Annotated in this window: 39 protein-coding genes and 2 pseudogenes (1 of these 41 running past the window's edge); 17 read left to right on the plus strand and 24 right to left on the minus strand. The window is 62.0% G+C overall.

The genetic code is table 11. The annotated features are described in order from the left end of the window. A protein-coding gene (locus tag AC0L2O_RS25975) for a hypothetical protein (RefSeq protein WP_085385909.1) crosses the window boundary here: on the plus strand, positions 1-64 show its end. 152 nt of this gene lie to the left of the window's left edge; only the last 64 of its 216 coding nucleotides appear in the window; its start codon lies beyond the left edge, outside the window; its stop codon occupies positions 62-64. Between the two features lie 48 nt (positions 65-112). Here AC0L2O_RS25975 and AC0L2O_RS25980 read toward each other — a convergent pair whose 3' ends face one another. Continuing rightward, the gene (locus tag AC0L2O_RS25980; RefSeq protein ID WP_473371721.1) at positions 113-277 is read right to left on the minus strand and encodes a DUF3551 domain-containing protein; all 165 of its coding nucleotides are present in this window, start codon (positions 275-277) and stop codon (positions 113-115) included. A 495-nt stretch (positions 278-772) separates the two neighbouring features. On the opposite strand from AC0L2O_RS25980, the gene AC0L2O_RS25985 reads away from it, so the two are divergent. Next, a complete protein-coding gene (locus AC0L2O_RS25985) occupies positions 773-1,234 on the plus strand; it encodes a DoxX family protein (protein WP_473371722.1) in 462 nt (153 codons plus the stop codon). Positions 1,235-1,282: 48 nt separating this feature from the next. Here AC0L2O_RS25985 and AC0L2O_RS25990 read toward each other — a convergent pair whose 3' ends face one another. The 5 genes and pseudogenes from AC0L2O_RS25990 to AC0L2O_RS26010 all read right to left on the minus strand — a co-directional run bounded on the left by AC0L2O_RS25990 (position 1,283) and on the right by AC0L2O_RS26010 (position 7,321). Then, positions 1,283-2,983, minus strand: a complete 1,701-nt coding sequence (locus AC0L2O_RS25990; RefSeq protein ID WP_473371723.1) for an MASE4 domain-containing protein — start codon at positions 2,981-2,983, stop codon at positions 1,283-1,285. A 433-nt stretch (positions 2,984-3,416) separates the two neighbouring features. Continuing rightward, positions 3,417-4,289, minus strand: a complete 873-nt coding sequence (locus AC0L2O_RS25995) for an N-acyl homoserine lactonase family protein (protein ID WP_473371724.1) — start codon at positions 4,287-4,289, stop codon at positions 3,417-3,419. A 501-nt stretch (positions 4,290-4,790) separates the two neighbouring features. After that, a pseudogene (locus tag AC0L2O_RS26000) lies at positions 4,791-4,988 on the minus strand (hypothetical protein); the annotation flags it as partial. 226 nt (positions 4,989-5,214) lie between these two features. Continuing rightward, complete coding sequence (locus AC0L2O_RS26005; protein ID WP_473371725.1) at positions 5,215-5,865, minus strand: LysR family transcriptional regulator; 651 nt, start codon at positions 5,863-5,865, stop codon at positions 5,215-5,217. A gap of 247 nt (positions 5,866-6,112) precedes the next feature. Continuing rightward, the gene (locus AC0L2O_RS26010; RefSeq protein WP_473371726.1) at positions 6,113-7,321 is read right to left on the minus strand and encodes a tyrosine-type recombinase/integrase; all 1,209 of its coding nucleotides are present in this window, start codon (positions 7,319-7,321) and stop codon (positions 6,113-6,115) included. A gap of 133 nt (positions 7,322-7,454) precedes the next feature. Here AC0L2O_RS26010 and dusA point away from each other — a divergent pair, with 133 nt between their 5' ends. Continuing rightward, positions 7,455-8,462 carry a tRNA dihydrouridine(20/20a) synthase DusA gene (gene dusA / locus AC0L2O_RS26015; RefSeq protein WP_473371727.1) on the plus strand — a complete coding sequence of 336 codons (1,008 nt, stop codon included), beginning with the start codon at positions 7,455-7,457 and terminating at the stop codon, positions 8,460-8,462. A 54-nt stretch (positions 8,463-8,516) separates the two neighbouring features. On the opposite strand, the gene AC0L2O_RS26020 is transcribed toward dusA, so the two are convergent. The 5 genes from AC0L2O_RS26020 to AC0L2O_RS26040 all read right to left on the minus strand — a co-directional run bounded on the left by AC0L2O_RS26020 (position 8,517) and on the right by AC0L2O_RS26040 (position 13,248). Next, entirely contained in the window at positions 8,517-9,071 is a 555-nt protein-coding gene (locus tag AC0L2O_RS26020) for a TIGR02281 family clan AA aspartic protease (RefSeq protein WP_473371728.1), read from the minus strand. A 28-nt stretch (positions 9,072-9,099) separates the two neighbouring features. Further along, the gene (locus tag AC0L2O_RS26025; RefSeq protein ID WP_473371729.1) at positions 9,100-9,303 is read right to left on the minus strand and encodes a DUF1289 domain-containing protein; all 204 of its coding nucleotides are present in this window, start codon (positions 9,301-9,303) and stop codon (positions 9,100-9,102) included. Between the two features lie 44 nt (positions 9,304-9,347). After that, positions 9,348-10,943, minus strand: a complete 1,596-nt coding sequence (locus tag AC0L2O_RS26030) for a sensor histidine kinase (RefSeq protein ID WP_473371730.1) — start codon at positions 10,941-10,943, stop codon at positions 9,348-9,350. A gap of 136 nt (positions 10,944-11,079) precedes the next feature. Continuing rightward, the gene (gene nhaD, locus AC0L2O_RS26035) at positions 11,080-12,357 is read right to left on the minus strand and encodes a sodium:proton antiporter NhaD (protein ID WP_473371731.1); all 1,278 of its coding nucleotides are present in this window, start codon (positions 12,355-12,357) and stop codon (positions 11,080-11,082) included. 21 nt (positions 12,358-12,378) lie between these two features. Beyond that, a complete protein-coding gene (locus AC0L2O_RS26040) occupies positions 12,379-13,248 on the minus strand; it encodes an NAD(P)-dependent oxidoreductase (RefSeq protein ID WP_473371732.1) in 870 nt (289 codons plus the stop codon). A gap of 186 nt (positions 13,249-13,434) precedes the next feature. Here AC0L2O_RS26040 and AC0L2O_RS26045 point away from each other — a divergent pair, with 186 nt between their 5' ends. The 3 genes from AC0L2O_RS26045 to AC0L2O_RS26055 all read left to right on the plus strand — a co-directional run bounded on the left by AC0L2O_RS26045 (position 13,435) and on the right by AC0L2O_RS26055 (position 16,361). Next, positions 13,435-13,884, plus strand: coding sequence for a VOC family protein (locus AC0L2O_RS26045; RefSeq protein ID WP_409189236.1), 450 nt, complete (start codon positions 13,435-13,437; stop codon positions 13,882-13,884). Between the two features lie 54 nt (positions 13,885-13,938). Then, on the plus strand, positions 13,939-15,075 hold the full coding sequence (locus AC0L2O_RS26050; RefSeq protein ID WP_409189235.1) for an Mrp/NBP35 family ATP-binding protein: 1,137 nt from the start codon (positions 13,939-13,941) through the stop codon (positions 15,073-15,075). A 194-nt stretch (positions 15,076-15,269) separates the two neighbouring features. After that, positions 15,270-16,361, plus strand: a complete 1,092-nt coding sequence (locus AC0L2O_RS26055) for a TRAP transporter substrate-binding protein (protein WP_369724728.1) — start codon at positions 15,270-15,272, stop codon at positions 16,359-16,361. 688 nt (positions 16,362-17,049) lie between these two features. On the opposite strand, the gene AC0L2O_RS26060 is transcribed toward AC0L2O_RS26055, so the two are convergent. Beyond that, complete coding sequence (locus tag AC0L2O_RS26060; protein ID WP_473371733.1) at positions 17,050-18,333, minus strand: lipoprotein-releasing ABC transporter permease subunit; 1,284 nt, start codon at positions 18,331-18,333, stop codon at positions 17,050-17,052. Positions 18,334-19,014: 681 nt separating this feature from the next. Here AC0L2O_RS26060 and AC0L2O_RS26065 point away from each other — a divergent pair. From AC0L2O_RS26065 to AC0L2O_RS26075, 3 genes are all read left to right on the plus strand, one after another. Further along, a complete protein-coding gene (locus AC0L2O_RS26065) occupies positions 19,015-19,995 on the plus strand; it encodes an ABC transporter substrate-binding protein (RefSeq protein ID WP_473371734.1) in 981 nt (326 codons plus the stop codon). Between the two features lie 151 nt (positions 19,996-20,146). Beyond that, positions 20,147-20,581 carry a DUF3551 domain-containing protein gene (locus AC0L2O_RS26070; protein ID WP_473371735.1) on the plus strand — a complete coding sequence of 145 codons (435 nt, stop codon included), beginning with the start codon at positions 20,147-20,149 and terminating at the stop codon, positions 20,579-20,581. 234 nt (positions 20,582-20,815) lie between these two features. Then, complete coding sequence (locus tag AC0L2O_RS26075) at positions 20,816-21,904, plus strand: TRAP transporter substrate-binding protein (RefSeq protein WP_369724723.1); 1,089 nt, start codon at positions 20,816-20,818, stop codon at positions 21,902-21,904. A gap of 132 nt (positions 21,905-22,036) precedes the next feature. Here the strand turns inward: AC0L2O_RS26075 and AC0L2O_RS26080 are convergent, their stop codons facing one another. From AC0L2O_RS26080 to AC0L2O_RS26095, 4 genes are all read right to left on the minus strand, one after another. Further along, the gene (locus tag AC0L2O_RS26080; protein ID WP_369724721.1) at positions 22,037-22,285 is read right to left on the minus strand and encodes a hypothetical protein; all 249 of its coding nucleotides are present in this window, start codon (positions 22,283-22,285) and stop codon (positions 22,037-22,039) included. Positions 22,286-22,454: 169 nt separating this feature from the next. Beyond that, positions 22,455-23,327 carry an SDR family NAD(P)-dependent oxidoreductase gene (locus AC0L2O_RS26085; protein ID WP_369724719.1) on the minus strand — a complete coding sequence of 291 codons (873 nt, stop codon included), beginning with the start codon at positions 23,325-23,327 and terminating at the stop codon, positions 22,455-22,457. A gap of 78 nt (positions 23,328-23,405) precedes the next feature. Continuing rightward, positions 23,406-23,834: a MerR family transcriptional regulator gene (locus AC0L2O_RS26090; protein ID WP_369724717.1), complete on the minus strand. Its 429-nt coding sequence runs from the start codon at positions 23,832-23,834 to the stop codon at positions 23,406-23,408. Positions 23,835-24,100: 266 nt separating this feature from the next. Next, positions 24,101-24,469, minus strand: coding sequence for a GNAT family N-acetyltransferase (locus AC0L2O_RS26095; RefSeq protein WP_473371736.1), 369 nt, complete (start codon positions 24,467-24,469; stop codon positions 24,101-24,103). Between the two features lie 410 nt (positions 24,470-24,879). Between AC0L2O_RS26095 and AC0L2O_RS26100 the strand changes: the two genes are divergently transcribed. The 3 genes from AC0L2O_RS26100 (at position 24,880) to AC0L2O_RS26110 (ending at position 28,878) form a co-directional block, all read left to right on the plus strand. Next, on the plus strand, positions 24,880-25,554 hold the full coding sequence (locus AC0L2O_RS26100; RefSeq protein ID WP_473371737.1) for a response regulator: 675 nt from the start codon (positions 24,880-24,882) through the stop codon (positions 25,552-25,554). 1 nt (position 25,555) lies between these two features. Further along, positions 25,556-26,920: an ATP-binding protein gene (locus AC0L2O_RS26105; RefSeq protein WP_473371738.1), complete on the plus strand. Its 1,365-nt coding sequence runs from the start codon at positions 25,556-25,558 to the stop codon at positions 26,918-26,920. Between the two features lie 206 nt (positions 26,921-27,126). Further along, a complete protein-coding gene (locus AC0L2O_RS26110; protein WP_473371739.1) occupies positions 27,127-28,878 on the plus strand; it encodes a tannase/feruloyl esterase family alpha/beta hydrolase in 1,752 nt (583 codons plus the stop codon). A 118-nt stretch (positions 28,879-28,996) separates the two neighbouring features. Here AC0L2O_RS26110 and AC0L2O_RS26115 read toward each other — a convergent pair. The 6 genes and pseudogenes from AC0L2O_RS26115 to AC0L2O_RS26140 all read right to left on the minus strand — a co-directional run bounded on the left by AC0L2O_RS26115 (position 28,997) and on the right by AC0L2O_RS26140 (position 35,383). Continuing rightward, positions 28,997-30,297, minus strand: a pseudogene (locus AC0L2O_RS26115) (M20/M25/M40 family metallo-hydrolase). Positions 30,298-30,469: 172 nt separating this feature from the next. Then, positions 30,470-32,125, minus strand: coding sequence for a TRAP transporter large permease (locus tag AC0L2O_RS26120; protein ID WP_473371740.1), 1,656 nt, complete (start codon positions 32,123-32,125; stop codon positions 30,470-30,472). 26 nt (positions 32,126-32,151) lie between these two features. Continuing rightward, positions 32,152-32,733, minus strand: a complete 582-nt coding sequence (locus AC0L2O_RS26125) for a TRAP transporter small permease subunit (RefSeq protein WP_369724705.1) — start codon at positions 32,731-32,733, stop codon at positions 32,152-32,154. 174 nt (positions 32,734-32,907) lie between these two features. Beyond that, positions 32,908-33,942, minus strand: coding sequence for a GTP 3',8-cyclase MoaA (gene moaA, locus AC0L2O_RS26130; protein ID WP_473371741.1), 1,035 nt, complete (start codon positions 33,940-33,942; stop codon positions 32,908-32,910). Between the two features lie 107 nt (positions 33,943-34,049). Further along, positions 34,050-34,553: a hypothetical protein gene (locus AC0L2O_RS26135; RefSeq protein ID WP_409189224.1), complete on the minus strand. Its 504-nt coding sequence runs from the start codon at positions 34,551-34,553 to the stop codon at positions 34,050-34,052. A 155-nt stretch (positions 34,554-34,708) separates the two neighbouring features. Further along, positions 34,709-35,383, minus strand: a complete 675-nt coding sequence (locus AC0L2O_RS26140; RefSeq protein ID WP_473371742.1) for an HAD-IA family hydrolase — start codon at positions 35,381-35,383, stop codon at positions 34,709-34,711. 164 nt (positions 35,384-35,547) lie between these two features. Here AC0L2O_RS26140 and rpiA point away from each other — a divergent pair, with 164 nt between their 5' ends. The 3 genes from rpiA to gor are packed head-to-tail and all read left to right on the plus strand — an operon-like array spanning position 35,548 to position 38,255. Beyond that, positions 35,548-36,285 (plus strand): ribose-5-phosphate isomerase RpiA, encoded by a 738-nt coding sequence (gene rpiA, locus AC0L2O_RS26145; RefSeq protein ID WP_409189222.1) that lies wholly within the window; start codon positions 35,548-35,550, stop codon positions 36,283-36,285. A 2-nt stretch (positions 36,286-36,287) separates the two neighbouring features. Further along, a complete protein-coding gene (locus AC0L2O_RS26150; RefSeq protein ID WP_369724697.1) occupies positions 36,288-36,806 on the plus strand; it encodes a DUF2059 domain-containing protein in 519 nt (172 codons plus the stop codon). Positions 36,807-36,866: 60 nt separating this feature from the next. Then, complete coding sequence (gor, locus tag AC0L2O_RS26155) at positions 36,867-38,255, plus strand: glutathione-disulfide reductase (RefSeq protein WP_473371743.1); 1,389 nt, start codon at positions 36,867-36,869, stop codon at positions 38,253-38,255. A gap of 9 nt (positions 38,256-38,264) precedes the next feature. Here the strand turns inward: gor and AC0L2O_RS26160 are convergent, their stop codons facing one another. After that, positions 38,265-39,404 carry a hypothetical protein gene (locus AC0L2O_RS26160; protein ID WP_473371744.1) on the minus strand — a complete coding sequence of 380 codons (1,140 nt, stop codon included), beginning with the start codon at positions 39,402-39,404 and terminating at the stop codon, positions 38,265-38,267. A gap of 421 nt (positions 39,405-39,825) precedes the next feature. Between AC0L2O_RS26160 and AC0L2O_RS26165 the strand changes: the two genes are divergently transcribed. Both AC0L2O_RS26165 and AC0L2O_RS26170 read left to right on the plus strand, forming a co-directional pair. Beyond that, the gene (locus AC0L2O_RS26165) at positions 39,826-40,134 is read left to right on the plus strand and encodes a hypothetical protein (RefSeq protein WP_473371745.1); all 309 of its coding nucleotides are present in this window, start codon (positions 39,826-39,828) and stop codon (positions 40,132-40,134) included. 117 nt (positions 40,135-40,251) lie between these two features. Then, complete coding sequence (locus tag AC0L2O_RS26170; RefSeq protein WP_369724691.1) at positions 40,252-40,632, plus strand: nuclear transport factor 2 family protein; 381 nt, start codon at positions 40,252-40,254, stop codon at positions 40,630-40,632. Between the two features lie 52 nt (positions 40,633-40,684). On the opposite strand, the gene AC0L2O_RS26175 is transcribed toward AC0L2O_RS26170, so the two are convergent. Beyond that, the coding region (locus AC0L2O_RS26175; protein WP_473371746.1) for a porin at positions 40,685-41,500 on the minus strand (816 nt) is incomplete at its 5' end.

Here is a 41,500-nt window from a genome sequence, read left to right on the forward strand (position 1 = left end):
CAAGCTCCCCGTACAGGAGATCGACGATCAAGCCCTGGTCTATACCGCCCAGGGAAAGCATTGAACGCCCCGGCTGACTCGCGGTCACGGTGCAACTCAGCCAGTCCCTGCATCAACGCGGCGGCGCCCAGGCATTGCTGCGACCCCATCGATTTCGATCATCGCTGCCGTCGCGAGCGGTCTTGCCGTAACATTCCGCGTCAATGCCTGATGCGGTCGCCAGGCACTGCTCGTAGCTTGTGAAGCCGCAATCCGAGCCGCGCGTATCGAACGTCATGAAATAGTGCCCCGCGGGCACCGCCGGCCCGGCGTATGCCGCAGAGTCTCACATGTTGGCCAGTGCAAGTGCTGAAAAAGCGGTGGCCGATACCACTGTCAATTCGCGAATTGTCTTCGTGGTCATTCTCCCGAAATAATCCCTGCCGCCTTTTGGTAGATGGCGGAACACGATCGCGAGATCGATGTTCAGAAAGATGCAAGCGCATAACACGCTCGTATGATTGGTGGCTGCTCTTCCCAGGCAAGGTATCGGCCCCGCGCCGATCTCGCGCAAGCGCGATGTGGTTGCGATCGAGAGCGGGAAGGCGCCTGATCTCGCTCTGATCTTCTGCTAACTTGTGCATTCAATTCGTGCCGGCCACAACCGCTGACCGATCATACTTGATGCGATCGGAGTTCTCCGAGTGTGGTATGGCCGCGTACGCAAATAGCTCGCAGTATCACCGTTTCGCAGAGCCAAAAGTCGCTCTGTCGTGACGCGAGCGGATTTCGTTTGGACACGATTTCACAGTTGGTCCTGGATGGCATCGGCGGCTTTGCCTTGCCCTACCTGGTCGGACGCGTCGTGACTGGCGTGTTCTTTGTCTTTTCGGGCTACCACAAACTTACGAATGCCGAACGCCGCGCCGCCCCGGTGGCGACACTGCGGGACTGCAACATCCCGTTTGTTTCGCTGATGCAGTGGGTTGTTCCCGGGCTTGAATTCGCAGGCGGCCTGGGTCGCGTTTGGCCTGCTGACGCCCCTTGCAGCGCTAGGCCTCGCTGTGATCTGTCTTATCGCAGCCTGCGCCGACGGTATCCGCCAGGTGCGTTAGCCGCAATCGACAAGGCCGACAAGATAGACGACGCTCTCTATCTCCCGGAGGTCCCGTATATCGTGCTGCTGGCCATGTTTGTGGCCAATCGCGTCGGACCGTTCAGCCTGGACGCGATGCTGAGACACTTGACGGGGTGACGCGCCCATTTCGCCGAAATGTTCAGCGCGAGCACCCGGGGATTTGCGTCACGCGCAACGATCGGCAACCGCGGCGTCGCCTCCGATCGGGAGGGTAAGGTGAAAATCCGCGCCACGCGATCGATCGTTGGTGGCCCACAAGCGGCCTCCATGCCCTTCAACGATGGTGCGGCTTATTGACAGGCCGATGCCAACGCTGCGGGTTTTGGTGGTGACAAAGGCATTGAAAATCTGAGTCGTCAGCCGCGGCGGCAGCCCAACGCCCGTATCGCTGACGGACACCGCGACCTGTCCGCCTTCCACCTGCTCGGACTTTATGACGAGTTCTCGGGTTCCGTCCGCATCGCCCATGGCCTCCATGCCGTTGATCATGAGATTCATCAGAACCTGCATCAACTGCGTGCGGTCTCCCGAGACCGGGGAAAGATCGTCCATGAGCTCGGTACGGATCGACACCGCATATCGTGCAGCCTCGCCGTGCAGCAGGATGACCATCTCCCGAATGACATCGTTCACGTCAACCAACTCGCGCAGCGGCGCGCCGTGGTCGAAGAGTTGCTGCATACGGGCGACCGTCTCTGAAGCGCGTATTCCGTCCTTTACGATCATGCTTGCGATCGCGCGGGCCCTCTCGATATTCGGCACTTCATGCGAAAGCCAGCGCATGCAAGTCTCGGCATTTATCATGATGGCGCCAATCGGATGATTCACTTCATGCGCCAGAGACGACGTCAGCTCTCCCATGGCGGTGATCCGGCTGACACGTGCCAAATCCGCTTGCGCCTGGCGCAACCGTTCTTCCGCCCGCTTACGATAGGCAATTTCGCTCTGCAGCGTTTCATTTGCGCGCAATAGCTCCGTGGCGCGCTCTTTCAGGCGATTTGCGACGATTGCGAGGCTGCGATACAAACGCGAGTGCTCCAGAACAAGTATGGCGAGTACGAAACTTGCAGCCAGTGCACCGTAGATTCGTCCCGCGTAGAAACCCAGGTCATAGCGACCGCCGTTCAGGTAGGAGCTCAGGGTGATGTCGCAGAACCAATAGCCCATCACGACCATAAGCCATAGATTCAGCAGGTTGCGTCGAGGGCGCGCCGCCAGCAAGACGAAGGCGCCCAGGACTAGTAGGATGTCGACGAGATTGACGATCCTTTGCCAGGGCGTAAAACCGGTTCTATCCAGCATCGGTGGCAGCAGGTGCGCATTTTCGGTGCCCCACGTCGCAGCGAACCAACATCCGAACACGACGCCGACGACTGCGGTCACTGCCCTCGCAATCGAGATACGCGGCGGAGCGGCAATCCCATGACTACTGTCTTGAAGCAGGGCATAGAGGATCACGACGAGCGGGAAACCGCCGTGCCAGAATACACAGAGCCATAACGCTGTCTGCGGTCCCGCGCCGAGCAGACCGGTATCCGAAAACATACCGGGAAACACCATAAGTTGAACGGCACTCATCAGTGAGGCAAACAGATACCCGCTCGCCAACAGCAGCAATGCGCGCGAGCGCAGGATGTTGAACTGGCCAAAGAGAATGATGGCGGTCGTGAGATCATTGAGGGTGGATACGGCGTTATATACAGCAACGAAAGCAGGCGAGGGCTGCATGGGCGCGCGCACATAGGGAATGCAGGCAACAAAGACGGCGGCCGAAATCGCTGTTAACGCAAGGCAAAAACGCAACTCGCGAGATCCTACCGCGGCCCGCGACAGGAAGGCGCCGTCGTCGTCCACAGAAATGCTCATTGCTTCGCCAGGACGCACATTGTCGATTTCATGATCCGCTCGCCGACCCCAGCAATCACCAGCCGGCGGGACTACGTTTCACCCCGGTGGCGTATCGACGTAATCTCACATAGTCCTCCGAATGGAGAACTCCGCTCTCGCCGGCCGCGATTAAGCCCGCTGAGGAAGAACCGATTGCGACGATCTCCCGATCGTCTTTTTTCCATCCTAGAGATGCGTCATATGCTCTGCGACCGAACCTTGGTAGACGCTAGATCATACCAATGTATGAGCCGCAGCAATGATCGATAGGGCCCTGTTCCTACGATTGCTCTGGCCAACCCTCGCCTATCCAGCACAGCTCAATCCAGCTTCTTAACGGACCACTAACCCTGCTCCCGTCGGCACCGAATGGGCAAGTGGCAGTCATTCCTTTGCGAGAGGTTGACGGCTTTCAGTCATAAAATGCCGGCAGCACTTTCAGCATATCGGTCTGTGCCTTATCATGATTGATGAATAGTTTGGCGTGGTACGTCGCCATCATTCTCCGGACCTTGTCCATTGAGGCGATTGACGCCGCTTTGTCCGTGTTCAGGGACGGCACGATGTTTCTCTCGAAATTCTCCGCGAGATGCACAACATCCCCGGACAAAAGGATAAAACCCGAATTCTTCAGGTGAACCAACAGGGACTGGCTTCCTGGCGTGTGTCCTGGTGTCGAGACCAGAGTGATACTGCCATCGCCGAGCAGGTCTGTATCGCCGTCGACCAACCGGAGGTCTTTTGGCTTGCCCATGAGCTTGCGCGCGAGGGCCTTCAATTGATTCACATTGTTGTTCGCGCCGTCTGGAGAGTAGATCCACTTGTGCTCGGCTCGCTGCATCACAATTGTTGAATTGGGAAATAGGCCAACGTTGCCGATGTGGTCGCCATGCGTGTGGGACAGCACAACATAGGTGATGTCGTTTATCTTGAGTCCGAGGTCTGCAAGCTGACCTGTTATCGTCTTGTCGAGGTGGTACACGATCAATTTAGGGAGGGTCGACCAGCCCTTGGGGTCGTTCAGGGTCGATTGAGGAACACCCGTATCCCAAAGCACCCATTGATTTTTGTGTTCTATCAGCCAGCAAGTTGACGAGAACTCAATGCTCTTTCCTGCGTTCTCGCCCGGGGTCCACACCGACTCGTCGTTGGCAAGAGAGTGGCCGCAGTCCACCCGATAAAGTTTCTCGACAAAACCGGCCGTCGTCGGGTCGGGCAGGTTCTCGTCGGTCGCTCCAGCCAACGCGCGAGCGGTTGAGAATGCGGACACGATCAGGATTGACATGATGGCTATTCTTGTCCGCTTCAACATCAATCATCCTCCGCTCGGAAGCTCAAACCGGTCATGACGCAGCCCCGGGTCGCACCGCCCTCCTTCACGCTAACAAAGCAAAGAGGAAAAGATATCACCTGTGAGGGTCCGTTCTCTAACACCTCTAGATTACCGTCCGCAGTCGTCGCTCGACGCGGGTCATCCGGTTCCGTGCCGGGGTTCACCGGTCAAAAAAAGGTACTCGACGCCGTTCGATTCGGGGGCGCGAACGGGCAGAAGTAAAGCATGAGCGCAGAACTGAAAGTGGTCATCGTTACGGAGCGTCAAGGCGAGCGTAGTCGAACGTGGTGCCTATCTGGTGAAGGCTGCGGGCTGATCGAACCGCTAATATCGCCGCCGCCCGTTCTTCGGAAATCAGGCATGGCACCACCATTGTCGAGTGGCCGGTAGACGAACTCTCGTGCCCGCTGATGACGGGCACCTATTTGTGTAGACGCAAACGGGCTCTAGATCTCAGGCGATCAATCGCGAGAAGAGGCCGTAAGATCCGCAGGTCGCCTTCGTGCGTTTTCCCATCGGCACCACGTTTCCACCACTCCGCGGCACCAGGGGCACGACTGCGGCCCTCGCGAGGTCTTCCAGGGCGGCCGCAATGTATTTCGCGTAGTGCCGCTCGATCATCTTAACCGAGGTGTTGTGCAGTTTGGCGACCGGTTAGCGCACAGCCTTTCTCTCTGCCGGTAGCCCTCTACTCCCTGAGGTGGGCAGCCGCGGTCAAGACTATGCCACGAGTGAGCGAAATGTAAGCTGCTCACGAAGTGTGCTCGGAACGGTGACCAATTCCGGTAAGTGGATGTCTGCATTTGGCCCTTGGGTCGCGGAAAGACCTGTCTCGTCGGATGTCAGGGCCACCCGGACCACGTCTCTGAACTCGTTCTCAGTCGCCAGCCAGCGCTTCTCCGCATGCCCGTCTGCGCCCCGGACGGTGACACGCGCGCTGTACATGGTGAGCCGTCGTTAAGCGAGTTTTTGATCGTTCCGCCGTGACCAGTTCGATAGCCGGAAAGCGACGCTTGAAGTCCAGCAATGTGGCGCGCAAATTGCCTGCTGACATAGATGTGCAAAACCCAACGCGCAGGTATTCTGGTTCGCACCCGCCGCTGGATGTCCGCGTTTTCATAAGGGCATCGATCTGCTCCAGGATAGTTCTCGCAGCCCGCAAGACATTTCGACCGGCGGGCGTCAACCTCACTCCGCTGCTCGAACGCTCGAACAGCATCATCCCGATCGACTGCTCGAAGTGCTTGATAGACCTGCTGAGCGCCGAATGGCGAACGGAGAGCAATTCCGCAGCCCGTCGGAAGCTACCGCAATCGGCCGCGGCGACTGCGGATCGGAGATGATGGAGATCGACGTTGTTGATGGTGGCGCGGCTAGTATCGCCGTCCTTTGATGCGTTGATATTCATCCCAGAGAGCCGAGCAAGACCACATTTTCGACGGGCCAAGAATCTTTCGATCTCAGCTTTAGGTTGTAAATTCAACCAAGAGATGATGACAGATTTATGAATACAAATGCCAGCGTCCAAGCAGGAGCGCCGAACTGGAGCCGCGCAAATCACACGGACCCGCCGTATTTTTCCGCCAAGTGAGTAGTGTGGCGTATTGCGGCGTGCAGAAAGGTCGGAGCTGGTGGGCCCAAGCCTCAGGTGACGGGAGGCGGCTGTTGGCGCAAAGCGCAGGCAATTACCCCATATTCGAAGGCGATCTGCGGTACCGGCGGATCGTTGCTTTTTCGTGAGTTGAACCACAGAGTAAATAACGAGCTCACTAGCGCTATCTGCACGATTTCAGGCAAAGCGGTGGAGTCGGATGACGTGGCAGTGAAGGCCGCGCTCCTCGACGTGGTAGAACTCCTGGATGGCTACGCTGATGTTCGCAAGGCACTACGCATGCCGGATCCTGGGCACCTGGGCTTGTCAGCACTGAAAACCACTTCCATCCCGCATACTTGTCGCCGGTTTGACGTACGTGTGTGTAGCGCTTGAGACTCGACCAAGAACGATGCCCGGACACAGCAGCCACTTGAGGAATATTGCGACCTAGCTCGAATAGTCTCGAAATACCATCGTGACGAAGATCATGCAGGTGCAAGTCGATGATCTCCAGGAATTGGCACGCGCGCGTGAAATTCGTTCCAATGGTGTCGCCGCAATACGGAAAAATTTCTGCGCGCCTCTTGGGCATGGAGAGAATGATTTGAAGCGCTTCCGGCGGAAGATCGCACCATACGTCATTTCCTATCTTCTCTCCGGGGTTCTTCATATCTCGGATCAAAACACGGCTTCCTTCCACATCAAGATCTGTCCATGATATTCGCGTAATCTCCTCGAGGCGACGCGTTGAAAAAATGGCAAAGCCAATGATCTTCTGCATCGGAATGGAGGATGGTCGGCGCTTCAGCCGTTCGCCGAAATATTCGAGAAGGTTGTCGAGCTCTTCGAGGGCCGGACGTCGATCGCGCTCGCGGCTCTTGCCCGCAATACCGAGGCGCTTCGCGACTACGAAGGCGTCCTTCATGGCGGTCTGATCAAGCGGGTATGCCCATGCCGGTTTGGCCACGGCGAAGACCGCCCCCAAATGTGAGAGGTAGTTGCCGACAGTTGACGGAGCGACGTTGACTATCAGTTCATTTGCAAGTGCTACGACGTCGGTGCTCGTGATCTCCGAGCACCTCTTGTTCGCTATGTCGTAGTTCTTGATCGCTCGCAGAACCTGCGCCTTCGTGCGCCCAATCTTCCTTATTGATTCATCTGTGTAGCGGTCGATAACAACAGCTAGGGTCGGATCCGGCGCTTCGAGACGTTCGAGCGCCCCGGGTTTGGCAAGTTCCCTTTCCCGTTTTTCGAGCCAGGCTGAGGCTGCCTGTCGCCGATCGAACGTTCGATTCTCCCGATGCACGATCTTGCCAGCTCGCTTAATAAGGAGCTGGGCTTGATATCCTGTAGAGCCATCGCTTCGTTTGCGTTGGACGACCGTTCCCATCTCGGAGGCTCCGTTTCGGTACTGCATGGAGGTATTCGGTACTGCGCCGCAGTACTCAAGGTACCAAAATGGACGAAAATGGCCAAAAAACGAGCTGAATACAAAAATTCAGGAATGCCGGTAAATAGCTGAAATGACCGAAAAAACTACGAAATTGTACGATTTTCCATTCTCCGTCGCGCCGATGATGGATTGGACCGACCGGCATTGCCGGGTGTTCCACCGTCAGCTGACGCGGCGGGCGCTGCTCTATACGGAGATGCTGACCACCGGCGCCGTGATTCATGGCGATCGGAGGCGGCTGCTCGGGTTCGATGCGGTCGAGCATCCGGTGGCGCTTCAGCTGGGTGGCTCGGATCCGCGCGAGCTCGCGCTGGCGGCACGGATCGGCGAAGACTTTGGTTATGACGAGATCAATCTCAATGTCGGCTGCCCGTCGGATCGCGTGAAAGACGGCCGCTTTGGCGCGTGCCTGATGGCGGAGCCGCAGCTTGTGGCCAGATGCGTCGATGCGATGAAGGCCGCCGTTGCCGTGCCCGTCACCGTGAAGTGTCGCATTGGCATCGATGACCAGGATCCGGAAGAGGCTCTCGATGCGCTTGCGCGCGCAGTTATCGCCGCGGGCTGCGACGCACTCATCGTGCATGCCCGGAAAGCCTGGCTCAACGGTTTGTCGCCGAAGGAGAACCGGGACATCCCGCCGCTCGATTATGATCGTGTCTATCGCCTCAAACGCGCGGTGCCCGATGTGCCCATCATCATCAACGGCGGCATCCTGAGCATCGACGAGGCGAAGGCGCATCTCGCGCATGTCGACGGCGCGATGCTTGGCCGGGCCGCCTATCAGGAGCCGTGGCGACTCCTCTCTGTCGATCCGGATATTTTTGACGAGGCGGCGCCGCATGCGACGATGCAGGACGCGCTCGAGGCGATGATGCCCTATATCGAGGCGCAGCTCGCGCGGGGCACGCGGCTGCACGCCATCACGCGCCACTTCGTCGGCGCATTCCACGCCGTGCCCGGCGCGCGCGCCTTTCGACGCCATCTCGCCGAGCACGGTACCAAGCAGGGGGCTGGTGTTGAGGTGCTGCGCGAGGCGATCGCGCGCGTTGGCGCCCGTGCACCGGCAGAGGCTGCCTAGCCGTAGCCGCCCGGAAGAGCTGGAACGCGAGTCCGGCCCTTCGTCGGCCGATCCTCAATCGACTGCCGTGCGCGCGCGTCGGTGGCTGCCCTGCAGCTCGGGATAGCCAGTGAGCATCAGTGTATCGGAATGCACGCCCCAGCTCTCCAGACGATCAAGGAAGCTCATGCCGAGCAGATTGGTCTTCATCTGCCCGCGCTGCACGACGAGGGCCGGCACTGACTTTTCGACGAGGTGTCCGACGGCAAGACGGTCGATCGTGAGCCGGGCCGCCTTGGTGTGGCCGCCCGCGGTCTCGAGATCGACGTCATATTCGAGCATCTCGAGCGGCAGCCCGATCGCCTTCGCGGTCTCCCAGGTGAGCACCACCGAGGTGGCGCCGGTGTCGATCACCATCGGTGCGGCGACGCCGTTGATCTTGGCGCGGAGCGCGAACTCGCCGCCCTGGCCGCGCTGAATTTGCACGGCAGGGACTGGGGACGCGGTCTGTCCGCGAAACATATGCGAGACTGTGTGGCTGGCGCGCGCGATCTGGTCGGGATCGCCATAGGCGACGACGGCACCGGCGGTGGCGGCCAGCATGATGAGAACGAACAGGAAGCGGATCATCGCATGCTCCCGAAGCCGCGCAGCCTGGTCAGGTGCGCCGTGTCGATCCGGCGATCGGTTGCAATCCGGCTTCCGTCATGCGCGTCGGCAGCAGCGCCATCACTGCGAGCCGTTCCGCACTCTCCATCGCATGCCAGCGCGCGATCTCCGGCAAGGTGCGGCCGCAGCCGAAGCACAGCTTGCTCTGGGGATCGATCATACAGACGGCGATGCACGGGGTTTCTCTGCTCATCCTGGCATTTTGAGGGATTGTTGGGCATGTCTGCAAGCATGTGTTTAGGAGCCGGTGCCTGCGCTCATGATCGGCTTGTGGCGTGGCCTTCGTTTCTCGTCGGGAACGACGGAACTGTCCGGCTGGAGCGGCGGAGAATCCTCCGACAGCGGCGCCAGCGCGCTCATCACGCGCTCCGGCGGGAAGGTGACGATCACCTCGGTGCCGATGCGCAGCTTGGACTTCAGCGTGAACGTGCCGCCATGCAGGTCGATCAGGTTCTTCGCGATGGGCAGGCCGAGCCCTGCGCCCTGTTCGGCCGATTTGATCGAGTTGGAGCCCTGGCCGAACGAGGCGAGCACGACCGGGATCTCGTCCTCGGGAATTCCGGAGCCGGTATCCTTGACGGAGAGATATTGCCCACCCGAGGCAGTCCAGCCCGCCTTGAGCCAAATCTCGCCGCCCTGCGGGGTGAACTTGATCGCGTTTGAGAGCAGATTGAGCACGACCTGACGGATCGCGCGCTCGTCGGCCCAGAGCCGCGGCATGGCCTGCTCGAACACCTCGTGAATGGTGATGCCGCGGCTCGAAGCGCGCAGCTTCATCAGGTGATGACAGTCGGCAACGATGCCGACCAGCGACACCGCTTCCTCGTTCAACTCGTAGCGCCCGGCTTCGATCCGCGACAGGTCGAGGATCTCGTTGATGAGGTTGAGCAGGTGCACGCCGGAACTATGGATGTCGCCGGAATATTCCTTGTAGACCGGCACTGCATGCGCGCCAAAAATCTCGCTCTTCATCACCTCGGAGAAGCCGAGGATGGCGTTCAGCGGCGTGCGCAGCTCGTGGCTCATCTGTGCCAGGAAGCGCGATTTGGCGACGTTGGCGGATTCGGCGCGGTGCCGCGCCTCGTCCGAGATCGCCTTGGCCTGCTCGAGCTCGCCGATCAGCGCGTCCTTCTCGGCGCGCGCTTCGAGCGTTGCGAACGTCGAGGAGTGCAGCTGGTGTGCCAGCAGTATGAAATAGCCTTCAGCCGCGAGCGCCAGCGCGGCCAGGATGTAATCGTCCAGCGAACCGCTCATCGCAAAGCTCAGCGCCATCGCGACCGCAACAGGCGCGGTGGCGGCGAGGGCCGCGATCGGCAAATTGGCGGCGAGCATGCTCGATACTGCGATCACCAGCAGCATCAGGAACATCATCAGCGTTTCCGTGACCGTGTCGAGCACGGGATGGATCAGGATCGCCATCCAGCACAGGCCATAGAGCAGGTCGAGCACGACGAAGCGTGTCCGCCAGGCGCGCGTGGCCGCGGGCGAGGCAGGCTCGGTCAGGAAGCGCCGGCAGCTGCGGATCATCGCGACGTGGATACAGAACATGCCGGCAGTCCAGGCCGCGGCCGGAATGGGCTGCATCCACAGCCCGAACAGCACGCCGGTGGCCACCACCAGCAGCATCACGACATAAGAGGCCGAGAGCCGCGTCTGCGCATATTGGCGCAGCAGCTCGGCGTCGAAGGCCGGCCGGGTTCCGCTGGTCGACGTTAACTTATCGCGCGCCTCGCGCACCCGCTGCGCCGCAGCCCTTCGGCTGCTCGCTGACGGAGCGCTGACTGGCTCGGCCGGAAGCTGCACAACCTCAGGCTTTTCAGCGGGGTTACTCATCAAGCAACACGATTCCTGCCCGCGTTGGACGCGGGCCTTCTGCATTGTCTATCTCTGGCAAGAAATCGTTAAGAGCTGACTTAAGGAGCTAAAGAATTACGTTAACGGGGTGTTAATTTTGAACTGGCGAGTGCCTTCAGTGCAGCCAAGCATGCTGCGCGACGTAGACCACCGCGCCTGCCAGATATCCCGCCAGCGCCGGCACCGCGATGCGGCGCGCGTACCAGAAGAACTCGATCTTCTCGAGGCCCATCGCAGCGACGCCTGCGGCCGAGCCGATGATCAGGATCGAGCCGCCGGTGCCGGCGCAATAGGCGATGAACTCCCAGAGGAAGCTGTCGGGCGGATAATGTGCGAGGTCGTACATGCCCATGGTCGCGGCCACCAGCGGCACGTTGTCAATGACGGCGCTGAGCAAGCCAAGCACGACCACGATGACGTCCTGGCGGCCGAGCGTGGCGTCCAGCCATTTGGCCAGCATCGACAGCAAGCCGGTATGTTCGAGACTGGCGACCGCGAGCAGAATCCCGACGAAGAACACGATCGAGCCCATGTCGATCCGCGTCAGCGCATGCGCGAGCGAGAGCGGACGGCGCACATGCTCGTCCTTGTCGCGATGCACGATCTCGCCGACCAGCCAGACGATGCCAAGCCCGAGCAGGACGCCCATGAATGGCGGCAGATGCGTGACGGTCTTGAAGGCGGGCACCGCGATCAGTACGCCGAGTCCGAGACAGAACATCAGGTTTCGCTCGAACCGGTTTACCGCGAGCAATCCGTTGTCTTTGGGCGGCGCCGAGATGGTCTTGCCCTTCAGCGAAAGGCTGATGAAGGCGAGCGGCACGAGCAGATTGACCAGCGAGGGCAGCAGCACCGCGCCCATGATCTTGAGCGGCGAGATCTGGCCGCCGATCCACAGCATGGTCGTGGTGACGTCGCCGATCACGGTCCACGCACCGCCGGCATTGGCGGCGATCACGACGAGGGAGGCGAACAACAGCCGGTCCTCGCGCCGGGCGATCAGCCGCTGGATCAGCGAGATCATGACGATGGTCGTCGTCAGATTGTCAAGGATCGAACTCAGGAAGAACGCCACGAAGCCGACCAGCCACATCAGCTTGGCCTGGCTGGTGGTGCCGATGCGGGAGGTGATGACCTCGAAGCCGTCATGGGCGTCGATCACCTCGACGATGGTCATCGCCCCGATCAGGAAGAACACGATCTGTGCGGTGGAGGCGACGGACTCGTCGAGCTGACGGCCGACCAGTACGTGATCGTCGGTCGCAGTCGCGTAGATTGTCCAGAGCAGGCCCGCGCCGAGCAGCGCAGACGCGCTCTTGTTGATCCCGATCGGATGCTCGAGCGCGATCGCCGCATAAGCGAGGACGAAGATGGCGGCGAGCGCGATCAGCAAGGCGGGGTCAGTCTGTCAGTGTCAGCGATTAAGGCGCGCGAGCAGGCTGGACGTGTCCCACCGCTTGCCGCCCATCTTCTCGACCTCGGCATAGAACTGGTCGACCAGCGCGGTGACCGGCAGATTGGCGCCGTTGCGGCGGGCTTCCGCGATGCAGATCGAGAGGTCCTTGCGCATCCATTCCACCGCAAAGCCGAAATCGTACTTGTCGTCGTTCATGGTCTTGTAGCGGTTCTCCATTTGCCAGGACTGCGCCGCGCCCTTGGAGATGGTGTCGATGACGGCCGCGACATCAAGACCCGATTTCTTGGCGAAATGAATGCCCTCGGAGAGGCCCTGCACCAGGCCTGCGATGCAGATCTGATTGACCATTTTCGTCAGTTGGCCGGAGCCGGCGGGTCCCAGCAGCTTGCACATCCGCGCATAGGCCGCGATCACCGGTTCGGCGCCGGCATAAGCGTCCGCGGTACCGCCGCACATCACCGTCAGCACGCCGTTCTCGGCCCCGGCCTGGCCGCCGGACACAGGCGCGTCGATGAACTTGAAGCCGGCCTTGGCCGCCGCGGCATCGAGCTCGCGCGCGACTTCGGCGGAGGCGGTGGTGTGGTCGACGAAGGTCGCGCCCTTCTTCATCCCGGCAAAGGCGCCATCGGGGCCGATCGTGACCGCGCGCAGATCGTTGTCGTTGCCGACGCAGCACATCACGAAATCCTGGCCCTCGGCAGCCGCCTTCGGGGTCGCCGCGGTCTTGCCGCCGAACTTGTCCGCCCACTCCTTCGCCTTGGCGGCGGTACGGTTATAGACGGTGACCTCATGGCCCCCTTTTTTCACGAGGTGTCCGGCCATGGGGAAGCCCATCACGCCGAGACCGAGGAAAGCGACTTTAGCCATGTGTAATACCTTGTCCGTAGTTTGGGTTTTACGGTTCTTGCCGGAGCGAGGGGGTGCCCGGTTCCGCTATGAGGGCGGATTAGGGGCGCACCATAAACCCTTGAGGCGAGAGGGCAACGGCTTCGTTTGGCGGCCCGTTGTGCTAGGATGGCGAACCTCAAGGACTTCAAAACAAGGGAGCGAAGCATGGGTGTGGGTTTCGGCGCCGTGAGTGTTGGCGTCCTCGATCATTTCAACATCCGGACCCGGAATCTGGCCGAGACGGTCCGCTTCTACGAGGATGTGCTGGGCCTGGAAAAAGGCGCCCGGCCGAATTTCGCTTTCCCTGGTGCCTGGATGTACAGCGAGGGCAAGCCGGTGGTGCACCTCGTCGATATTTCGCCGACCTCGGAGCCACAAAAGCCGGATTCCGGCGTTGTCCACCACGTCGCCTTTGTCAGCCGTGGCTTTGACGGCATGAAGCAGCGGCTGGCGTCCAAGGGGCTGAAATTCGAGTCCCGCCAGGTGCCCGGCGGCGACCTCTGGCAGATCTTCGTCCACGACCCCAACGGGGTGATGATCGAGCTCAATTATGAGGCGGCGAAGGAGCAGGGGGCAGCGCCCGCCGAGATGGCTGACGATATCGGCAGGCAGTAGCCTTTTGAGCGTTTCCGCTCTAATGGGGCACATCTTGAATGCAGGAGATGCGCTTTGAGCGTGACGCAGCAACAGGTTCTCGACAGCCTCGGCCGGATCAAGTCGCCGCGCGGGGTCGCGCTCACCAATGCCAATGTGCTGAGCGCGATCAGCGCCGCTGACGGCAAGGTGTTCTTCTCGATCAATGTCGATGCCGCCGAGGCGCGGGCCTGGGAATCCGTCCGGGCCGAAGCCGAGGCCGCCGTGCGCGCCATTCCCGGCGTCACCACCGTGATGGTGGCGCTCACCGCCGAGCGCAAGGCGGGCGCTACACCGCCGCCGCCACCAACGCCGAGCCGCGGCACGCCGGGCGTGCAGCCGGTCCACGCCCATAAGCCGCCGCAGGGCGGCGGGTCGCCGATGGCGCGGCAGTCGGAGATTCCGGGCGTCGCCGCCGTGATCGCGGTCGCTTCGGGCAAGGGCGGCGTCGGCAAGTCGACCACGGCGCTCAACCTGGCGCTGGGGCTGCGCGACCTCGGCCTCAAGGTCGGGCTGCTCGATGCCGACATCTACGGCCCCTCGGTGCCGCGGCTGACGGGGCTGCACGAGAAGCCGGAGCTGGACAGTGATCGCAAGATGATTCCGCTCAGGCGTTTCGGCCTCGCGATCATGTCGATCGGCTTCCTGGTCGAGGAAGAGACCGCGATGATCTGGCGCGGGCCGATGGTGATGTCGGCGGTGACGCAGATGCTGCGCGATGTTCGATGGGGCGAGCTCGACGTGCTCGTCGTCGACATGCCGCCGGGCACCGGCGATGCCCAGCTCACGCTGGCGCAGAACGTGCCGCTGAAGGGCGCCGTCATCATCTCGACCCCGCAGGATCTCTCTTTGATCGATGCGCGGCGCGGGCTTGCCATGTTCAGGAAGGTCAACGTGCCCGTGCTCGGCATCGTCGAGAACATGAGCTATTTCCAGTGCCCGCATTGCGGCACGAAATCGGACATCTTTGGCCATGGCGGCGCGCGCCACGAGGCCGAGAAGCTGGGAGTACCGTTCCTGGGCGAAGTCCCGCTGCACATGGCGATTCGCGCCAGCTCGGATGCCGGTAGTCCGGTCGTCGACAGCGAGCCGGACGGCCCCCATGCGGCGATCTACCGCGCCATTGCGGGGCAGGTCCGGGACCAGCTCAAGGGCGTCATCGCCGCGGCCTGAGCTGGTCTTCCCGGGACATGCGACTTTCGTACGGTCCCGTCATGCCATTGTCGCGTTCCGCAATGGCGGCTTCCGTGTTAAAGGCCACGGCAGTCAAGCCTCTTCGGTGCGACGCGGCTTTGAACGCGTCGCCGAAATGAGTGGCGGCAAAAGAGATGTTGAGGGGAAACGCCCCAGCAAGGAGAGAGCAGAAGATGAAGCGTCGTGAATTCTTGAAAGTGTCGGCAGCAGGCGCGGCGGCGACCGCCGCGGTGGCCTCGCCGGCAATCGCGCAATCCTCGCCCGAGGTGAAGTGGCGCCTGACGTCGAGCTTTCCGAAGTCGCTCGATACCATCTATGGCGGCGCCGAGCAGTTGGCGAAGTACGTCGCCGAAATGACTGACAACAAATTCCAGATTCAGGTCTTCCAGGCCGGCGAAATCGTTCCCGGCCTGCAGGCGCTGGACGCGACGCAGAAGGGCACCGTCGAGATGTGCCACACTGTGTCGTATTACTACGTCGGCAAGGACCCGACCTTTGCAATCTTCGCGTCGGTGCCGTTCGGCCTCAATGCGCGCCAGCAGAATTCCTGGCTCTACCAGGGCGGCGGCAACGAGCTCGCCAACGAGTTCTTCAAGAAGACCAACGTGGTTGGCTTCCCCTGCGGCAACACCGGCACGCAGATGGGCGGGTGGTTCCGCAAGGAGATCAAGACGGTCGCCGATCTCTCCGGCCTGAAATTCCGTATCGGCGGTATCGCCGGCCAGGTGCTCCAGAAAGTCGGCGTGGTGCCGCAGCAACTCGCGGGCGGCGACATCTATCCGTCGCTGGAAAAGGGCACCATCGACGCCGCCGAATGGGTCGGCCCCTATGACGACGAGAAGCTCGGCTTCGCCAAGGTCGCCAAGTATTACTACTATCCGGGTTTCTGGGAGGGCGGCCCGACCGTCCACGCCTTCGCCAATATCGACAAGTGGAACGAGCTGCCGAAGAACTACCAGGCGATCCTCACCAACGCGACCGTCAACACCAACACCTGGATGGCGGCGCGCTACGACATGCTGAACCCCACGGCGCTCAAGCGTCTGGTGGCCGGCGGCACCCAGCTTCGTCCCTTCACCAACGAGGTGTTGGAGGCCTGCCTCAAGGCCACCAACGAGCTTTGGGGCGAGATCTCGGCCAAGAACCCCGACTTCAAGAAGTCGATCGACGCCATGCAGGCCTACCGCTCCGACGAATATCTGTGGTGGCAGGTCGCCGAATACACCTACGACAGCTTCATGATCCGCTCGCGCACCCGCGGCTGATCGTTCGAGCAGGTCGCAACAGAACAGAGCCCGGCCTCCTTCGCGGGGCCGGGCTTTTTCTTTGCGGCGGTGCATCCGCATGGTGCCGAACAAAAAACATCGAAAACAACCCCATGCACAGTAGAAATGGGGCGAGGGCGCGTTGCGCTGTGGGGCATGCCACAGCTTGAGCCGTCGAGCAAAATCAACGAGAAGCGGCAATGGCCGTGCAGCATTGGCCGGCGCGACGATTCGCCTGATCGCGAGCTGTCCGCAATGACATCGGTGTTTGGCGCGCGTCTGCTGCCACATCGTCATTCGAGCGGAGCGAAGCAATCCAGAATCTTTCCGCGAAGCGAGTCTGAATTGCTTCGCTGCGCTCGCAATGACGGGGGGATGGAACTGGGCTCGGGCCCGTTGCTTCGTTTGCGAGCGAGTCGCGAACCCGTTTGACTCGTCGGGCAAAACAGTGGCATGAAGCTATCATCGCATATTCCGAAATTGGCGCAGCGGATGCTTGGAGCTGGCGATGAGGTACGACTTCAAGGCTGGCCAGTTCGATTAGCTTATCGTTGAGACGGACTTGCCGGCAAATCGGCGCGATGCGGCGCGATGAGCAACGGACGACCAATTCCATGAACTGACGGCTGCTTTTCAGCGGCACCATGCCAGGTCAGATTGATCAGCCGACGTTCCCCGGTCGCCATGGCTAGCGTCCCTGCCGCAGAGCCTCTACGGGATCAAGCCGCGCGGCGCGCCATGATGGATAGAGGGTCGCAAGGAACGACAGGATCAACGCCATGATCACCACCGCGGCGCTCTCTGTGAGATCGATCTCCGCGGGCAGCTTGGACAGAAAATAGAGCTTCGGCGGGAACAAGTCGGTGCTCGTCAGCCAGGACATGAATTTGCGGATCGATTCGATGTTGACGCAAACGAGGAGCCCGACGACGAAGCCGACGAGCGTCCCCGTCACGCCAATCGAAGCACCGGCGATCATGAAAGTCCGCATAATCGCTCCTTGCGATGCTCCCATGGTCCTGAGGATTGCGATATCGATGGTCTTGTCCTTCACCAGCATGATCAGGCCCGACACGATATTCAGCGCGGCCACGAGAACGATCAGGCTCAGGATCAGGAACATCACGTTGCGCTCAACTTCAAGCGCGCTGAAGAACGTGGAATTGCGCTGCCGCCAGTCGACCAGGAGGATCGGCCGGCCGGCAGCGTCGGCCACCGTCTTGCGAAACAGATCGATGCGATCGGGATTGGCCGTGAAAACCTCGATTGCCGTCACGTCATGATCGCGGTTGAAAAAGGCCTGTGCCTCCGTGATCGGCATGAAAATGATGCCTGCGTCATATTCGGACATGCCGATCTCGAACACGGCCGTGACCTGGTATTTCTTGATACGCGGCATGACGCCCATTGGCGTGACCGCGCCGTGCTGCGCAACGAGTGTGATGCTGTCGCCGAGATGAACCGAGAGTTGGTCGGCCAGTCCCTGGCCAATCGCGAGACCCTGGCCCTCGTCAAAGCCCGCGATTGTCCCGCGTTTGATGTTGCTGGCGAACGAAGGAAGCTGCTGCAGATCGAGGGCGCGAATGCCGCGCACCAGGATGCCGGAGGCGTTGGACGACGATGCCAATGCCGGGCCGTCAACGACGGGCACTGCAAAGCGAACGCCCTGCACCTGATTGATGCGGTCGGTCACGTCTTTCCAATCGGTCAATGGGGCTTCCAGCGGCTGGATCAGAATATGTCCGTTGATTCCGAGAATCTTGCCGAGGAGCTCTTTGCGGAAGCCGTTCATCACTGCCATGACGATGATCAGCGTGGCGACCCCAAGCAAGATACCCAGAAACGAAAACCCGGCGATGACCGAGATGAAGCCTTCCTTGCGGCGCGCCTTCAGATAACGTGCAGAGAGCATCCATTCAAACGGTGCAAAGGGTCGGGTTTGCGGCGGCTCCGTCACGGTCTCTTCCGTCATGCGAGAAGACCGCCATTCTGTCCTGTTGTGGCCGGATTCGCTACCGTGGCTTGTGGCTCCATAGTAGGCTTGCGGCTCAAAAGCGAATTCTCCTCGGGAAGACCGTAGGATGGGTAGAGCGAAGCGAAACCCATCATCCGGTCCGGGGTGACTGCCGTCGTTGTCGTGTCGAGTTGGGTTACCGATGATGGGTTTCGCTTCGCTCTACCCGTCCTACGTGTGCTGCGCCCACATCGTCATTGCGAGCGGAGCGAAGCAATCCAGAATCTTTCCGCGGAGGCACTCCGGATTGCTTCGCTCCGCTCGCAATGACGAGGGGATGGAGCTGGGCTCGGCCCCCTTGCTTCGTATCAGGTAGGCTACCGCGAATGGCCTTTGCTTCTCGCCCAAAAGCTATTTCCCAATCGGGATTATAGGGGACAACGAATACGCTCGTCTCACCAATGCACCGCCAAAAAGCGGCAATGGGCGCTATTGGCCCGAACACGAAGTCGCGCCGAGCCCCTTCTCTTCGGCTCATCGGGGTGCGCCGGAAGCGAACGGACGGCGGCCGGAAGGATCGCTCATGAATGTTCTCGGACAGGAGCGATCGCAAACATATTCGGCGGAATGTTCTCCAAGGCCTTCCAGTCGTTCGATTTAGATGGCTAGACTGCGATGTTCCGACCCTCGGGAGCAGTCATGCAAAGACGCGAGTTCTTCGGGCTCATCGGCGGAGCGGCCGCATGGCCGCTCGCGGCGGCAGCGCAGCAGAAGTCGATGCCGGTGATCGGGTTCCTAAGTCCCGGCCCGCCGGAAGCAGGTGGACCGCTCCTGGGCGGGTTCCGTCTGGGACTGAGCGAAGCCGGTTATACCGAAGGACAAACCGTCGCCATCGAATATCATTGGGTCGAAGCCAATGAACGGCTTGCAGCGATGGCTGGTGACCTCGTCGGCCGCAAGGTCGATCTGATAGTTGCCATCACCGATCCCGTTGCGCGAAGCACGCAAACCGCGTCTTCGACGACCCCAATCGTTTTCTTCATCGGCGGCGATCCCGTTGCAAATGGCCTCGTCGCGAGCCTGGCGCGCCCGGGCGCAAATCTCACCGGCGTCACCGTATTCGGAGACGAGCTCAATCCCAAACGGTTGGAGCTGGCGTGTGAGCTGCTTCCCGACGCCAAAGTCATTGCGCTGCTCATCAACCCCAACAACCCATCACGTGCGGTTTCCGCCAAATCCGCCGACATGCAGCAAGCGGCGCGCTCAAAAGGAGTACAGCTTCGTATCGTGAATGCCACTTCCGAGAGCGAGATCGACGCCGCCTTTGCCAGCCTGGCCGAATTGCAGGCACGCGCACTCATCATCGACACCGACCTTTTCCTTTTTGGCCAGCGCGCGCAGATCGGAGCCTTGGCCGCACGGCACTCCGTTCCGGCGATCTACTACCGGCGTGAATTCGTCGCGGCGGGGGGCCTGATCAGCTATGGGCCGAGCTTTGCTGCGGCGTATCGTCAGGCTGGCATTTACGCCGGAAAGGTCCTCGGCGGCACCAAGCCCGCCGATCTGCCGGTGCTTCAGCCGGCGAATTTCGAACTGATCATCAATACCAAAGCCGCCAAGGCGCTCGGCCTCGCGGTGCCACAGGCTTTGCTCGCCCGTGCCGATGAGGTGATTGAATAACGTATTTGCGCGCTGGGGCATGAGTCCGCTTGTTGGCTTGCGCGGCGACTTCACCCACAGTGCGCGTGGGCACCTGTGTCGAGAACATTGACTTGGATCAAGACTGCCTCCGGTCAAAGACACGAGCCTTATGCCTTCGAGGAACTGTCCAATGCGCACCTTGGTTCTAACGATCTTGACGTTAGGTATCGTTGTCGCAGCGGGGCACGCTGAGGCTCAGACCTATGATCCGGCTTTTCCCGTTTGCCTGCACGTCGTCCGTCGGGGAGGCGGTTCTTATTATCGATGCGCCTACCATACAATCGATCAATGCAGGGCAACAGCTAACGATCAGACCTGCGACCTCAACCCATATTATGCTGGTACCAAGGGCGCGGTGAAACGGATTAATCCGCGATATCGTCGCCAAGTCGGATCAAGCTTTCCCGTGCCTGCTGCTGCCGGATACCACGCGCGAGCTGAGCTGCCTATCCACGGCCGGGCTGGATCATGCAATCACGGCATCGAATCCTACTACGGGGCTTGCCTGGGTTACGCGCCCGGCGAAAAAGAACTGTTTGTCCAGAGTGTGAGATCTAACCTGTAGCGGTAGCACTTCATTGAGCTTCGAACTCGCAGAGAGCAGGCCCGAGTCAGCTTGCGCCGACGCCCCTGATCCTTCGAAAAAACCGCAAGCCCACCGAGGCCGGCCGCCCACCGAGGCCGGGCTTTTTGTTTGCCGCAGTGCGATCACGGTGGCATTCGGCCGGGCCTTGCGCCATGCTGTTCCCCAAGCCTCGGCAAGAAGGCCCACAATCACAATCCATCAGGGTAGGAAATCATGAAGAGAAGAGACTTCATCAAGGTCACCGGACTTGGTGCGGCCGGCGCCGCGACGCTTGCCGCTCCGGCGATTGCGCAGTCGATGCCGGAGATCAAATGGCGCATGCCGACGAGTTGGCCGAAATCGCTCGACACGCTTTATGGCGGTGCCGAGATGATGGCCAAGATGGTGGCGGAAGCGACCGACAACAAATTTCAAATCCAGACGTTCGCGGGCGGCGAAATCGTGCCTGGGCTCCAGGTGCTCGACGCCGTGCAGAACGGCACCTGTGAAATCGGTCACACGGCGTCTTACTACTATTTCGGCAAGGACCCGACCTTCACCTTCGGTTCGTCCGTGCCGTTCGGGCCGAACATGCGCATCAACCAGGCCTGGTACATGCTGGGCGGCGGCCGGGAGATCCTCAACGAGTTCTACAAGAAGTACAACGTCGTCTCGCTGCTCGCCGGCAACACCGGCTGCCAGATGGGCGGCTGGTTCCGCAAGGAAGTGAAGACGCCCCAGGACTTCAACGGGCTCAAATTCCGCATCGGCGGATTTGCCGGTCGGGTGTTGCAGAAGCTCGGCGCAGTGCCGCAGCAGATCGCCGGAGGCGACATCTATCCCGCGCTGGAGAAGGGCACCATCGACGCCGCCGAATGGGTTGGCCCGTATGACGACGAGAAGCTCGGCTTCGTCAAGGTCGCGCCGCACTATTACTTCCCGGGTTGGTGGGAAGGCGGACCGATCCTGCTCGCCTTCGTCAACCAGGACAAGTGGAATGCGCTGCCGAAATACTACCAGAGCATTCTCGAGCAGGCAGGGCACGCTTCCAACAACTGGATGATGGCGAAGTACGACCAGTCCAATCCGCCGGCGTTGCGGCGCTTGCTCGCGGCGGGCGCCAAGCTGCATCCGTTCTCGCCCGAGGTCATGCAGGCCTGCTTCAAGGCGGCAAAGGAACTGCACGCCGAAGTTTCGGCCACGAATGCGGACTTCAAGAAGGTGTACGATTCGCTGACCGCCTTCTCGAACAACGGCTATCAGTGGTTCCAGGTGGCCGAAGTCGGCTACGACAATTTCATGGCGCGCAACTCGCAAAGCTGACGCTTGCGCGTTCCGAGTTGACGAACAGCGCCCCGGGGCTACGGCCTCGGGGCTCTGCCAAGAGGTTGCCGCGGAGCCGCTTGCAGGCGACTTGTCGGATGCCGATCAAACTTGGGGACGAGCCCTCAGCCGTCATTCACCAAACAGCCATCGACGCAAAGGCTGCGGCAGCAGATAGATACCACGCGTATCGATCAGGCGAAACCGATCGGCAGATGATCCGGTGTGCGCGTATCGCCACACAAAGATCGCCGAAAGCAAAAGCCAGAAGCCCCAAACTCCATATTGGACCGGACGGTTCCAAAGGTCCGAAGCGGCGCTCACCCCAATCAGAGCGAGAAAGCCCAAGAAGATGATCCATGTTGTCGGGCGGCGGCTCATCGATTAACTCACTGCTCGGATCGTCCTATATACGCAAGACGTGGAGTTCTGGGATTCAAACGTCGGTGATGGGTCCGACATTGTCCTGCTGCTCTCATGGATGCCCATTGGGCCCCGAGCCGAAGTACGCGGTGGCGATGTTCCGGGATGCCGGTTCAGTTGTCATTATTTATTTCCACGGCAATATCTCGCCAAACCCTGCGTTTGAACCGAAGAGGCCGCGATCTTTTCCCAGGTGGACGAGCTCGCCGTAATACCTGGTGTCCAGTTGGTCGGCCAGAGCGAAGTCCAGCAGCAATTCGGCGGCTGCTTCCGGCGACTTGGCGCGGCTCATGTCGGAGAAGTACGGCCGAGAGGCGCCTGTGTCGATCAGACCGGGCGAGATCGCGCAAAGCATGATTCCTCGGGCGAGATCGGCCGTGCGCCGTTGCTGCGCCAGGGCGCGGACTGCCGCGACCTGACCGATCTTCGATGGAATGTTGATCCAGCCGGGCCAGGCTTCGCCTCCGGCTCGGCCTTCGCGAACGGCGTCGCGCCAGGCGAGGACGGCGGCATCGACATCATCCAATGTGGCGCGGTTCTCGAATCGTGGATGAAGCGCCGGCGCAAGCGCCCGAAGTGAGCCGGCACGACTGGCGATAACGAGGAGCCGGCCACGATCGAGCAGCAATGGCGCGAAATTCCGCAGGATATTCGTCGTGCCGAGATTGTTGGCTGCGACATAGGCGTCGATGACGTTGGCAGGGTCGTCGGCCGGCGTCACGCGCCGATAGTGGTTCGACAGGACGAGATCGATACCGCCATGGGCTTGATGAATCGCGCGTGCGAGGCGCTCCACGCTCGGCCGATCCGCTACGTCGAGAACTTCGCCTCTGATTTCCGCGCGGCCGCCGCGTGCAAGCTCGGCGGACTCCTGGACACGGGCGGGGTCGCGGCCCGTCAGATAAACGACGTCGCCAGCGCCCAGGCGCGCACCGAGACCTTTCGCAAGAAAGAATCCCAAATTCCGGGTGGCGCCGGTAATTAGTGCAACTTTTGTCATGTCTCTGATCCTATGCTGCCTTGACGGCTGAACGCAGTCGATGCTCCGGAGGACGGTTCACAGCTGTCATCCGTGCGGCTAGGTGCGCGTTCGCTTTTTGCGGCGCATGCGGCGATGAGGCGAGACTGCGGGACGCTCGCCTCTGGCCACCCATTCGTCATAGAACTCGATCTTGGCCTCGATCAGCGCCAGTGCGTCGCGCCAGCGCGCGATCGTTTCTTGAACGCGGGTGCGATGACCGCGAAGAAGCTCGCGACGCTGGTTCAATGTGGCTGAGCCCTGCTTGACGAGGTCGGTGTAAGCGCGCATTTGCGCGATCGACATGCCGGTGCAGCGCAACCGCTCCATCAGGTCGAGCCACCCGATGTGCTGCGCGGTGTAGACGCGGCGCCTGGCATGATCGCGGGTGACACCCGGCATCAAGCCTTGCGCTTCGTACCACCGGATGGTGTGGACGCTGCGGCCGGTGCGGCCTGCGATATCGCCGATATGCAAATCATTTGACATGTGGCGCCTCGGAGATCGGGCGGTGCTCAGGGATTGCACCGCGGTTTTGAGCAGAGCTGTTCGAGTCCATTCTTTCAGTCCAACTTGGCGAGTTCGCCGCGCAGAAGCCAGGCCTCGCACCGGCCGTCCGTGACCTCTGTCTACGATCTAGAGTGCACTCTATGGCAACAGCAAAAATTCGTGCTTCAAATCCGCGCGCGCGTGCCGGCGACCTCGATCTCGCCATCACGGGATAGGTCAGCCCAGGGTCATTGCGGCACCTGAAATCACCCCGTCGGGCAAAGGTTCATCGCCAGTTTCGGCAGCAGCCTTCTGGGCACGGAGCCAGACGGTGCCAGGCCGATATCATAGGCTCCCATGCGACGGTAAAAGGGAGCCGCATCGGGATCCGCCTCGATGGTCAGCCGCTTTGCGCCAACTTGTCTTGCGCCGTCGATGGCCCAGGCGAGCAGAGCCTGACCGGTGCCGCTGCGGAGCGCGTTGGGCTCGACGAATAGTTTCAGCAGATCGGCTTCATCATGGCTGACGCTTAGCTGTGCCACGCCCATTGTCTTGCCGTTATGTTCGGCAACCGCGATGCGTGTCGCCTCCAGATCGCGCGTCTCAAAAGACAGCTCGCCGCGACAGGCTTCCATGAACGCCTCGTCGTAGCCCCAGACGGCTTTTGACCTGAAACACAGATCGGAAAGTCCGGCTAGCTCATCGATCGTCGCGGGACGGATTGTCAGAGGCACGCTAAACCTCCTTCGGCTTGGGAGCACCGTAGCCGAGTTTGAAAACGCCTTGGTGGTCGCGAGCTGTGATTGTAGCTCACAAGCTGTCTTGCTAGAATCTCACCATCCCAGGCTGAGTGACCGCCCCGGGTCGGCAGCGGAATGTTTGAACTGGCGGGTTGCGAGCACCGGCGCGGCTTACGCCAACCTGACAAACGCGCGCGCCAGGCCGCCGCGTGTTTTTTCGCTGGCCGAGGCGCCTCGAATGGTGGAAGAGAGCGAAGCTGCGGCGGCAGCGGCGCGGTGACACCAGAACGTCCGGCGGGAATGCGATGCGTCTTTTGATCGTCGAGGACAATGCCGAGTTGTCGCGGCTGGTCGCGGCCGGACTGGCGGCGGCGGGCTATGAGAGCGACATCGTCGGCAGCGTGGGCGACGCGCGCGAGGCGGTGCACAATGTCAGCTATGCCGCCATGATCCTCGACCTGGGGCTGCCGGACGGCGACGGCCTGTCGGTGCTGCGCGAGCTGCGCCGCCAGATGGAACCGCTGCCGGTGATGGTGCTGACCGCGCGCGGGGGCCTGCAGGACCGCGTCAGCGGGCTGCGCAGCGGCGCCGACGACTATCTCGCAAAACCGTTCGCGATGGAGGAACTGGTGGCGCGGCTGGAGGCGATCCTGCGCCGTCCGGGCCAGTTGCTCGGCCGTTCGCTGCGCCTCGCAAATCTCGTCTACGACACCGAGAGCCGCCAGATCTTCGTCGACGACCAGCCACGGATCATCTCGTCGCGCGAGACCTCGGTGCTGGAGATCCTGCTGCGGCGGCAGGGGCGGGTGGTGCCGAAGAAGAACGTCGAGGACCACATCTTCGGGCTCGACGGCGAGGTCGCCTCCAACGCGGTCGAGGTCTACGTCTCGCGGCTCCGCAAGCAGCTCACCGAGCACGGGGCCAAGGTCGTGATTCACACCATCCGCGGCGTGGGCTACATGATGTCCGAGGAGAAATAGCGTGAGCGCCGCCGGCTTCTTTGCCAGGTCGCCGACGTTCAAATCGCTGATCTCGCGCATCGTGTTCATGCACATCGTCGCGGTCGCGGTGGTCGCGATCTTTCTGCCGCTGGTGCTGTTCTGGTTGCTGAATTCGGAGGTCGACCAGCTGCATCGCGAGGCCATGCGGGCCCAGGCCGAAGCGCTCGCGGAGCGCATCGTCCGGCAACCGGACGGCACGCTGGCGTTCCATCTGCCGGACAGCCTGCGCGGGCTCTATTCGGATGCCTACGGCCGCTACCAGTACGACATTCGCGATGGCGAGGGTAGGTTGCTGTTTTCCTCGCACAGGCGTGACGCCGCAGCGTCGGCGCCGCGACTATCGGACACCATTTCCGGAGGCGCCGTCACCCGGACCGTCGATGGCCAGACCGTGCGTGTCGCGGTCGCCGAGGATCTGGCGCATCGCGACGTCATCATCGACGACATCATCTCGAATTTTTTCCGGCGGGTGGGATGGATCACCATTCCGATCCTCTTGATCCTGCTCGCCGCCGACATCGTCATCTTCCGCCGCGCGATCGCGCCGTTGTGGAAGGCTTCGGAGGAGGCCAGCAATATCGGCCCGGCGCGTACCGACATCCGCCTGCCGACCGAGCAGATCCCGCGCGAGATCATGCCGCTGGTCACCGCCGTCAACCAGGCGTTGGATCGTCTCGAGGACGGTTTTCGCGTGCAACGCCAGTTTACCGCCGACGCCGCCCATCAATTGCGCACGCCGCTCGCGATCCTGCGCACGCGGATCGAGACGCTTGGCGACGGCGCCGCGCGGCAGGCGCTGCATGCCGACGTCGAAGGCATGAGCCGCATCGTCGCCCAGCTCCTCGAGATCGCCGAGCTCGACACGCTCGTGCTCGATCCCGGCGAGACCGCGGATCTGCGCGACGTCTGCGCCGAAGTCGTCGGCGCAATCGCGCCGTTCGCGATCGCCCAGCGCAAGGACATCGCGCTGAGGGGGAGCGACACGCCGGTGATGATCCTCGGCAATTGCGAGATGTTGCAGCGCGCGATCTACAACCTCGCCGAAAACGCCGTCAAGTTTACTGCGCAGAACACGTCGGTCGATGTCGTCGTGAGTGACGACGGTGTGGTGCGGGTGCGCGATTGCGGTCCCGGCGTCGCGGAGGGCGAGCGCGAGCTGATCTTCCAGCGCTTCTGGCGCCGCGACCGCCAGCGCAGCGACGGCGCGGGCCTGGGGCTCTCGATCGTGCGCGCCGTCGCCGACGACCACGCTGCGACGGTTGCGGTGGAAAACCTCCCCACCGGCGGCGCGGAGTTCACGCTGCGGTTCAGGCTGGCCGACAAGGTCTTCTCAGCACCCGCCTAGAGCGGATCGTCTCATTCGACATGCACGCGTGCGCACGCACCAGTTCCGTAGTCTGAAGTCGCCGCTCCGTTCGATCCTGCCAAGCATTTTGAGAGAAGTGCGATGAGCGCCCGCGCTCGCCTCTTCCGGCCGTCACGACGCCGTGCTATTTTAAATTGTTCGTTGATTTTGTGCAACTGCAATGAAAACGACAGGGAATACAAATCATGCATCGTCTATGTTTCATCAGCGCGGCCGCAGGCGTTGCTGTCGCGGCTGCTGCCACGCCCGCCATGGCAACGCAGTGCACAAGCTTGCAAACGCTCGCTCTGGAGCAGACGACCATCACGTCGGCGACTGATGTCATCTCCGGCGTGTTCGCCATTCCAGGCACCAACCCGGCGCAGTACATCACGGGCTTACCAACGTTTTGTCGCGTGACGGCGACGATCGCGCCCACGGCCGACTCGTCGATCAAGATCGAGGTCTGGCTGCCGGAAAGCACATGGGGCGGACGATTTCTCGGCCTCGGAAGTGGCGGGTTCGGCGGCTTCATCGACTACGGCTCTCTCGCCTTTCGCCTCAGAGCCGGATATGCGGTCGCCAACACCGGTCTCGGCACCGGCGTCTCGGGGTGCACCAATTACTTCTGCGGTTCCAACGGCAATCAGGGCAACACGCTCGCAATTGCGTTAGGGGAGCCGGCCCATCCGACCGCCGGTCTCTATGGGCACCCGGAACGGATCACGGATTTCGGCCATCGGGCGATTCACCTGATGACAGTGCAGGGCAAGGCGATCACCGCGGCGTTCTATCAGCGGAACGCGGACAAGAGCTATTTCTTCGGTTGCTCGACCGGCGGCCAGAACGCGTTGATGGAGGCGCAGCGCTATCCTGATGACTACGACGGCATCGTGGCCGGCGCAGCGCCCTTCAACCGCTCACGGTCGTATGGATCAACGCCTTATGGGTGGCAGATCGCGCACGCAACTCCTGGAAGGCTCATGCAGAGCGGCCAGATGTCATTGATCAACAAGGCGGTGCTGGCGCACTGCGCCGGCCGGGATGGCGGGGTCAACACCGACCAATTCTTGTCGGATCCGCGCGACTGCCATTTCGAACCAAAGGTTCTGCAATGTACGGGCGGTAACCTTCCGCCGGCGTGCCTTACCGCCGAGCAGGTCACGCGGATGCAGAGTTACTACGCCGGCGCTATCGATCCCGTGAACGGCGATGTGGTCTTTCCCGCCTATTCGCGCGGCACCGAGATTGAAGACGTCAACGCTCTCGGCATCATGGCAAAGCAGCAGCTTCCGGAGCCGCTCTCTGACGGCCCCTTATATTGGGTGTTCGGTCCAGGCTTCGGCCAGCCGGGCAGTGTCATCAACTACACGAATTTCGACATTCACCGCGATCTCAAGGCCGTGGACGACCAACTCGCCGAGCCGCTGAATGCCAACAGCACCGATCTCAGCGCGTTCCGCGCGCATGGTGGCAAGCTGATCATGTATCATGGTTGGGCCGATCAGGGTGTTCCGTCGCAAGTCAGCATCAACTATTTCAATGCGCTCGTGGAGCACGACAGGCGCGATTTCGAGCCCTCTCGGCCTCATGTCGAGGAGGTGCTGCTCGATCACAGGGGCGGCAGGCGATCGGCGCTGGAGAGGACCCAGAGCTATGCCCGGCTTTACATGGTTCCCGGCATGCATCACTGCACCGGCGGACCCGGTCCCAACTCCTTTGCTCTGCTGCCCTCGCTCGTGAACTGGGTCGAGAACGGCACGGCGCCGGATGCGGTCACCGCGACCAAATATGTCAACGACACTCCGCCCAATGTGCAGATGACGCGGCCGCTTTGCGTGTTTCCGAAAATCGCGAGATACAATGGAAGCGGCAGCACGAACGACGCGGCGAGCTTCACTTGCATTTCCGACGAGCATGACTTCAACCAGAAGCCGGCTCCGCAGTACGGGCCCTGATCACTGGCTCCCTGTTCGGAGAGGAGACGATCCGAGCGCAGCGCGCGTTTGATTCAGCTTCTCCCCACATCTGCCGTCGAAGGCTTCGGCGGACGTGCGGGGGAGGGAAGGTGCGCTGCTAGTTCAGCTTGCCGGTGGACAGGTCCATGATCATGCGTGTGGTCAGATAAAGCCGCGGCACGATGCTGTCGAGCTTTACATATTCGGCATCGTTGGAGTGCGCGCCGAAGCCCGACAGGCCCATGCCTTCCACCACCGCGCCCCTGGTCTTGAGCGCGGCAAAGGCCGCGTCGGTGCCGCCGCCGGTCGCTTTCTCCTCGACCTTGAGCGGGAGTCCGATCTCTTCGTAGATCGTCTTGCCGTAGGCCGCGATGCGGCGCGAGGCGTCGTTGGCCTCGAGCGGAGGACGGCGCACCTCGAATTTCAGCGCAACCCTGGACTCGGGCAGCAGGCGATTCTTGATCTTGTCCTGCAGTGCCTTCTCCAGCTCGTCGAAATCCGACACCTTGAGCGCGCGCGCATCGGCTTGGGCCGTGGCCTCGGCCGGGATCACGTTGCGGTTGGTGCCGGCCTTGGAGACGGTCCAGTTCAGCTTCAGGCCCTGCTCGGGCTTTGACAGGTCCTTCATCTGGAGCACCTGGTGCGAGAGCTCGTAGAGCGCATTGACGCCGCCCTCGGGCCGCGCGCCCGCGTGCGAGGATTTGCCGGTCACGGTGAGATAGGCCGAGCCGATGCCGCTGGTGGCGAGCCGCAGCGTGCCGTCGGTGCCGCCGCCTTCAAACGAGAACACCACATCCTGATCCGACGCAAATTTGGTGATGGTGCTGCGCCAGCCCGGCGAGGAAATCTCCTCATCGCCATTGGTGAGCACAGTGAGGGTGCCGTAGTCCTTGAAATTCAGCTTCTGAAGCAACGCTACCGAATGGAGAATGAGCGCGACGCCCTGCTTGTCGTCGGCAATGCCGAGCCGTAGGCCTTGTCGCCGTCGATCCGGAACGGCTGGTCCTTCAGCATGCCCTTGAGGTAGACCGTGTCCATGTGGGCGATCAGCATGATCTTCTTGCTGCCGGTACCGTTGAAGACGGCGTGCACGGCCGGGCCGATCTTCTCCGGCGTGTCGTCGAGGCGATAGATGTCGCTGGGCTGCAGGATCTCAACCGTACCGCCGAGCTGCCTGAGCTGGCCGGCCACGCGCTCGGCGATCTGGTTCAGGCCTTCGACGTCCTTGCTGCCGGATTCGATGCTGACGAGATCGCGCAGGGTGTCGAGCAGCGGCTGCTGCTCCTTTTGGGCCAGCGCGTGAACATCGGCCACGACATTCGCAATGGGCTCGGCGCGCGCCGCGTTTGCGGCACATGCCAGCGAGAGGCACGCGATCAACGGAGCAACAAGCGATGGAGCGGAATGCGATCGAGACATGTGCGGCGAACCATAGGTTGAAGGATGGCCCGGTATGCCCGCCTTTCCGGCGCTTGTCACGTGGGACGGCTTCGCGATCGTGCGCGGCGCCACGGCATTGGCGCTGCGCCTTCTCCCTGGATCCGCCTTCGCCCTGGCTTCGGCAGACATGGGGGGAGAAGGAAAGCGCGCCTTATTGCTTCGGCTGGCCGAAATCCAGCGGCGGCAGATCGATCTGCGGGATCTCGATCTTGATGGTGTTGGGATCGATGGTGGACTGCACGCCCTTGTAGTGCATGACCATCGACGGGAACGTGATCACGAGCACCACCATGATGACCTGGATCACGACGAACGGCACCGCGCCCCAATAGATCTGGCCGGTCGTCACCGGCTCCATGCGCTTGCCGGTGACGCGGTCGGTGTAGCGCTCCTTGGGTGCGACCGATCGCAGATAAAACAATGCGAAGCCGAATGGCGGGTGCATGAACGAGGTCTGCATGTTCACGCCGAGGATCACGCCGAACCAGATCAGGTCGATGCCGAGATGTTCGGCGGCAGGTCCGAGCAGCGGGATGACGATGAAGGCGAGCTCGAAGAAGTCGAGGAAGAAGGCCAGCACGAAGACGAACGCGTTGACGAAGAGCAGGAAGCCGACCTGGCCGCCGGGCAGCGAGGTCAGGAGGTGCTCGACCCAGACATGGCCGCTGACGCCGTAGAAAGTCAGCGAGAACACGCGCGCACCGACCAGAATGAAAACGACGAAAGCGGAAAGCTTGGCCGTTGATTCTGTGGCCTGGCGAACGAGGTCCCAGGTCAACCGCCGCTTCGCCGCGCCGAGAATCAGGGCGCCGGCGGCACCCATCGCGCCGCCTTCGGTCGGAGTGGCGATGCCGATGAAGATGGTGCCGAGCACCAGGAAGATCAGGAACAGCGGCGGCACCATTACGAAGGTGGTCTGCTGTGCCATCTTCGAGAGGAAGCGGAAGCCCGTGAGCTTCTCGACGATCCAGTTCACGACGGCGACGGCGAACGCAAACACGATGCCGAAGAACATGCTCAGCACGACGAAATCGGCGCCATGCGTCTCGGAATTCCGCATCATGAACCAGCCGAACACGCAGCTTGCCAGGAACAGCACGCCGAGCGAAGGCAGACCACGGCTGCCGCTTTCCTCGCGGAAGCCGATTGCTTCCTTCGGGAGGCCCGGCACGGCCTTCGGGAAGATCAGGCTGACCAGAAAGGCGTAGCCGGCGTAAAGGCCCGCGAGCACGAGGCCCGGAATGAAGGCGCCCTCGTACATGTCGCCGACCGACTTGCCGAGCTGGTCGGCCATCACGATCAGGACGAGAGAAGGCGGAATGATCTGCGCCAGCGTGCCGGACGCTGCAATGATACCTGTCGCGACACGGCGATCGTATCCGTAGCGCAGCATGATCGGCAGCGAGATCAGGCCCATCGAGATCACCGATGCGGCGACGACGCCCGTGGTCGCCGCGAGCAGGGCCCCGACGAAGACGACGGCATAGGCGAGGCCGCCGCGGATCGTGCCGAACAATTGGCCGATCGTATCGAGCAGATCTTCGGCCATGCCGGAGCGCTCGAGCACCAATCCCATGAACGTGAAGAACGGAATAGCGAGCAAGGTGTCGTTGTTCATCACGCCGTAGACGCGCTCAGGCAGAGCCTGCAGGAAGTCCGGGTGGAATTGACCGAGCTGGATGCCGATCACGGCGAAGAACAGGCCTACGGCGCCGAGCGAAAACGCCGCCGGGTAGCCGAGCAGCAGCACGACCACCAGCGACGCGAACATGATCGGCGCCATATTGGCGATAATAAACGCGGTCATTGAATCCCCCTGAGGCCGCTCGCCGACTACTTCTGTTCGATCGCTTCGACGAGATGCTCGACTTCGGCCTCCAGCGCCGAAATCTGCGACTCGTGAGGATCCGGAATCATGCCGCGCATGATGGCGATCCGTTTGATCAACTCGGAGATTCCCTGCACGAGCAGCATCGCGAAGCCGATCATGATGAGTGACTTGGCGGGCCATTGCGGCAAGCCGCCGGCATTGCCGGATTGCTCGTTGATCTGGAACGAACGCAGGAAGAAGGGCACGCCGGTGACAAGCATGACGACCGTCAGCGGGATCAGGAAGAAAAGGTGGCCGATCACATCGATGATGTTGCGAGCCGGCTTCGGCAGCATGGCGTTAACGATGTCGATCCGGATGTGCTCGTTATCGAGCAGCGTCCAGGACGAGCACAGCAGGAACACGATGCTGAACAGCACCCATTGTAGCTCGAGCCAGGAATTGGACGAGGTGTCGAAGGCCTTGCGCACGATCGCATTCGCCGCCGAGATGATCACGGCGACCAGAATCAGCCAGGCCAGCCGTTTGCCGGTCCAGCGTGTAAACGCGTCAATCCCGCCGCTCAATTTCAGGAGCGCTGTCAATGATAGGTCCTCCCCGCTTGTGCCCCAGCCATCTTGACTGCACCGACTCGGGCGCGTTCGGCTTATCTCGCCGCGCAGGCATGAGGCCGCCGCACAAAATCAGCGGGCGTGCCGTCCGTCAATCGGAAGTTTGTTGATACTTATGGGAAATCGCCCCGGGCAGGGCAGGTAACGCTAGCCGCCGGTGACGCTCATATGCCTGGAGACGCTGGGACGGTCGTGGCGGCGGTCGATGATGAAATCGTGGCCCTTGGGCTTGAGCCCGATGGCGCGGTCGATCGCAGCGGCCAGCAGCGTGTCGTCGGTCGACGCGCGCAGAGGTTTGCGCAAATCGGAGGCATCCTCGTGGCCGAGACAGGTGTGCAGCGTGCCCGTGCAGGTGACCCGCACCCGGTTGCAGGATTCACAGAAATTATGGGTCATCGGCGTGATGAGGCCGAGCTTGCCGCCGGTCTCGGCGACGCTGACGTAGCGCGCCGGGCCGCCGGTGGTCTCGGCAAGATCCGTCAGCGTGAATTGCTGGGCGAGCCGCGCGCGCACCAGCGACAGCGGCAGATATTGGTCGATCCGCCCGGAGCCGATCTCGCCCATCGGCATCACCTCGATCAGCGTCAGCCCCATGCTCTTGCCATGGGCCCAGCGCATCAGGTCGGGGAGCTCGTCCTCGTTGAGGTTCTTCAGCGCCACCGCGTTGATCTTCACGGCGAGCCCCGCGGCACGCGCGGCCTCGATGCCTTCCAGCACCTTGTCGATCTCGCCCCAGCGGGTGATCTCGCGGAATTTTCGGGGATCGAGCGTGTCGAGTGAGACGTTGATGCGGCGGACGCCGCGATCGGCCAGTTCCTGCGCATGCTTTGCGAGCTGCGTGCCGTTGGTGGTGAGCGTCAACTCACCGAGGGCGCCGCTCGTCAAATGCCGCGACAGCGAGCGCACCAGCGACATCACGTTGCGGCGGACAAGAGGCTCGCCGCCGGTGAGCCGCAGCTTCTTGACGCCTTTGGCGATGAAGGCCGAGCACAGACGGTCGAGTTCCTCGAGCGTCAAGAGGTCGGCCTTGGGCAGGAACGTCATGTCTTCCGACATGCAGTAGAAGCAGCGCAGGTCGCAGCGGTCGGTGACGGAGACGCGCAGATAGCTAATGGTCCGCCCGAACGGATCGGTCATGGCGCTCGACAGCGCGGCTCGGGAACTGGCAGAGGATCCGTTCATTCGAAATGCCTTGTCACTGACGGCGACGGCGCACCTTTGCTTCAGCGGTGCCGTCAGAGCAATCTAAGCATCAGAAACGGTAAGGACAATCGCGCCGTCGACGGATGTCAGCGCTTGCCCGCGGTCGGTTCAGGGAACGGCGAACCCGCAGCGGGTGCTGCGGCGTCGGCCGGTGCTGCGGCAGGTGCTGCCGCGGCCGGCTTCGGCTTCTTCGGCTTCGGCCGGTGCGGCTTCTTCACGGGCTTGAGGGGCACTGCCGGCTGGAGCTCCGCAAACACGGGGTTCGGGTCGGTGGTGACGGAGGCGGGCGTGGTGAAATCGCCGGGATTCTTGATCAGGTTCACCGGCACGCTGACCGGCTGGTATTTATTGAGGGCGTAGTTGACCGTGAAGGGACTGTCGGGGGCGGGAACCGAGACCGAGCAGGGGGTCTTGCAGCCCGGGCCGAGCGAGGTGTTCGCGTCGGCGCCCGGAGGATTGGATTCAAGCCGGACCTGCACGGTCGGTGGGGCTGATTGGAACATGTTCCAGGAGAGTGAGGAGCAGCCACCCAGACTTGTTGCCGCCAGGGCGCTCGCTCCGGCTAACGCGATAGCTATGACACGACGCATGACCATCCACTTCTACTGCGACGAACCGCCACATTCCCCAAGGCGACCTTAGGAGCGTCGTTTTCCTCAGGCAACCGGCGGGCCGCGCATAGTTAATAGATGGTTAACGCGGGGTCCGCACGAATTATGCAGGAGATTCAGTAGCTTGACGAGCCTTAAACCGTCATCAGGCTGCTTGCGGCGGCCGGCAGGTCGCGCATGTGATGGATCAGCCGGTCCGGTTTGAGCTCGGCGATCGGCACGTCCGTATAGCCAAAGCTGACCCCGATCACGGGTACCCCGGCGCGCCGGGCAACCCCGATGTCGGGTCCGGCATCCCCGACCATGATGCTGGCCTTAACCTCGCCGCCGGCCCGGGCCACGGTCTCGCGGAAAATGGTCGGATCGGGCTTCTGGACCCCAAAGGTATCCGCACCGCAGATCGCCGCGAACCGGCGGCTCAGGTCGAGCTGGTCCAAGAGCCGCTTCGACAGCCATTCCAGCTTGTTGGTGCAGACCGCCAGCCGATGGCCCTGCGCCGCAAAAACCTCGAGCGCCGCCTCGAGCCCCTCGAACGGCCGGGATTCCACGGCGATATGGTCGGCATAATAGCCGATGAAATCCGCCGTCATCCGGTTCATCTCCGCAATGCTGACCATGCGTCCCTCGGCCTCCAGCCCCCGCTCGATCAGCTTGCGGGCGCCGGCACCGATCATGTTGCGGGCAGAGGCCATCGGCACCGGCGGCAGGCCTTCGCGGTCGAGCACATAATTCAGCGCGGTGATGAGGTCGGGCGCCGTATCCACGAGCGTGCCGTCGAGATCGAAGACGAGGGTGTAGGGGGAGGTCATTCCTCAAGCGCTATCGGTCCGGCCCGGGCCGCGCAAGGGGCGAGCGTATAAGATCACCTTATAGGCCTGCTCCCAGACCCTGTTCTCGAAGAGAAAACGAGGCTACACAGGCCGCCGCAAGTGCCGGTATTGGCGGCACATCCTTAAACTGAGGCGGGCGCAATTTGGATATGGACCAGTTGAAGCGGCAGGCTGCGGCGCGCGCCCTTGAGGACGTCCGTGACGGCATGCAGCTCGGGCTTGGCACCGGCTCGACCGCAAAGCACTTCGTCGAGCTGCTCGGAGAGCGGGTGCGGACCGGTCTCAAGGTGATCGGCGTTCCGACGTCGGAGGCGACGCGCCTTGATGCGATGCGTTGCGGCGTGCCGCTGACCACGCTCGACGAGATCGACCATCTCGACATCACAATCGACGGCGCCGACGAGATCGATCCCGAGCTCAATTTGATCAAGGGCGGCGGCGGCGCGCTGCTGCGCGAGAAGATCGTGGCCGCGGCCTCGGATCGCATGATCGTGATTGCCGACGAGAGCAAATGGGTGCCGACGCTCGGCCGGTTTCCGCTGCCGATCGAGGTCATTCCGTTCGGGTTAGAGGCGACACGCCGGGCGATCGAGAAGGCATTTGCGCAATGCGGCGTTTCCGGGCAAATGGCGGTCCGCAAGGCCAAGGATGGAGCGAAGGGTGCGGACGAGGACGGCCACGTTTTCGTCACCGATGGCGGCCACTGGATCGTCGATGCCCAGCTCGGACGGATTGCGGATCCGGCTCATCTCGCCACGGCGCTGAGCGCGATCCCGGGCGTGGTCGAGCATGGGTTGTTCATCGGCTTGGCCAGCTCGGCCGTTTTGGCGGGTGGCGAGGGAATTCGCGTGATTGAACGGCGAAAGCCGAAAGGAGACTAGGAATGAAGAGCCTGTTGAAATTGTTGCCGGCCGCGACCCTCGCTGTGGGACTGGCCCTTTCGGCCGCCCCGGCCATGGCGCAAAAGCCTGCCGCGCCGAAAGCCTCGCCCGCGGCCATCGCGGCGGCCAAGGAGATCCTGACGATCAAGAACGCTTCCGGGATGTATGCCGGTGCCGTGCCCGGCATGGTCGAGAAGACCAAGATCGCGCTGACGCAGCAGAACCTCAACTACCAGAAGGACCTCAACGAGGTTGCGCCGATCGTCGCCCAGCAACTCGCCGGCCGTCAGAACGAAATCGGCGAGGGCATGGCGCAGATCTATGCCAGCGAGTTCACGGAGCAGGAGCTCAAGGATCTCGTCACTTTCTACAAGTCGCCGCTCGGACAGAAGCTGCTCAGCGCCGAACCGAAAGCCATCGGTGAGAGCATGACCTTCATGAACACCTGGGCCCAGAACTTCTCCGAGACCGTCATGAGCGCCTTCCGGGCAGAGATGCGCAAGCGTGGCAAGGAAATCTGACAGCACCTATCTGACAGGGAATAGTTGATCGGAAATCCCTGAAAGAGGTCGGAGAGGACAATGGCTGAATTCGACGTCGACCTCTTTGTCATCGGTGGCGGCTCGGGCGGCGTGCGTGCCGCCCGGATCGCGGCCGGCCACGGCGCCCGCGTCATGATCGCGGAAGAGTACCGCATGGGCGGCACCTGCGTGATCCGCGGCTGCGTGCCGAAGAAGCTGTTGGTGATCGGCTCGCATTTTCGGCACGAGCTCGAGGACGCCGCCGGTTTCGGCTGGACCGTTCCGCCCGCGAGCTTCGACTGGCCGACGCTGATCGCCAACAAGGACAAGGAGATCGCGCGGCTGGAGGCGGCCTACACGACGAACGTCGAGAAGTCCGGCGCCGAGATCGTCAAGACCCGCGCGGTGATCGAGGACAGGCACACCGTTCGCCTGCTCGAGAACGACAGGAGGATCACCGCCAGGTACATCCTGATCGCCACCGGCGGCGCGCCCAATCACGGCGCCATGATCCCCGGCATCGAGCACGTGATCTCCTCCAACGAGGCCTTTCACCTGAAGACGCAGCCGAAGCGCATCGTGATCCAGGGCGGCGGCTACATCGCGCTCGAATTCGCCGGCATCTTTGCAGGGTTCGGCTCCGACGTGACCGTGATCTATCGCGGCGACAACATCTTGCGCGGCTTCGACGAGGATGTTCGCGCCCATGTTCGCAGCGAGATGGAGAAGCAGGGGATCACCATCCTCACCGGGTGCACCGTGGCGAAGGTCGACCGCCACGGCGATGAATTCACCACGCATCTTTCGAACGGCTCGAGCGTCGCCTCCGACCAGGTGATGTTCGCGATCGGCCGGCATCCTGCGGTGGCCAATCTTGGGCTCGAAAAGGCCGGCGTCGCCATCAATCCGAACAACGGCGGCATCGCGGTCGATCATTTCTCGAAGAGCTCGGTCGACAGCATCTACGCTATCGGCGACGTCACCCATCGCCACAATTTGACGCCGGTTGCGATCCGCGAGGGACATGCCTTTGCCGACACCGTGTTAGGCAAGCGCGAGGTGAAGGTCGATCATTCCACGATCCCGACCGCCGTGTTCTCGCAGCCGGAAGTCGGCACTGTCGGTCTCACCGAGACCGAAGCGCGCGCACGATATGGCCATGTCGACATCTACAAGACGACGTTCCGCCCGATCAAGGCGACGATGTCGGGCCGCGACACCCGCATGCTGATGAAGCTGGTCGTCGACGGCTTATCCGACCGCGTGCTCGGCTGCCACATCGTCGGTGACGGCGCCGCCGAGATCACCCAGGCGGTCGCGATTGCCGTGAAGATGAAGGCGACAAAGGCCGACTTCGACGCCACCTTCGCGCTGCATCCGACCGCCGCCGAAGAGCTCGTCACCATGCGCACCCCGACCGCGCGCCACGTCCGGCAGGCGGCGGAGTAGGAACACCGCTTAGCCGTACAGATACCCGACCGGCCTGCCTTCGGTGCGCAGCGGACGGATGTCTTTCCCCGTGATGATCTGACCAGCCAGGCCGTCGATCTCGTCGCGCTGTGTCGGTGTCCAGCTGCGAAGGTCGTTCATGCCTTTCAGAAGGCCGAGCCGGAGCACCTGGGTATTCTCGCCCAGTCCGACGAGGCTGATCGAGCTCCTGCCTGCCGTCACGACATCGCCGGCCGCCAGTTCGAAGGTCTCGCCAGCCTTGTTCTTGAATTCGGCCGTGCCGCGAATGACGCGATAGATAACGACCTCGCCCTTGGCAAAACAGGTCGGGTCCGCTGCTGCCGACGTGCTCTTCGGCAGCAACGAGTGGCCGCGCGGATCGGTGGCGATGATGTGGCCGGCGACGAGATGGCCGCTCGGAATCTCGATGCCGATATCGCGCACGTAAACCGGCATGGCCGATTTGATCGGACACTCGGCGAGCGGCTTGAACAGCGCATCGAGCGCCAAGGGATCCTGAAGCCAGAAGCCTGCATTGGCAGGGCGGTCATGCAAGGGGTGGCTCCAGGCCACCCGTGGCGTCTCGTCTTCGTTGATCTGATCCGGACCGACAATGGTCGGGTTCGGAAAGGTCGTCGGATCGGTGATGAAAGCTTCGAGGAATTTTCCGGAATAGCCCATCGAGATCGGGTCCGGCGCCACCGTCTGCGGCGTCTTGAGGTTCTCTTCGGTCGACAGGCCGGACCAGGTGTAGAACAGCTGGCGGTGCACGATCGCACTTTGCAGCATCACCGCGCCGGGGCCGACATTGTAAAAGCGGCCGTCGTAGTCGAAGGTGAACGCGCCCGAGGTGACCAGCACGAGCTGAAAGCCGCCCGGCGGAAGATGAAGATGGAAATCGGTCGGGCCGGTGTCGGGAAGGTAGATCGGCAAATTCGTCGCGACTTCGTGCAGCAGGAAGGTTTCATTGTTGGCGTGGAAGCCTTCGTTGGCGCGGTTGTAGAGGGCCTGCGGACGGTAGGTCGCCTCGTACTTCGCATTCCGGTCGCGATCGATCGCGACGAAATCCTGCGTGTTGAGGCGGAGCGGCGCGCCATTCGGATGGGTGAGGCCGGTGATTTTGAGATCGCCCGCAGCATGCACGTTCATGACGTTCTCCGGTCTGAGCTTTGCTCTCTCGGGACGTCACTTGCGAATATTGGGCCAGTTCGGTTGCGGAGCAGCAAGCGGATCTTCGTCCGGAAGTGCTGAGCCCGGTTGGCAAAAAAACCGGTGGTTGCCCCAGAGGTTAGATCGCTCGCTCGTCCGCGACGCCGGACCGCCGGCACAAGCTCGCGAATTCGGGAATGAGACGTACGCTGTCTAATTTGTCGGCAAGTCATGTTTGTCGGCAAGTCATGGCAAGCGCGTGCAACTGCGCCGACGGGAGACCAACACCCACGCCTGCGGACCGGCCACGACGTCAGGCCGACCCCGGACTCATGAGCAAGCCGGGGCGAGATCGAGCACTACGCCGATTGACATGTTGTTCATGTTTTGTTCTTATGCTGTAACCGAGATGGAGGCAGCCATGGACATCCGCATCAACGAAATCCGCAGAACCATCAGAGCCCTTCGCGTCAGCATGCTCGAGGCTGAAGCCATCATGCATGAGCAGATCAGACGGGACGAGGACTGTAGCTTCGTGGCGCAGGAAATCCTCAAGATGCGCTCGGTCATGAGTGTGCTCGCGAAGGAGCGTGTTGCGCTCGGCGACGACGAGCCGATCCTCGTGAAAAGCTTCTTCATTCCGCGGCGCCGGCCGACACGAAAACCGGTGGCTGCTCGTCCCCTGACGCATGGTTCGGTTTCCCGTCCGACGCTGGCGGCGAGAGCGTGATGCGGAGAACAGCTCACTCAAAGGACTGAGGCACGGGTCCGACGGCGGCGCGCCGCCGAGAACGGCACGGGACGAACTTCGTTGCTAAGGTGCGGGAAGCCAACATCGGAGATCGGCATGGACGATCAAGCCAGGCTGGCGGCGCTTCAGCGCCATTGGGATGCCTCGGACGCGAACGATTTCGAGGCCGAGCATGACATCTACTGCGACGATGCCGTGCTCGATTATCCGCAATCGGGCGAACGGATTCACGGCCGCAGAAACATTCAGGGGAGCCGCTTCCTGCAACCCAACAGGAAGCGGTTCACGGTTCGGCGAATTGTCGGCGGAGGCGATCTCTGGGTGAGCGAATTCGTTCTGACGTATGACGGCGTGCCGTCCTACGTCGTGAGCATCATGGAGTTTCGCGAAGAATTCGTCGCTCACGAGACGCAGTATTTCGGCGACCGGTTCGATCCGGCACCTTCGCGCGCGCATCTTGTCGAGCGGGTGAGGTGAGTACCCCATGGGACTGCGGAGAGCCATGACTGGCTCTCCGCAGTTTTTCCTTTTAGAAGTCGAAGGTCATGCCGGTGGTCACGGCTTCCGCCTTGTTGCCCGCAACAACGTTGTTGTTGGCGTCGCGTCCACAGACACCGTAGCCATGTCCGCTGACGCCGAGGCAGTAATGCGCGCCCGGCCCGTTGCGCAGATAGCTGCCGACGAGGTACCAGCTCACGAACGGGCTGAGGTGATACTTCACGCCGAGTGCGTATTGGTCGGCGCTGGAGTCCACGCTGTTGAGCGCGAAGTCGGCGGAACCGGCCGGAGCCGAGACCGGGACCCCAGGGGTGGGATAGGCGTTGAGGACGCCGGTGCCGGGCGAGCCTGGCGACGCGTTGGCGTGGGCCCAGGAGGCGCTGATGTCCCATTTCTCGACCGTCTGAGTCGCGCTCAGGAAGTAGCCGTCGCGCGAACGCTCGTTGAAATCGGCTACCGTATTTTGGCGGCGCATGATCTCGTAGATGCCATACAGCTGGAGGCTGCCGATCATGTCGTTGAACCGGTAGCCCGCGCCGAATTTCGCGGCCCATTCGTTGGCGATGCCGACGGCGCCCGGCGGCACGGTGAGAACGCCGCCATTGCTCAAGGGTGTCACCGCCTCGTCGCCGGTTCGGTTGGTGCCTTCGTGAAGCTCGTAGGCGGCGATTGCGGTGAATGGACCCTGGTTGTAGGTCAGCGATGCGCTATAGAGATTGCCATATGATCCGTCGGTGCAGCCCTCCGGCGCCGATGTGAGCGGGAAGCCCGAGCCGCTGCCGCGCGACGAGGTGGCAGGGCAGTTGAAATCGCCGAGCGCAAAGTCACTGTTGTCCTTCGCCGTGTT

It is taken from the genome of Bradyrhizobium sp. Kon10 (assembly GCF_055807395.1).

Excerpts from the sequence above, each read along its gene's own strand:
- AC0L2O_RS26150 (WP_369724697.1), top strand. The coding sequence starts at position 36,288 with ATGAAGAGCCTGTTGAAATTGTTGCCGGCCGCGACCCTCGCTGTGGGA.
- dusA (WP_473371727.1), top strand. The coding sequence starts at position 7,455 with ATGACCGAAAAAACTACGAAATTGTACGATTTTCCATTCTCCGTCGCG.
- AC0L2O_RS26070 (WP_473371735.1), top strand. The coding sequence starts at position 20,147 with ATGCGCACCTTGGTTCTAACGATCTTGACGTTAGGTATCGTTGTCGCA.
- AC0L2O_RS26100 (WP_473371737.1), top strand. The coding sequence starts at position 24,880 with ATGCGTCTTTTGATCGTCGAGGACAATGCCGAGTTGTCGCGGCTGGTC.
- AC0L2O_RS26030 (WP_473371730.1), bottom strand. The coding sequence starts at position 10,943 with ATGAGTAACCCCGCTGAAAAGCCTGAGGTTGTGCAGCTTCCGGCCGAG.
- AC0L2O_RS26090 (WP_369724717.1), bottom strand. The coding sequence starts at position 23,834 with ATGTCAAATGATTTGCATATCGGCGATATCGCAGGCCGCACCGGCCGC.
- AC0L2O_RS26065 (WP_473371734.1), top strand. The coding sequence starts at position 19,015 with ATGCAAAGACGCGAGTTCTTCGGGCTCATCGGCGGAGCGGCCGCATGG.
- moaA (WP_473371741.1), bottom strand. The coding sequence starts at position 33,942 with ATGAACGGATCCTCTGCCAGTTCCCGAGCCGCGCTGTCGAGCGCCATG.
- AC0L2O_RS26120 (WP_473371740.1), bottom strand. The coding sequence starts at position 32,125 with ATGACCGCGTTTATTATCGCCAATATGGCGCCGATCATGTTCGCGTCG.
- AC0L2O_RS25995 (WP_473371724.1), bottom strand. The coding sequence starts at position 4,289 with ATGTCAATCCTGATCGTGTCCGCATTCTCAACCGCTCGCGCGTTGGCT.
- AC0L2O_RS26055 (WP_369724728.1), top strand. The coding sequence starts at position 15,270 with ATGAAGCGTCGTGAATTCTTGAAAGTGTCGGCAGCAGGCGCGGCGGCG.
- AC0L2O_RS26075 (WP_369724723.1), top strand. The coding sequence starts at position 20,816 with ATGAAGAGAAGAGACTTCATCAAGGTCACCGGACTTGGTGCGGCCGGC.
- AC0L2O_RS26160 (WP_473371744.1), bottom strand. The coding sequence starts at position 39,404 with ATGAACGTGCATGCTGCGGGCGATCTCAAAATCACCGGCCTCACCCAT.
- AC0L2O_RS26080 (WP_369724721.1), bottom strand. The coding sequence starts at position 22,285 with ATGAGCCGCCGCCCGACAACATGGATCATCTTCTTGGGCTTTCTCGCT.
- AC0L2O_RS26025 (WP_473371729.1), bottom strand. The coding sequence starts at position 9,303 with ATGAGCAGAGAAACCCCGTGCATCGCCGTCTGTATGATCGATCCCCAG.
- AC0L2O_RS25980 (WP_473371721.1), bottom strand. The coding sequence starts at position 277 with ATGACGTTCGATACGCGCGGCTCGGATTGCGGCTTCACAAGCTACGAG.
- gor (WP_473371743.1), top strand. The coding sequence starts at position 36,867 with ATGGCTGAATTCGACGTCGACCTCTTTGTCATCGGTGGCGGCTCGGGC.
- AC0L2O_RS26040 (WP_473371732.1), bottom strand. The coding sequence starts at position 13,248 with ATGGCTAAAGTCGCTTTCCTCGGTCTCGGCGTGATGGGCTTCCCCATG.
- AC0L2O_RS26010 (WP_473371726.1), bottom strand. The coding sequence starts at position 7,321 with ATGGGAACGGTCGTCCAACGCAAACGAAGCGATGGCTCTACAGGATAT.
- AC0L2O_RS26085 (WP_369724719.1), bottom strand. The coding sequence starts at position 23,327 with ATGACAAAAGTTGCACTAATTACCGGCGCCACCCGGAATTTGGGATTC.
- AC0L2O_RS26170 (WP_369724691.1), top strand. The coding sequence starts at position 40,252 with ATGGACGATCAAGCCAGGCTGGCGGCGCTTCAGCGCCATTGGGATGCC.
- AC0L2O_RS26020 (WP_473371728.1), bottom strand. The coding sequence starts at position 9,071 with ATGATCCGCTTCCTGTTCGTTCTCATCATGCTGGCCGCCACCGCCGGT.
- AC0L2O_RS26045 (WP_409189236.1), top strand. The coding sequence starts at position 13,435 with ATGGGTGTGGGTTTCGGCGCCGTGAGTGTTGGCGTCCTCGATCATTTC.
- AC0L2O_RS26110 (WP_473371739.1), top strand. The coding sequence starts at position 27,127 with ATGCATCGTCTATGTTTCATCAGCGCGGCCGCAGGCGTTGCTGTCGCG.
- AC0L2O_RS26060 (WP_473371733.1), bottom strand. The coding sequence starts at position 18,333 with ATGACGGAAGAGACCGTGACGGAGCCGCCGCAAACCCGACCCTTTGCA.
- AC0L2O_RS26140 (WP_473371742.1), bottom strand. The coding sequence starts at position 35,383 with ATGACCTCCCCCTACACCCTCGTCTTCGATCTCGACGGCACGCTCGTG.
- AC0L2O_RS26095 (WP_473371736.1), bottom strand. The coding sequence starts at position 24,469 with ATGGAAGCCTGTCGCGGCGAGCTGTCTTTTGAGACGCGCGATCTGGAG.
- AC0L2O_RS26135 (WP_409189224.1), bottom strand. The coding sequence starts at position 34,553 with ATGCGTCGTGTCATAGCTATCGCGTTAGCCGGAGCGAGCGCCCTGGCG.
- AC0L2O_RS25990 (WP_473371723.1), bottom strand. The coding sequence starts at position 2,983 with ATGAGCATTTCTGTGGACGACGACGGCGCCTTCCTGTCGCGGGCCGCG.
- AC0L2O_RS26165 (WP_473371745.1), top strand. The coding sequence starts at position 39,826 with ATGGACATCCGCATCAACGAAATCCGCAGAACCATCAGAGCCCTTCGC.